At 59.5% G+C, this 56,525-nt stretch carries 53 protein-coding genes and 3 tRNA genes (2 of these 56 running past the window's edge); 20 read left to right on the top strand and 36 right to left on the bottom strand.

Going from position 1 to position 56,525, the window contains the following annotated elements:
* The 12 genes from rpoC to G5154_RS12295 form a co-directional block, all read right to left on the bottom strand.
* A protein-coding gene (gene rpoC / locus G5154_RS12350) for a DNA-directed RNA polymerase subunit beta' (protein ID WP_421250888.1) crosses the window boundary here: on the bottom strand, window positions 1–1,368 show its 5' end (the start). 2,937 nt of this gene lie to the left of the window's left edge; the window shows 1,368 of its 4,305 coding nt (coding positions 1–1,368); the start codon lies at window positions 1,366–1,368; its stop codon lies off the left edge, out of view.
* 91 nt (window positions 1,369–1,459) lie between these two features.
* Complete coding sequence (gene rpoB / locus G5154_RS12345; protein ID WP_005341838.1) at window positions 1,460–5,488, bottom strand: DNA-directed RNA polymerase subunit beta; 4,029 nt, start codon at window positions 5,486–5,488, stop codon at window positions 1,460–1,462.
* Between the two features lie 224 nt (window positions 5,489–5,712).
* Window positions 5,713–6,075 carry a 50S ribosomal protein L7/L12 gene (gene rplL / locus G5154_RS12340; protein ID WP_005341840.1) on the bottom strand — a complete coding sequence of 121 codons (363 nt, stop codon included), beginning with the start codon at window positions 6,073–6,075 and terminating at the stop codon, window positions 5,713–5,715.
* Between the two features lie 51 nt (window positions 6,076–6,126).
* Entirely contained in the window at window positions 6,127–6,627 is a 501-nt protein-coding gene (gene rplJ, locus G5154_RS12335) for a 50S ribosomal protein L10 (RefSeq protein WP_005339895.1), read from the bottom strand.
* A 256-nt stretch (window positions 6,628–6,883) separates the two neighbouring features.
* On the bottom strand, window positions 6,884–7,585 hold the full coding sequence (rplA, locus tag G5154_RS12330; protein ID WP_005339888.1) for a 50S ribosomal protein L1: 702 nt from the start codon (window positions 7,583–7,585) through the stop codon (window positions 6,884–6,886).
* 4 nt (window positions 7,586–7,589) lie between these two features.
* Entirely contained in the window at window positions 7,590–8,018 is a 429-nt protein-coding gene (rplK, locus tag G5154_RS12325) for a 50S ribosomal protein L11 (RefSeq protein ID WP_005339887.1), read from the bottom strand.
* Window positions 8,019–8,152: 134 nt separating this feature from the next.
* The gene (gene nusG / locus G5154_RS12320) at window positions 8,153–8,680 is read right to left on the bottom strand and encodes a transcription termination/antitermination protein NusG (RefSeq protein ID WP_019840195.1); all 528 of its coding nucleotides are present in this window, start codon (window positions 8,678–8,680) and stop codon (window positions 8,153–8,155) included.
* A gap of 33 nt (window positions 8,681–8,713) precedes the next feature.
* On the bottom strand, window positions 8,714–9,085 hold the full coding sequence (secE, locus tag G5154_RS12315; RefSeq protein ID WP_005306322.1) for a preprotein translocase subunit SecE: 372 nt from the start codon (window positions 9,083–9,085) through the stop codon (window positions 8,714–8,716).
* Between the two features lie 60 nt (window positions 9,086–9,145).
* Window positions 9,146–9,222: transfer RNA gene (locus G5154_RS12310), tRNA-Trp, on the bottom strand.
* Between the two features lie 53 nt (window positions 9,223–9,275).
* Window positions 9,276–10,460: an elongation factor Tu gene (tuf, locus tag G5154_RS12305; protein WP_074042664.1), complete on the bottom strand. Its 1,185-nt coding sequence runs from the start codon at window positions 10,458–10,460 to the stop codon at window positions 9,276–9,278.
* A 168-nt stretch (window positions 10,461–10,628) separates the two neighbouring features.
* Window positions 10,629–10,703: transfer RNA gene (locus tag G5154_RS12300), tRNA-Gly, on the bottom strand.
* A 38-nt stretch (window positions 10,704–10,741) separates the two neighbouring features.
* Window positions 10,742–10,826, bottom strand: a tRNA-Tyr gene (locus G5154_RS12295).
* A 117-nt stretch (window positions 10,827–10,943) separates the two neighbouring features.
* Between G5154_RS12295 and G5154_RS12290 the strand changes: the two genes are divergently transcribed.
* Both G5154_RS12290 and coaA read left to right on the top strand, forming a co-directional pair.
* Window positions 10,944–11,093: a hypothetical protein gene (locus G5154_RS12290; RefSeq protein ID WP_157188376.1), complete on the top strand. Its 150-nt coding sequence runs from the start codon at window positions 10,944–10,946 to the stop codon at window positions 11,091–11,093.
* Window positions 11,090–12,028 carry a type I pantothenate kinase gene (coaA, locus tag G5154_RS12285; RefSeq protein ID WP_362786036.1) on the top strand — a complete coding sequence of 313 codons (939 nt, stop codon included), beginning with the start codon at window positions 11,090–11,092 and terminating at the stop codon, window positions 12,026–12,028. The genes G5154_RS12290 and coaA overlap by 4 nt, the downstream gene beginning before the upstream one ends.
* An 81-nt stretch (window positions 12,029–12,109) precedes the next feature.
* Here coaA and birA read toward each other — a convergent pair whose 3' ends face one another.
* The gene (gene birA, locus G5154_RS12280; RefSeq protein WP_100647047.1) at window positions 12,110–13,075 is read right to left on the bottom strand and encodes a bifunctional biotin--[acetyl-CoA-carboxylase] ligase/biotin operon repressor BirA; all 966 of its coding nucleotides are present in this window, start codon (window positions 13,073–13,075) and stop codon (window positions 12,110–12,112) included.
* Entirely contained in the window at window positions 13,072–14,109 is a 1,038-nt protein-coding gene (murB, locus tag G5154_RS12275; protein WP_421250889.1) for a UDP-N-acetylmuramate dehydrogenase, read from the bottom strand. Before murB ends, birA begins: the two co-directional genes overlap by 4 nt.
* A gap of 127 nt (window positions 14,110–14,236) precedes the next feature.
* Between murB and G5154_RS12270 the strand changes: the two genes are divergently transcribed.
* Together G5154_RS12270 and G5154_RS12265 are read left to right on the top strand one after the other, a co-directional pair.
* The gene (locus G5154_RS12270; protein WP_005339863.1) at window positions 14,237–14,890 is read left to right on the top strand and encodes a potassium channel family protein; all 654 of its coding nucleotides are present in this window, start codon (window positions 14,237–14,239) and stop codon (window positions 14,888–14,890) included.
* The gene (locus tag G5154_RS12265) at window positions 14,887–16,242 is read left to right on the top strand and encodes a TrkH family potassium uptake protein (RefSeq protein WP_042082855.1); all 1,356 of its coding nucleotides are present in this window, start codon (window positions 14,887–14,889) and stop codon (window positions 16,240–16,242) included. The genes G5154_RS12270 and G5154_RS12265 overlap by 4 nt, the downstream gene beginning before the upstream one ends.
* A gap of 40 nt (window positions 16,243–16,282) precedes the next feature.
* On the opposite strand, the gene G5154_RS12260 is transcribed toward G5154_RS12265, so the two are convergent.
* Window positions 16,283–17,113 carry a cupin domain-containing protein gene (locus G5154_RS12260; RefSeq protein ID WP_421245173.1) on the bottom strand — a complete coding sequence of 277 codons (831 nt, stop codon included), beginning with the start codon at window positions 17,111–17,113 and terminating at the stop codon, window positions 16,283–16,285.
* Window positions 17,114–17,214: 101 nt separating this feature from the next.
* On the opposite strand from G5154_RS12260, the gene G5154_RS12255 reads away from it, so the two are divergent.
* Both G5154_RS12255 and G5154_RS12250 read left to right on the top strand, forming a co-directional pair.
* Window positions 17,215–17,748, top strand: a complete 534-nt coding sequence (locus G5154_RS12255; protein ID WP_216979941.1) for a carboxymuconolactone decarboxylase family protein — start codon at window positions 17,215–17,217, stop codon at window positions 17,746–17,748.
* A 14-nt stretch (window positions 17,749–17,762) separates the two neighbouring features.
* The gene (locus tag G5154_RS12250) at window positions 17,763–18,203 is read left to right on the top strand and encodes a DUF417 family protein (RefSeq protein ID WP_216979940.1); all 441 of its coding nucleotides are present in this window, start codon (window positions 17,763–17,765) and stop codon (window positions 18,201–18,203) included.
* Window positions 18,204–18,243: 40 nt separating this feature from the next.
* On the opposite strand, the gene G5154_RS12245 is transcribed toward G5154_RS12250, so the two are convergent.
* From G5154_RS12245 to G5154_RS12235, 3 genes are all read right to left on the bottom strand, one after another.
* Window positions 18,244–20,217, bottom strand: a complete 1,974-nt coding sequence (locus G5154_RS12245; RefSeq protein ID WP_421250890.1) for a DNA topoisomerase III — start codon at window positions 20,215–20,217, stop codon at window positions 18,244–18,246.
* 67 nt (window positions 20,218–20,284) lie between these two features.
* Window positions 20,285–20,782 (bottom strand): response regulator, encoded by a 498-nt coding sequence (locus tag G5154_RS12240; protein ID WP_236347921.1) that lies wholly within the window; start codon window positions 20,780–20,782, stop codon window positions 20,285–20,287.
* Between the two features lie 55 nt (window positions 20,783–20,837).
* Window positions 20,838–22,805 (bottom strand): ATP-binding protein, encoded by a 1,968-nt coding sequence (locus G5154_RS12235; protein ID WP_421250891.1) that lies wholly within the window; start codon window positions 22,803–22,805, stop codon window positions 20,838–20,840.
* A gap of 277 nt (window positions 22,806–23,082) precedes the next feature.
* Between G5154_RS12235 and G5154_RS12230 the strand changes: the two genes are divergently transcribed.
* Both G5154_RS12230 and torA read left to right on the top strand, forming a co-directional pair.
* A complete protein-coding gene (locus G5154_RS12230; RefSeq protein WP_421250892.1) occupies window positions 23,083–24,213 on the top strand; it encodes a NapC/NirT family cytochrome c in 1,131 nt (376 codons plus the stop codon).
* 23 nt (window positions 24,214–24,236) lie between these two features.
* Complete coding sequence (gene torA / locus G5154_RS12225) at window positions 24,237–26,717, top strand: trimethylamine-N-oxide reductase TorA (protein ID WP_421250893.1); 2,481 nt, start codon at window positions 24,237–24,239, stop codon at window positions 26,715–26,717.
* 85 nt (window positions 26,718–26,802) lie between these two features.
* Here the strand turns inward: torA and G5154_RS12220 are convergent, their stop codons facing one another.
* Genes G5154_RS12220 through G5154_RS12205 form a run of 4 tightly spaced genes read right to left on the bottom strand, consistent with a single transcriptional unit; the run spans window position 26,803 to window position 29,668 of the window.
* On the bottom strand, window positions 26,803–27,264 hold the full coding sequence (locus G5154_RS12220; protein WP_005341871.1) for a hypothetical protein: 462 nt from the start codon (window positions 27,262–27,264) through the stop codon (window positions 26,803–26,805).
* A 41-nt stretch (window positions 27,265–27,305) separates the two neighbouring features.
* A complete protein-coding gene (locus G5154_RS12215; RefSeq protein ID WP_236347911.1) occupies window positions 27,306–28,655 on the bottom strand; it encodes a sensor histidine kinase in 1,350 nt (449 codons plus the stop codon).
* Entirely contained in the window at window positions 28,652–29,308 is a 657-nt protein-coding gene (locus G5154_RS12210; protein WP_005341873.1) for a response regulator transcription factor, read from the bottom strand. Before G5154_RS12210 ends, G5154_RS12215 begins: the two co-directional genes overlap by 4 nt.
* A gap of 21 nt (window positions 29,309–29,329) precedes the next feature.
* Entirely contained in the window at window positions 29,330–29,668 is a 339-nt protein-coding gene (locus G5154_RS12205) for a PepSY domain-containing protein (protein WP_139741269.1), read from the bottom strand.
* A 63-nt stretch (window positions 29,669–29,731) separates the two neighbouring features.
* Between G5154_RS12205 and G5154_RS12200 the strand changes: the two genes are divergently transcribed.
* Window positions 29,732–29,980: a PepSY domain-containing protein gene (locus G5154_RS12200; RefSeq protein WP_139741270.1), complete on the top strand. Its 249-nt coding sequence runs from the start codon at window positions 29,732–29,734 to the stop codon at window positions 29,978–29,980.
* Here G5154_RS12200 and msrQ read toward each other — a convergent pair.
* Window positions 29,977–30,603: a protein-methionine-sulfoxide reductase heme-binding subunit MsrQ gene (msrQ, locus tag G5154_RS12195; RefSeq protein WP_216979935.1), complete on the bottom strand. Its 627-nt coding sequence runs from the start codon at window positions 30,601–30,603 to the stop codon at window positions 29,977–29,979. The two genes, G5154_RS12200 and msrQ, sit on opposite strands and share 4 nt — an antisense overlap.
* A complete protein-coding gene (gene msrP, locus G5154_RS12190) occupies window positions 30,594–31,595 on the bottom strand; it encodes a protein-methionine-sulfoxide reductase catalytic subunit MsrP (RefSeq protein WP_216979934.1) in 1,002 nt (333 codons plus the stop codon). The genes msrQ and msrP overlap by 10 nt, the downstream gene beginning before the upstream one ends.
* 369 nt (window positions 31,596–31,964) lie before the next feature.
* Between msrP and G5154_RS12185 the strand changes: the two genes are divergently transcribed.
* On the top strand, window positions 31,965–32,447 hold the full coding sequence (locus tag G5154_RS12185) for a DUF1097 domain-containing protein (protein ID WP_421250895.1): 483 nt from the start codon (window positions 31,965–31,967) through the stop codon (window positions 32,445–32,447).
* Window position 32,448: 1 nt separating this feature from the next.
* Here the strand turns inward: G5154_RS12185 and G5154_RS12180 are convergent, their stop codons facing one another.
* From G5154_RS12180 to G5154_RS12165, 4 genes are all read right to left on the bottom strand, one after another.
* Window positions 32,449–33,729 carry a sigma 54-interacting transcriptional regulator gene (locus tag G5154_RS12180; protein ID WP_337073301.1) on the bottom strand — a complete coding sequence of 427 codons (1,281 nt, stop codon included), beginning with the start codon at window positions 33,727–33,729 and terminating at the stop codon, window positions 32,449–32,451.
* Window positions 33,726–34,244, bottom strand: a complete 519-nt coding sequence (locus tag G5154_RS12175; RefSeq protein ID WP_337073300.1) for a hypothetical protein — start codon at window positions 34,242–34,244, stop codon at window positions 33,726–33,728. Before G5154_RS12175 ends, G5154_RS12180 begins: the two co-directional genes overlap by 4 nt.
* Entirely contained in the window at window positions 34,241–35,650 is a 1,410-nt protein-coding gene (locus tag G5154_RS12170; RefSeq protein ID WP_005341889.1) for a sensor histidine kinase, read from the bottom strand. Before G5154_RS12170 ends, G5154_RS12175 begins: the two co-directional genes overlap by 4 nt.
* A 103-nt stretch (window positions 35,651–35,753) precedes the next feature.
* Window positions 35,754–35,846, bottom strand: a complete 93-nt coding sequence (locus G5154_RS12165; protein WP_005341891.1) for a YnhF family membrane protein — start codon at window positions 35,844–35,846, stop codon at window positions 35,754–35,756.
* A gap of 124 nt (window positions 35,847–35,970) precedes the next feature.
* On the opposite strand from G5154_RS12165, the gene G5154_RS12160 reads away from it, so the two are divergent.
* A complete protein-coding gene (locus tag G5154_RS12160; RefSeq protein WP_337073299.1) occupies window positions 35,971–36,540 on the top strand; it encodes a 2-amino-4-hydroxy-6-hydroxymethyldihydropteridine diphosphokinase in 570 nt (189 codons plus the stop codon).
* Here G5154_RS12160 and G5154_RS12155 read toward each other — a convergent pair.
* A complete protein-coding gene (locus tag G5154_RS12155) occupies window positions 36,466–37,170 on the bottom strand; it encodes an SDR family oxidoreductase (protein WP_337073298.1) in 705 nt (234 codons plus the stop codon). The genes G5154_RS12160 and G5154_RS12155 overlap by 75 nt on opposite strands.
* A 162-nt stretch (window positions 37,171–37,332) precedes the next feature.
* On the opposite strand from G5154_RS12155, the gene G5154_RS12150 reads away from it, so the two are divergent.
* Window positions 37,333–37,737, top strand: a complete 405-nt coding sequence (locus G5154_RS12150; protein WP_421250896.1) for a CBS domain-containing protein — start codon at window positions 37,333–37,335, stop codon at window positions 37,735–37,737.
* On the opposite strand, the gene G5154_RS12145 is transcribed toward G5154_RS12150, so the two are convergent.
* Window positions 37,734–38,270: a DUF2301 domain-containing membrane protein gene (locus tag G5154_RS12145; RefSeq protein ID WP_421212398.1), complete on the bottom strand. Its 537-nt coding sequence runs from the start codon at window positions 38,268–38,270 to the stop codon at window positions 37,734–37,736. The genes G5154_RS12150 and G5154_RS12145 overlap by 4 nt on opposite strands.
* A gap of 87 nt (window positions 38,271–38,357) precedes the next feature.
* On the opposite strand from G5154_RS12145, the gene G5154_RS12140 reads away from it, so the two are divergent.
* A complete protein-coding gene (locus G5154_RS12140) occupies window positions 38,358–39,122 on the top strand; it encodes a substrate-binding periplasmic protein (protein ID WP_421250897.1) in 765 nt (254 codons plus the stop codon).
* A gap of 8 nt (window positions 39,123–39,130) precedes the next feature.
* On the opposite strand, the gene asnC is transcribed toward G5154_RS12140, so the two are convergent.
* The gene (asnC, locus tag G5154_RS12135; protein WP_005339783.1) at window positions 39,131–39,592 is read right to left on the bottom strand and encodes a transcriptional regulator AsnC; all 462 of its coding nucleotides are present in this window, start codon (window positions 39,590–39,592) and stop codon (window positions 39,131–39,133) included.
* A 154-nt stretch (window positions 39,593–39,746) separates the two neighbouring features.
* On the opposite strand from asnC, the gene asnA reads away from it, so the two are divergent.
* Entirely contained in the window at window positions 39,747–40,739 is a 993-nt protein-coding gene (gene asnA, locus G5154_RS12130) for an aspartate--ammonia ligase (protein WP_021231465.1), read from the top strand.
* A gap of 279 nt (window positions 40,740–41,018) precedes the next feature.
* On the opposite strand, the gene clpB is transcribed toward asnA, so the two are convergent.
* The 3 genes from clpB to rluD all read right to left on the bottom strand — a co-directional run bounded on the left by clpB (window position 41,019) and on the right by rluD (window position 45,631).
* Window positions 41,019–43,592, bottom strand: coding sequence for an ATP-dependent chaperone ClpB (clpB, locus tag G5154_RS12125; protein WP_421250898.1), 2,574 nt, complete (start codon window positions 43,590–43,592; stop codon window positions 41,019–41,021).
* 174 nt (window positions 43,593–43,766) lie between these two features.
* Window positions 43,767–44,504, bottom strand: a complete 738-nt coding sequence (gene pgeF, locus G5154_RS12120) for a peptidoglycan editing factor PgeF (protein ID WP_421245086.1) — start codon at window positions 44,502–44,504, stop codon at window positions 43,767–43,769.
* Between the two features lie 146 nt (window positions 44,505–44,650).
* Complete coding sequence (gene rluD / locus G5154_RS12115; protein WP_005341900.1) at window positions 44,651–45,631, bottom strand: 23S rRNA pseudouridine(1911/1915/1917) synthase RluD; 981 nt, start codon at window positions 45,629–45,631, stop codon at window positions 44,651–44,653.
* 117 nt (window positions 45,632–45,748) lie between these two features.
* Between rluD and G5154_RS12110 the strand changes: the two genes are divergently transcribed.
* On the top strand, window positions 45,749–46,504 hold the full coding sequence (locus tag G5154_RS12110) for an outer membrane protein assembly factor BamD (RefSeq protein WP_005341901.1): 756 nt from the start codon (window positions 45,749–45,751) through the stop codon (window positions 46,502–46,504).
* 289 nt (window positions 46,505–46,793) lie between these two features.
* On the opposite strand, the gene G5154_RS12105 is transcribed toward G5154_RS12110, so the two are convergent.
* Window positions 46,794–48,437 carry an ArnT family glycosyltransferase gene (locus G5154_RS12105; RefSeq protein WP_421260369.1) on the bottom strand — a complete coding sequence of 548 codons (1,644 nt, stop codon included), beginning with the start codon at window positions 48,435–48,437 and terminating at the stop codon, window positions 46,794–46,796.
* 25 nt (window positions 48,438–48,462) lie between these two features.
* Window positions 48,463–49,830 carry a UDP-glucose dehydrogenase family protein gene (locus G5154_RS12100; protein WP_421245082.1) on the bottom strand — a complete coding sequence of 456 codons (1,368 nt, stop codon included), beginning with the start codon at window positions 49,828–49,830 and terminating at the stop codon, window positions 48,463–48,465.
* Window positions 49,831–50,229: 399 nt separating this feature from the next.
* Here G5154_RS12100 and arnB point away from each other — a divergent pair, with 399 nt between their 5' ends.
* The 5 genes in view from arnB to arnT are tightly spaced (at most 31 nt apart) and all read left to right on the top strand, a layout consistent with a single transcriptional unit that may run on beyond the window.
* Entirely contained in the window at window positions 50,230–51,366 is a 1,137-nt protein-coding gene (arnB, locus tag G5154_RS12095) for a UDP-4-amino-4-deoxy-L-arabinose aminotransferase (RefSeq protein ID WP_421250900.1), read from the top strand.
* A 6-nt stretch (window positions 51,367–51,372) separates the two neighbouring features.
* A complete protein-coding gene (gene arnC / locus G5154_RS12090; RefSeq protein WP_421250901.1) occupies window positions 51,373–52,353 on the top strand; it encodes an undecaprenyl-phosphate 4-deoxy-4-formamido-L-arabinose transferase in 981 nt (326 codons plus the stop codon).
* On the top strand, window positions 52,350–54,341 hold the full coding sequence (arnA, locus tag G5154_RS12085) for a bifunctional UDP-4-amino-4-deoxy-L-arabinose formyltransferase/UDP-glucuronic acid oxidase ArnA (RefSeq protein ID WP_421250902.1): 1,992 nt from the start codon (window positions 52,350–52,352) through the stop codon (window positions 54,339–54,341). Before arnC ends, arnA begins: the two co-directional genes overlap by 4 nt.
* Window positions 54,334–55,233 carry a 4-deoxy-4-formamido-L-arabinose-phosphoundecaprenol deformylase gene (arnD, locus tag G5154_RS12080; RefSeq protein ID WP_421250903.1) on the top strand — a complete coding sequence of 300 codons (900 nt, stop codon included), beginning with the start codon at window positions 54,334–54,336 and terminating at the stop codon, window positions 55,231–55,233. Before arnA ends, arnD begins: the two co-directional genes overlap by 8 nt.
* A gap of 31 nt (window positions 55,234–55,264) precedes the next feature.
* Window positions 55,265–56,525 carry the 5' portion of a lipid IV(A) 4-amino-4-deoxy-L-arabinosyltransferase gene (gene arnT / locus G5154_RS12075; protein WP_288728582.1) on the top strand. 383 nt of this gene lie beyond the right edge of the window, so 1,261 of the gene's 1,644 nt are visible here — the first part of the coding sequence; it begins with the start codon at window positions 55,265–55,267; its stop codon lies off the right edge, out of view.

Below are 56,525 nucleotides of genomic sequence, written 5' to 3'. Positions count from 1 at the left end.
CGCAGCACAAACGAGCGGGTGCAGCTGGATTGCCTTGCCTTCGACCAGAGTCGGTTCGAATGCCTGGATACCCAGACGGTGCAGAGTCGGTGCACGGTTCAGCAGAACCGGATGTTCGCGGATCACTTCGTCCAGGATATCCCAAACGACAGCTTCTTCGCGCTCCACCATCTTCTTGGCGGCCTTGATAGTGGTCGCCAGACCGCGGGTTTCCAGCTTGCCATAGATGAACGGCTTGAACAGTTCCAGCGCCATCTTCTTCGGCAGACCGCACTGATGCAGACGCAGAGTCGGGCCTACGGTGATCACGGAACGACCGGAGTAGTCGACACGCTTACCGAGCAGGTTCTGACGGAAACGACCCTGCTTACCCTTGATCATATCGGCCAGGGATTTCAGCGGGCGCTTGTTGGAACCGGTGATGGCACGACCGCGACGGCCGTTATCCAGCAGCGCATCGACGGACTCTTGCAGCATACGCTTTTCGTTGCGCACGATGATGTCCGGAGCAGCCAGATCCAGCAGACGCTTCAAGCGGTTGTTACGGTTGATCACGCGACGGTACAGATCGTTCAGATCGGAAGTCGCGAAACGGCCGCCGTCCAGCGGTACCAGCGGACGCAGGTCCGGCGGCAGCACAGGCAGCACTGTCATGATCATCCACTCCGGCTTGTTGCCGGACTGCAGGAACGCTTCCATCAGCTTCAGGCGCTTGGTGGTCTTCTTGCGCTTGGTCTCGGAGTTGGTTTGATCCAGCTCCTCACGCATGGTTTTGACTTCACCTTCCAGATCGATAGCGCGCAGCAATGCCAGGATTGCTTCGGCACCCATCTTGGCGTCAAATTCGTCGCCCCACTCTTCCAGCGCGTCTAGGTACTGCTCTTCAGAGAGCATCTGGCTACGTTCGAGGTTGGTCATGCCCGGTTCGATTACCACGAAAGATTCGAAGTAGAGCACACGCTCGATGTCGCGCAGGGTCATGTCCAGCAGCAGACCGATACGGGACGGCAGGGACTTCAGGAACCAGATGTGGGCAGTCGGGCTGGCCAGCTCGATGTGGCCCATACGCTCACGACGGACCTTGGTCTGGGTCACTTCAACGCCGCACTTCTCACAGATCACACCACGGTGTTTCAGGCGCTTGTACTTGCCGCACAGACACTCGTAGTCCTTCACCGGTCCGAAGATACGGGCACAGAACAGACCATCACGCTCCGGCTTGAAAGTCCGGTAGTTGATGGTCTCAGGCTTTTTGACCTCACCGAATGACCAGGAGCGGATCATGTCAGGAGAGGCCAGACCGATCTTGATACTGTCAAACTCTTCGGTCTTGGTCTGAGCCTTCAAAAACTTGAGTAAGTCTTTCACGTGTTTCCCCTGTCAGGAGTCTAACCTCGGCGCCCCGGCTGCCAAAACAGCGGGGCGCCCACGTCAATTCTCGAACAATAAGAGCGAGCTCTTACTCTTCGTCCAGCTCGATGTTGATACCCAGAGAGCGGATTTCCTTCAGCAATACGTTGAAGGATTCGGGCATGCCCGGCTCCATACGGTGGTCGCCATCCACGATGTTCTTATACATCTTGGTACGGCCATTCACATCGTCAGACTTGACGGTCAGCATTTCCTGCAGGGTATATGCCGCACCGTAAGCCTCCAGGGCCCACACTTCCATCTCACCGAAACGCTGACCACCGAACTGAGCCTTACCACCCAGCGGCTGCTGGGTAACCAAGCTGTAAGAACCGGTAGAACGCGCGTGCATCTTGTCGTCGACCAGGTGGTTCAGCTTGAGCATGTACATGTAACCAACGGTTACTTTACGCTCGAAGCGGTTACCGGTACGGCCATCGAACAGATCAATCTGACCGGACTCCGGCAGATCGGCCAGCTTCAGCAGGGCTTTGATTTCGCGCTCTTTGGCACCATCAAAGACCGGAGTAGCAACCGGCAAACCCTTACGCAGGTTACCCACCAGGGTACGTACGTCGTCGTCAGACAGTTCGGCGATGTTCACTTGCTGGGTGTCCTTCTCGCCCAGGTCATAGACCTGTTGCAGGAAGTTGCGCATCTCGTGCAGCTCGCGCTGCTCTTTGACCATGCGATCGATCTTCTCGCCGATACCCTTGGCCGCGAGGCCCAGGTGCACTTCGAGGATCTGACCGATGTTCATACGAGACGGTACGCCCAACGGGTTCAGTACGATGTCGACCGGACGGCCGAACTCGTCATGAGGCATATCCTCGACCGGACAGATCTTGGAGATAACACCCTTGTTACCGTGACGGCCCGCCATCTTGTCACCCGGCTGGATGCGACGCTTGACTGCCAGATAAACCTTGACGATTTTCAGTACGCCCGGCGCCAGATCATCACCCTGGATAATCTTGCGACGCTTGTTCTCGAACTTCTTGTCGAACTCGGCTTTCAGCTCAACGTGCTGTTCAGCGATCTGCTCCAGTTCGGTCTGCTTGGCTTCATCTTCGATGGCCAGTTCAAACCACTTGGAACGCTCCAGCTTGTTCAGACGATCTTCGCTGTAACCGGCGGCCAGCAGTAGGTTGCGAGAGCGGCCGAAAATGCCGTCCTCCAGGATCTTGAACTCTTCGGTCAAGTCCTTCTTCGCTTCCTTCAGCTGCATCTCTTCGATTTCTTTGGCGCGCTTGTCTTTTTCCACGCCATCGCGGGTAAAGACTTGCACGTCAACCACGGTACCGTACACACCGTTCGGTACACGCAGGGAAGAGTCCTTCACGTCGGACGCCTTCTCACCGAAGATGGCGCGCAGCAGCTTCTCTTCCGGAGTCAGCTGGGTTTCACCTTTCGGCGTTACCTTACCGACCAGAATGTCGCCGCCCTTCACTTCGGCACCCACGTAGACGATACCGGACTCGTCCAGCTTGGACAGAGCGGCTTCACCCACGTTCGGGATGTCAGCAGTGATCTCTTCCGGACCCAGCTTGGTGTCACGGGAGATACAGGCCAGTTCCTGGATATGGATGGTGGTCAGGCGATCTTCCTGAACAACACGCTCGTTCACCAGGATCGAGTCTTCGAAGTTGTAACCGTTCCACGGCATGAACGCGACGCGCATGTTCTGACCCAGAGCCAGTTCACCCAGATCGGTGGACGGGCCGTCAGCCAGTACGTCGCCAGCCATGACCGGCTCACCCAACATCACACAAGGACGCTGGTTGATACAGGTGTTCTGGTTGGAACGGGTGTATTTAGTCAGGTTGTAGATGTCGATACCGGCTTCGCCTGGCATCAGCTCATCTTCATTTACCTTGATAACGATACGGGAGGCATCGACGTAGTCGATCATGCCGCCACGCTTGGCCACTACGGTTACACCGGAGTCAACGGCCACAGCGCGTTCCATACCGGTACCTACCAGCGGCTTGTCAGCGCGCAGGGTCGGTACAGCCTGACGTTGCATGTTTGAACCCATCAATGCGCGGTTCGCGTCATCGTGTTCCAGGAACGGGATCAGGGCCGCTGCCACAGATACGATCTGCTGCGGGCTCACGTCCATATACTGGATCTGGTCGGCGTTCATAAAGGTGGATTCACCTTTGTGACGGCACGGGATCAATTCATCTTTCAGACGGCCATCTTCGGTGGTCGCGGCGTTAGCCTGTGCGATCACGTACTTGCCTTCTTCAATAGCAGACAGGTAGTCCACTTCGTCGGTGATCACACCGTCAATGACCTTGCGGTACGGGGTCTCGAGGAAACCGTACTCGTTGGTACGAGAGTACACGGACAGGGAGTTGATCAGACCGATGTTCGGACCTTCAGGAGTCTCGATCGGGCACAGACGACCGTAGTGGGTCGGGTGTACGTCTCGGACTTCAAAGCCGGCACGCTCACGAGTCAAACCGCCCGGGCCCAGCGCAGAGATACGGCGCTTGTGGGTCACTTCGGAGAGCGGGTTGTTCTGGTCCATAAACTGGGACAGCTGGCTGGAACCAAAGAACTCTTTGACTGCGGCGGAGATCGGCTTGGCGTTGATCAGATCCTGCGGCATCAGGGTGTCCAGGTCGCCCAGGGAGAGACGCTCCTTGACCGCACGCTCGACACGCACCAGACCGACGCGGAACTGGTTTTCAGCCATTTCACCGACAGAACGGATACGACGGTTACCCAGGTGGTCGATATCGTCCACTTCGTCGTTACCGTTACGGATGTCGATCAGGCGCTTCATCACATCGACGATGTCGTCTTTGGTCAGTACGCCAGCGCCAGTCTCGTCTTCACGACCCAGACGGCGGTTGAACTTCATCCGACCTACGGTAGACAGGTCGTAACGTTCGGCAGAGAAGAACAGGTTTTCGAACAGCTGCTCTGCTGCTTCACGTGTCGGCGGCTCGCCCGGACGCATCATGCGGTAGATTTCTACCAGCGCTTCCAGACGGTTGGTGCTGGAATCGACGCGCAGGGTCTCGGACATGTAGGCACCGTGGTCCAGTTCGTTGGTGAACAGAACCTCGAAATGCTTGAAGCCGGCCTGGGACAGGTTGGCAATCGCTTCCAGACTCAGAGCCTGGTTGGCTGCCACTACCAGTTCGCCAGTTTGCGGATGTGCGTAGTCCTTGGCAGCAACTTTGCCAACAACGTACTCAACCGGTACCTCAATCTGGGTAACGGCATCTTTTTCCAGCTGACGGATGTGACGGGCAGTCACACGACGACCGGTTTCAACAACCACGGCACCATTGGCCACGATGTCGAAGGTCGCAGTTTCGCCACGCAGGCGCTCCGGCACCAGATCCATCATCAACTTGCCATCTTTGACCTCGAAACCGATGGTTTCGAAGAAGGTGGCCAGGATCTCTTCGGAAGTGAAGTCCAGGGCGCGCAGAATGATGGATGCCGGCAGTTTGCGACGACGGTCGATACGGACAAACAGGTTGTCTTTCGCATCGAACTCGAAGTCCAGCCAGGAGCCACGGTAGGGGATAACGCGGGCGTTATACAACACCTTACCGGATGAATGTGTTTTGCCTTTATCGTGGTCGAAGAAGACGCCCGGGCTGCGGTGCAGCTGGGAAACGATAACCCGCTCGGTACCATTGATAACAAAGGTACCGTTCTCGGTCATGAGCGGAATTTCGCCCATGTATACTTCTTGTTCCTTGATGTCTTTGACGGTGCCGGCAGCTGCTTCACGGTCGTACAGAACCATACGAAGCTTGACACGCAGCGGCGCGGAGTAGGTCACTCCACGGATCTGGCATTCTTTTACGTCAAATACCGGCTCACCCAGGCGATAGCTGACATACTGAAGCTCAGCACTACCGGAGTAACTGGTGATCGGGAAAACGCTACGGAAAGCGGCCTCTAGGCCATATTCACCTTCCGGGTCAGCCTCGATGAACTGCTTGAAGGAGTCCAGCTGAATGGACAACAGATAAGGCGTGTCCAGTACCTGGTCTCGCTTACCGAAGTCCTTACGAATGCGTTTTTTTTCGGTATAAGAGTAAACCATAGGGTTCCTCAGCTCGCTGATAAGTGACCCACTCTGTCCCGCGGGACAGCTCTGTCTCAACACCGTTTTGTGTTGGCCCGGACGAAAGAAGACAGTCCGGATTGCTGGTGCACCGAGAGTCGTAAACGGTGTGAAATGCTCTCAGTCTACAGCGCAAAAAGGCTGGTGAACAAAAATTCACCAGCCCTAGCCTGTTTTATCAGGCTAATCTACATAAATGCAGATTATTTGATCTCAACAGAAGCACCGGCAGCTTCCAGCTCTTTCTTCAGAGCTTCAGCTTCGTCTTTGGAGACGGCTTCTTTCAGGTTAGCCGGAGCAGCTTCTACCAGATCTTTGGCTTCTTTCAGGCCCAGACCGGTAGCGCCACGAACGGCTTTGATGACGGCAACTTTGTTGGCACCGGCAGCAGTCAGAACTACGTCGAACTCGGTCTTCTCTTCTACTGCTTCAGCGGCCGGACCGGCAGCAACAGCAACAGCGGCAGAAACACCGAACTTCTCTTCCATAGCTTCGATCAGCTCAACAACTTCCATTACGGACATGGAAGCAACGGCTTCGATGATTTGGTCTTTAGTGATAGACATGACAAAAATTCCTGATGTTGAATAAACTCAAACAGCCTAAATAGGCGAGAATCAAGCAGCAGCTTGTTTCTGGTCGCGAACAGCAGCGATAGTACGAACCAGCTTGCCAGCAGAGGCTTCTTTCATAGTCGCCATCAACTTCGCAATTGCTTCTTCGTAAGTCGGCAGCGTGGCCAGACGATCAATTTGTGCTGCGGCGATAAACTCACCGTTAAAAGCGCCAGCCTTGATTTCGAACTTTTGGTTCGCTTTGGCAAACTCTTTGAACAGACGAGCAGCAGCGCCCGGGTGTTCGTTAGAGAAAGCAATCAAGGTAGGACCGGTAAATGCGTCGTTCAGGCACTCGTATTCGGTACCTTCTACCGCGCGACGCAGCAGGGTGTTACGCACAACGCGCATGTACACACCGGCTTCACGAGCGGTTTTACGCAGGACGGTCATCTTGTCTACAGTGACACCGCGAGAATCGGCAACAACTGCAGAAAGAGCGCCTTTGGCAGCTTCGTTGACTTCAGCAACAATTGCCTTTTTGTCTTCGAGTCCCAATGCCATTGGCTTAACTCCTGGATTGAATCCGGGTCAAATGACCCAGTACTGACACATCCCCCCTACCTTTACAACAGAGGGGAACGATGCGGTAGCAGGATTCCAGAAGAGAAAGAATCTTTCTCGCTGGGTTTCCGGCACCGTCTACGCAGGAAACATTAAGGCTTTGCAGCCTCCTGCGGTCTTGGACGGAGGTCGAAACCCCCAACCAATCAAGGCGCAAAATTATAGATTAAATTTTGCGCCTTGTAAAACCCATCAATTAGGCCTGAGCTTCCAGAGAAGCTTGGTCTACGGCAACACCGGCACCCATGGTGGTGGAGATGCTGACTTTCTTGATGAATTGACCTTTGGCGGAAGAGGGCTTGCCTTTTTTCAGGGCAACCAGCAGAGCTTCCAAGTTTTCTTTCAGCTGAACTTCGTTGAAAGAAACCTTACCCAGAGTGGTATGGATGATACCATTCTTGTCGTTACGGTAACGAACCTGACCAGCCTTGGCGTTCTTGACGGCTTCGGCAACGTTCGGGGTTACAGTACCAACTTTCGGGTTAGGCATCAGGCCGCGTGGGCCCAAGATTTGACCCAGTTGACCAACAACGCGCATGGCATCCGGGGATGCGATAACTACGTCGAAGTTCATCTCGCCTTTCTTGACCAGATCGGCCAGGTCATCCATACCTACCAGGTCAGCACCGGCAGCTTTAGCTGCTTCGGCGTTGGCACCTTGGGTAAATACGGCAACGCGAACGTCACGACCGGTACCGTGCGGCAGTACAGTAGCACCACGTACGTTCTGGTCAGATTTACGAGCGTCGATACCCAGGTTGACAGCAACGTCAACGCTTTCAACGAACTTGGCGGTAGCCAGTTCTTTCAGCAGGGCAATGGCTTCGTTGATGGAGTACTCTTTGGTACCGTCAACTTTTTCGCGAATAACGCGCATACGCTTGGAAAGTTTAGCCATTGTCTTAATCCTCCACTACCAGACCCATGGAACGAGCGGAGCCTGCGATGCAACGTACTTTTGCATCCAGATCGGCACCAGTCATATCCGGCTCTTTGGTCTTGGCGATTTCTTGCAGCTGGGCAACGGTCACCTTACCAACCTTGTCTTTGTTCGGCTTGGAAGAACCAGACTTGATGCCAGCAGCTTTCTTCAGCAGGAAGGAAGCAGGCGGAGTCTTGGTTTCGAAGGTGAAGGAACGGTCGCTGTAAACGGTGATCACGACCGGAGTCGGTGAACCTTTTTCCAGCTTCTCTGTACGAGCGTTGAACGCCTTACAGAATTCCATGATGTTAACACCGTGTTGACCCAGTGCAGGACCAACGGGAGGAGACGGGTTGGCTGCACCAGCAGCAACCTGCAGCTTGATATAAGCTGTGACTTTCTTAGCCATTAGGAAAATACCTCAAAAATGGGTTCTAGCGCCTCGGAGACTTGCTCCTGCAAACGGCTCCCCAACTAATAAAGGGGCAGAGAATTATAGAGATATTCGCTGCCCCTGACAACCGTTAAACGTACAGAATTCAATCAGCCCTTCTCGACCTGACCAAAATCCAGTTCAACAGGAGTAGAACGACCGAAGATCAGTACAGAGACCTTCACGCGGCTCTTCTCATAATCGACCTCTTCAACGGTACCGTTGAAGTCGGCAAACGGACCATCAGCAACCCGCACCATTTCACCCGGTTCAAACAGGGTTTTCGGACGCGGCTTGTCGTGGGCATCCTGCAGACGGTTCAGGATGGCATCGGCCTCTTTGTCAGAGATCGGTGCCGGACGGTCGGAAGTACCGCCGATGAAGCCCATGACACGCGGTACGTTACGCACCAGGTGCCATGTGGTTTCATCCATGATCATCTGGACCAGGACATAACCCGGGAAAAACTTGCGCTCACTCTTGCGCTTCTGGCCAGCACGCATCTCGACCACTTCTTCGGTCGGGACCAGTACTTCACCGAACATGTCTTCCATGCCATGCATCTTGATATGCTCGCGCAGGGACTTGGCTACACGGCCTTCATAGCCGGAAAAAGCCTGCACGACATACCATCTCATACGTTGTTCACGTTGTTCAGTCATGGCTTATCCTTACACACCGGTAATCAGGTTGACCAACCAGACCAAGGCACCGTCCAGAACGAACAGCAGCAGCCCCATCACGGCGGTCACCGCCAGCACAATCAGGGTTGTCTGAATGGCTTCCTGACGGGTCGGCCATACGACCTTGCGGACTTCCAGGCGAGACTCACGGGCGAATGCCAGTGTTGCCTTTCCCTTGGTGGTTTGCAGGGCTACTGCACCAGCAGCAGCAATGACAACGACCACACCCAGGGCGCGGACGGCAGCGACAACATCGTTGAGCAGGTAATTACCCACTACAGCGGCCGCCAGGATAATGAAAACCAGGCCCCAAAGCAGGGTATCCTTGCTTCCGCCCTGGCTCTCAGAACTAACACTCATACAACCCACCTGTATCTGACGTAACCAAAGACACAAAAGCCCCGTACGAGACGAGGTATATGGCAGGGGCGGCAGGACTCGAACCCGCAACCATCGGTTTTGGAGACCGCTGTTCTACCAATTCGAACTACGCCCCTGCATAAGAAAGCCCCTATTATAGGGGCTTTGCTTTATTTATGTAAGCCAAAGATTAAGCGATAACTTTAGCTACAACACCAGCACCTACGGTACGGCCACCTTCACGGATAGCGAAACGCAGGCCGTCGTCCATCGCGATCGGCGCAATCAGGGTAACAACCATCTTGATGTTGTCACCCGGCATTACCATCTCTACGCCTTCCGGCAGTTCGATGGTACCGGTCACGTCAGTAGTACGGAAGTAGAACTGCGGACGGTAGCCTTTGAAGAACGGGGTATGACGACCACCTTCTTCTTTGGACAGCACGTACACTTCAGATTCAAACTTGGTGTGCGGCTTGATGGTGCCCGGCTTGGCCAGTACCTGACCACGCTCTACGTCTTCACGCTTCACGCCACGCAGCAGTGCACCGATGTTCTCGCCTGCACGACCTTCGTCCAGCAGCTTGCGGAACATTTCAACGCCGGTACAGGTGGTCTTGGTGGTATCTTTGATACCCACGATTTCCACTTCTTCACCAACTTTGACGATACCGCGCTCTACACGACCGGTAACTACAGTACCACGGCCAGCGATAGAGAATACGTCTTCGATAGGCATCAGGAACGGCTGGTCAATCGCACGCTCCGGCTCCGGAATGTAGCTGTCCAGGTGGCCAGCCAGTTCCAGGATCTTCTCTTCCCACTGAGCTTCGCCTTCCAGCGCTTTCAGTGCAGAACCACGGACTACCGGCAGGTCATCACCCGGGAAGTCGTACTCGGACAGCAGTTCACGAACTTCCATCTCGACCAGTTCCAGCAGCTCTTCGTCATCTACCATGTCACACTTGTTCATGAACACGATGATGTACGGAACGCCTACCTGACGACCCAGCAGGATGTGCTCACGAGTCTGCGGCATCGGGCCGTCAGTCGCTGCTACCACCAGGATCGCGCCGTCCATCTGGGCAGCACCGGTGATCATGTTTTTAACGTAGTCGGCGTGACCCGGGCAGTCTACGTGTGCGTAGTGACGGGTAGCGGTGTCGTATTCTACGTGGGAGGTGTTGATGGTGATACCACGCTCACGCTCTTCCGGTGCCTTGTCGATCTGGTCGAAGGCGAAAGCTTTACCACCGAAGTGCTTGGCCAGCACGTTGGTGATAGCTGCAGTCAGGGTGGTTTTACCGTGGTCAACGTGGCCGATGGTACCCACGTTAACGTGCGGTTTATTACGCTCAAATTTTTCTTTAGACATGATCGTCCCTCTAAACTAACGCTGAGTACGCGGTGGCAAGCTAACCACAGAACAGTTTATATGATGGATTTGAATCTGGTGGGAAAGAGAGAGGTACTGATGGCTGGTTCGCTTGCCGAACTCACCCTAGGGTGCGGCTCTGCTAACGCCTGAGCCATATCAGCATCTTGGAGCGGGCAGCGGGAATCGAACCCGCATCATCAGCTTGGAAGGCTGAGGTAATAGCCATTATACGATGCCCGCATTTCTCTAACCCAAAGAACTCAAACCGCAGAGAAATATGGTGGAGGGAGAAGGATTCGAACCTTCGAAGGCAGAGCCGTCAGATTTACAGTCTGATCCCTTTGGCCGCTCGGGAACCCCTCCAGATGCCAGATTGTCACAGCGGTAATTCTGCTTGCACCCACTGTTTTTATCGCTTTTGCACGGCAAATAGACGACAGACATCCAAGCGTCGCGCATTTTATTGTAAGGATTTGGGGGATGCAACCATTGAACCTGGCAAAATACGCTTTATTGCTGGGAAGTTTGCAAAAAAGCGGCTGGAAATCAGCCAATCCTGCTGCGTCCCTTGTCGCTCCCCCACCCTTGGTGTATGGTCGCCGTGCCCAAGAAACAGTGATGACACCATGACGACAGAGCATAACCCCTATCTGCAATTCACCCGCGAACAATGGGCGTTATTGCGCGATTCGGTCCCCCTGACCCTGACCGAACACGATCTGCAGACCCTGCGCGGGATCAACGAGAAGGTGTCATTGCGGGAAGTGGAAGAGATCTATCTGCCTCTCTCCCGCCTGCTCAATCTCTATGTCAAAGCCAAACAGCGTCGCAGCCGGGTGCTGGAGCAGTTCCTCGGCCAGTCCCGCGGCAAGGGCACTTATATCATCAGCATTGCCGGCAGCGTGGCGGGGGGCAAAAGTACCACGGCCCGTATTCTGCAGGCCTTGCTGGAGCGCTGGCCGGAACATCCGCGGGTGGAGCTGGTCACCACCGACGGCTTCCTCTATCCCAACAAGGTACTGGAAGAGCGCGGCCTGATGCGCCGCAAGGGGTTCCCGGAATCCTACGACATCCGCCATCTGGTGGAGTTTGTCGCCAATATCCGCGCCGGTCACGAGAAGGTCGAAGCGCCGGTTTACTCCCACCTTATCTACGACATCATTCCCGATGAGAAGAAGGTGGTGGAGCAGCCGGACATCCTGATCCTGGAAGGGCTCAATGTGCTGCAAAGCGGCATGGACTACCCTCAGGAGCCCCATCGGGTCTTCGTGTCGGACTTCGTCGACTTCTCCATCTATGTGGATGCCGATGCCGAACTGCTGCGTACCTGGTATATCGAACGCTTCCTGAAATTCCGCAGCGGCGCCTTCTCGGATCCCGACTCCTACTTCCATAACTACGCCAAGCTGGCGGAGAGTGAGGCGACCCAGATCGCCAACAACATCTGGCAAGATATCAACTATCTGAATTTGCAAGAAAATATCCTGCCAACGCGTGAGCGTGCCAACCTGATCATGACCAAGGGCCATGAGCACGCCATCGAACAGATCAAGCTGCGTAAATGATGACTGCAGTTGCCGGATAACGAAGAGGGGGCCCGCGGGCCCCCTCTTCTTGTTTGGCATCATGAGCGGCCTTGCTGACCCTCAGTCGCCCCGGCGCAGGGAGAGTTCGCCCCCGAGATAGAATTTGATCCCTTCAGCTGTCTCCAGTCGCAGGGCGCCGCGATCGTCGATGCCACGGGCGATGCCGCGGATCTCCTGATCTCCCATCAGCAGGCGCACCGGGCGACCGGCAAAGTGATCGAGCCGATTCCACTCATCGACAAAGCTTGCCAACCCCTGTTGCTCAAAGGTGTGCAGCGCCCGCTGCAGATGGACGATCATCCGGGCCGCCAACTGATTGCGATCGACTAGCTCGGGATTGATGTGGCGCAACTCGGCCCAGGCCTGATCGATCTTCTCACCTTCGCGGGCAGGCATCGCCAGATTGAGACCGATGCCGATCACCAGATGACAGCTGGCCCCGGCGCTACCACTCATCTCTACCAGAATGCCCGCCAGCTTGCGGCCCTGATAGTAGAGGTCATTCGGCCACTTGAGCTCGACCCCCTGATAACCAAGGGACTCCAGCGCTTCAACCACTGCCACGCCGACCGCCAGACTCAGCCCCATGGCCGCCGCCATGCCTTGTTCGAGTCGCCAGTACATGCTGAGGATCAGCTGGCAACCAAACGGCGAAATCCAGGGTTTGCCACGACGACCGCGCCCGGCTGTCTGACACTCGGCCAGACAGCTCTCGCCAGAGCGCAGCTCATTGACCCGATCCAGCAGGTGTTGATTGGTCGAGCCAATGACCGGAAAACAGTGCACCGGTGCCATCGGGGCCAGTGCCTGCAAGGTAGCCTGATCATAGAGCGCCATCGGCACCGCCAACCGGTAGCCCTTGCCGGTCAGGCTAAAGAGATCCAACCCCAGCTCCTTGAGCGCCGCCATGTGTTTGCTCACCGCCGCCCGGCTGATGCCGAGCTGCTCACCCAGCTGTTCGCCGGAGTGAAACTGGCCGTCGCTAAGCAGGGTGATCAGGGTCTGTCTGATGGGAGTCAACGTCATGAGAGCACCTCGTCGAGCCAGGTTTCACCATGCGCACCCATAAAGCGCACCTCGTGCTCCAGCACCACGCCAAACGTCTGCTCCACGCTGTCGCGGACATGAGCCGCCAGCGCGATCAGCTCCATGGCACTGGCGCCCCCCAGATTGACCAGCACCAGCGCCTGCTCCTGATGAACAGTGGCACGGCCAATGGCGAAACCTTTCAAACCGCACTGATCGATGAGCCAGCCCGCCGCCAGCTTGGCCTGCCCTTCTCCAGCCGGATAGCAGGGCATCTGCGGATAGCGCTCCTTGAGCGACTCCGCCAGCGCCGCAGGCACCACCGGATTTTTGAAGAAACTGCCCGCATTGCCGAGCACGGCGGGATCCGGCAGTTTGGCCATGCGGGTGGCACAGACGGTATCGAAGATGGCCTGCGCAGAAGGTGTGTCACCGAGCGCTGCCAGCGGGCCATAGCCCAGCACCGGCTGCCACGCCTTGGGCAGTTTGAGCCCGACGGCGGTGATCAGGTGGGAATCCTGATACTCGTGCTTGAAGATGCTGTCGCGATAACCGAAACGGCACTCTGCCGCCGCGATCCGTTCAATCTCGCCACTCTGCCAGTTGAACGCCTCGACATAGGCGCAGAAGTCGGCCAGCTCAACGCCATACGCACCGATGTTCTGCACCGGCGCTGCACCGACCGTACCGGGAATGAGCGCCAGATTCTCCAGCCCGAACCAGCCCTGTTGCAAGGTATGGCGCACCAGCTGATGCCAATCTTCACCGGCCGCCACATGGAGCAACCAGTGATCGCCACCATCTTCAGCGGTAATCCCCTTGAGCCGGTTGAGCACCACCAGACCGAGAAAATCGGTGGTGAAGAGCATGTTGCTGCCGCCGCCCAGATTGAGGCGCGGCAGCTGGTTGAGCTGCGGATCGGCACGCAGGGTCGCCAGATCGGCAACCTGCTCCACCTCGGCCAGCCAGAGGCAGTACGCATCGAGGGCAAGGGTGTTGAGCTTCAACAAGGAGGCGTTGGCATTCAGTTTCATCGGTCTATCCCGGCTTGGTGCAAGGGCGCAGTCTACCTCAAGTTACCCCATGACGAAAAACCCGAGCCCTTTTCGGGGGAATAGCAGTGGTTTAGAGTAGGCGACTTCAACTGCTGAGGAATAACTCATGAACAACCAGTTTGCCGTCATCGGCCTGGGCCTGTTTGGCAGCGCGCTGTGCGAAGAGCTGCAACGGCAAGATGCCGAAGTACTGGCCATCGATATCGACGAGAGCAAGACCCGGCAAATCGCCGCCCTCTGCAATCACGTCATCGTGGCCGACGCCACCGACGAGGCCACCGTGGCCGAACTGGGACTGGCCAATTTCGATATCGTCTTCGTTGCCATCGGTGACAACCTGGAGACCAGCATCCTCACCACCCTCGTCTTGAAAGAGGCGGGCGTGAAGAAGGTGTGGGTCAAGGCGCGCGACAAGTTCCACGCCAAGATCCTGCAGAAAGTGGGCGCCGACAAGGTGATCAACCCGGAGTGGGACATGGGCCGCCGGGTCGCCCAGAGCATGCTGGACAACCGGCTGTTCGACTATCTGGAGCTGGGCCACGACATGGTGCTGACCGAGTTCGTGATTGGCCTGCAACAGAACGGCCGGGAACTAGGCGACTTCCATCTGCTGCAACAGAGCGATTTCCAGCTGCTCGCCATCAAGCGTGGTGACGTGCTGCACAACGTGCTGACCGGCAAGATGGAGCTGCAACTGGGCGACATCCTGATCCTGGCGGGCAACAAGCACGCCATCGACCACTGGCTCGAAACCCTATGATCAACTGGCGCAGCAGCTACGCCTTCGCCCTCCATCGGGAGCAGGACTCTCGCTGGAGCGAAGCCCGGCTGATCCTCGGCAGCTTTCTGATCATTCTGCTGATTGGCACCATCTTTCTGGTGCAACCCTCCAGCCACAATGGCGAGGTTACCTTCGTCAACGCCCTGTTTACCGCCACCTCGGCCATCAGCGTGACAGGTCTTGGCGTGGTGGATACAGGCACCGCCTTCACCCTGCAGGGGCAGATTTTTCTGTTGATGCTGATGGAGATCGGCGGTCTGGGCCAGATGACCATGACCCTGCTGCTGATCGCCATCTTCAGCAAGCGGGTCGGTCTGCGCCAGCAGGTACTGGCCAAGGAGGCGCTGGGACAGGAGGGCTCGGTCAACATCATTCAACTGGTCAAACGTATCGTGCTGTTCGCCTTTATCGCCCAACTGATCGGTACCGGCATCATGGCGATCCGCTGGGTGCCCGAGATGGGGTGGGTGCACGGCCTCTATGTCAGCTTCTTCCACGCAGTATCGGCCTTCAACAACGCCGGGTTTTCGCTGTTTGCCAACAATCTCATGGACTATAGAGACGACCCCATCATCAGCCTGACCATCGCCGGTCTGCTGATCCTGGGGGGGATCGGCTTTACCGTCATCGTCGATCTGGTGCGCAACCGCCGCTGGCGCAAGCTGAAGCTGCACAGCAAGTTGATGCTGCTGATGACCCCGGCGCTGCTGCTGGCCGGTACCCTGATGTTCTGGCTGCTGGAACACAACAACCCCGGCACCCTCGGCAAGGCCGGTGTCGGTGGCCAGCTGCTGGCTGCCTTCTTCCAGTCTGCCAGCGCCCGTACCGCCGGTTTCAATACCATAGATATCGGGCTGATGACCCCGGCGGCGCTGCTGTTCCTGATGATGCTGATGTTTATCGGTGCCGGTGCCACCTCCACCGGTGGTGGTATCAAAGTCACCACCTTCGCAGTCGTGCTGCTGGCGACCAAAGCATTTCTGACCAAACGGCCCCATGTCACAGCTTTTGGCCGCACCCTGTCGCCCCAGATCGTGACCCGCTCGCTGGCCATCATCATCGTCAGCACCATGGTGCTGATGCTGGCGATGTTCCTGCTGATGGTGACCGAGGATCTGCCGTTCGACAAAATCATGTTCGAGACCATCTCGGCATTTGCCACTGTCGGCCTCTCCACCGGCATCACCGCCTCCCTGAGCGAGCCGGGCAAGCTGATCCTGGTGCTGGTGATGATCTGCGGCCGTCTCGGCCCCCTGACCCTGGCCTTTATGCTGGCCCGCCCGGTCGAGACCCGCATCCGTTATCCGGAAGAGAACGTCTATACCGGCTGACCGGTTATGAAAACGGGGCAGCCACTGGCTGCCCCGTTTTTTATTCGGCTTGTTGCTGCGCCTTGAGCCAGCGCCCCGGGCTCACCCCCAGCTCCCGCTCGAATGCCCGACCAAAGGCAACACTGCTGCTGTACCCCGCCCCCAGCGCCACCTGCACCATGGGCTCCCCCGTCAACAGTTGCTGGCAGGCGCGCGCCATGCGCCAGTGGGTCAGATAACCAAGCGGCGCTTGACCGACCCGCTCCTGAAACTTCGCGGCAAAGCGGGCCCGCGACATGCCGGCCTCCCGCGCCAGCGTGGCCACCGTCCAGGGTTCATCCCCACGCTGATGCATCACCGAGATCGCCTTGGCCAACTGGGGATCGGAAATACCTGCCAGCATCCCCTGCTGACACACCCCTTGCTCGACCAGATGACGCAGCAGCAGGATCAACAGTACCTCCAGCAAGCGGGAGATCAGCGGATCCTGCCCGTAGCGGGGGTGAAACGCCTCGTCAAACAGCTGACTCAGCACCGGCGTCAGGGCAGGCAACTCACGTAGCGGCAGCACCAGCGAGCCCGGTAATGCCAGCTGCAACGGCGATGCGCCCCCCTTGCCGAATGCGACATTGGCACACACCAAATCACAACCCCCCAACGTTCTGGGTTCAAGCTTGTGAGGACGTCCCCGAGGGAACAGGATCAGAGTCGGCTCCTCGAGCAGCAAGCTGGCGCCCCCCTCTTCACGCAGCATGACGGCGCCGCTACGCAGCAGATGAAGATGTCCGCCGCTCGGGTAATCATCACTGGAGGAGTTCTGGCACAGGTTGCCGGCGAAGAAGATCTTGGCTTCGGGGGAGGCATGAACCAACAAGGCAGAGAGCGGATCCATATTTGAGACGAATAGTATTTATTTGCAGACGATGAGTGATAAACCGTATCACGAATGACGGCACACTGTCTCCCTTACCTTCACTACCACAGGAGAAGATCATGAGCCGTATCCAACCCGTATCCCAGCCGCAACCCGCAGCCGCCCAGACCCTGGCCACCCTGCAACGCAATCTGGGTATGGTGCCCAACCTCTACGCCACCCTGGCCCACTCGCCAGCCCTGCTCAATGGCTTCCTGGGCTTTGCCGAGGCGCTTGGCAAGGGGCGCCTCACTGCCCCACAACGGGAATTGCTGGCACTGGCCATCGGTCAAGCCAACGCCTGCCAATACTGTTTGTCTGCCCACACACTACTGGCGGGAAAGGCCGGATTCTCGGCCCAGGAGATCCGGGCAACCCGACTCGGCCAAGCCTCGGCTCCCCTTGATCACGCCCTGCTGCAACTGGCAACGGCGCTGGTCAAGCAGCGCGGGGTGATCAGTGACGAGCAACTTGCTAGCGCCCGTGCCGCAGGCGTAGATGACGAGCTGCTGCTGGAGGTGCTCGGCCAGGTGGTGGTCAATACCCTGACCAACTATGGCAACCACCTGGCGGCGACCGAGATCGACTTCCCGCCCGTCACTCTGACCCCTTAAACAAGGAGCCCCCCATGCAGCAACATGACAAAGGCTTTCTGGTCGCCCTGGCGGGCGTGGTATTGACCCTGCTCTGGATCGGCGTCTTCAAGTTTACCCCGACAGAGGCCGCCACCATCAAACCACTGGTAGCCAGCCACCCCTTGATGAGCTGGCTCTATGGCCCCCTGTCGGAACAGAGCGTATCGAACCTGATCGGGGTGGTCGAGATAGTGATCGCCATCGGGCTGGTCGTGGGCCTGTGGCAACCTCGCATCGGTTACTGGTGCAGCATGGGGGCTATCGTCACCTTCCTGGCGACGCTGAGCTTCCTGCTGACCCTGACAGGTGTCTGGAAGATGGTTGACGGCGTGCCAGTCACCGAGTTCTTCCTGTTCAAGGATCTGGTGTTTCTCGGTGTGGTGCTGCACTACCAGCACAGGATCCGTGCCAGCTTGTCCACTCAGGCAGCCTGACAACAATGCCTTTGGCGCCCTGGATGGGCGCCTTTTTTCGTTATGCCGCCCTGGTCTGGCGCTTGCTGGCCGTCTTGCGCGGTCGGGGCCCGCCAGTCGTGCTGGCCGCCGGACTCTTGCGCCTGGTAAAACGCCGCTTGCCGGCACCCGGCGCCTCCTTGGGCAGGGCGCTGAAGCTGGCACCGGAGTCCTGCCGCGCCCCCTCGATCAGGCCGTTGAGCTGCTCGGTGAGCGGCCCCATAAACTGCAGGTAGCTGCCGTGGCGCTCGGCGATCTGGGCGAGGCTCTGCTCCCACAGCGCCGTCATATCCGGCGTGGTAGCTGTCGCGGGCAACGCCTGAACCAGCGCCCGTCCGGTCGGGGTCGCCTTGATGCTCTTGCCCTGACGCACCAGAAAGCGACGCTTGAACAGCAGGTCGATGATGCCGGCCCGGGTCGCTTCGGTGCCGAGGCCATCGGTGTCGCGCAGGGTCTTGCGGATCTCGGGATCCTGCACATAGCGGGCGATGCCTGTCATGGCCGCCAGCAGAGTGGCATCGGTGAACGACTTGGGTGGCTGGGTCATCTTCTCCTGCAACTCGCCCCGCTCGCACAGCAGTTGTTCGCCCTCCTTCAGAGCCGGCAGGGTACCGGCCTTCTCTTCGTCGTCATCCTCCTCCACCCCGAGCAGCGCCTTCCAGCCCGCCTTGAGGATTCGCCGTGCCCTGGCCTGAAACAGGCCACCGGCGATGCGCAGCAGCACCTTGCTGTCGTTGTATTCGAATGGGGGATAGAACTGCAGCAGATACTGTCGGGCAATCAGGCCATAGAGCTTCTCCTCGTCGGCCCCCAGCGTGGCGGGGTTGCCCTGCTTCTCGGTGGGGATGATGGCGTGGTGGGCATCCACCTTGCTGTCGTTCCACGCCTTGCTGCGGATCTTGCCGTCTGCCTCGCTCACCGCCTTGGCCAGCGCGGGCGCAGTAGCGGCGATGGCGCCGCGCACCTGCTCGGCCCGCTTGAAATGGTCGGTCGGCAGATAGCGGCTATCGGAGCGCGGATAGGTGATGAGCTTGTGGCGCTCGTAGAGGCTTTGGCAGATGTCGAGCACCCGCTTGGCATCCATGCCGAACCGCTTGGCGGCATCGATCTGCAGGCAGGAGAGGTTGTAGGGCAGCGGCGCCGCCTGCTTGCGGGCCTGCTCCTCCACCGATTCGACCTGAGCGGGCTGGCCATTGATCCGGCTCACCACCTTGTCGGCCAGCGCCCGATTGAGCACCCGCCCCTCCTCATCTTGCCACGGCAGGCAGGCTTCCGACGGCAGCCACTTGGCGGTGAAGCGCTCGTTGCCGTCGGTCAGCAGATGGGCCAGCACCTCGTAGAAGGGTTTGGGCACGAAGGCCTCGATCTCGAGATCCCGCCGCACCACCAGCCCCAGCAGCGGGGTCTGCACCCGGCCAACCGAGAGCAGCTCACTGCAACCGGCCTTGCGCCCGAGCAGAGTGTAGGCGCGGGTCATGTTGATGCCGTAGAGCCAGTCGGCCCGACTGCGGGCCAGCGCGGAGACCGCCAGCGGCACGAACTCCTTGTTGTCCCTCAGCTTCTCGAGAGCGCGGCGCACCGCAGGCGGGTTGAGATCGCTGATGAGGCAGCGCTGCACCGGCTTGGTTTTCGGGTAGCCGAGAAAGTCGATCACCTCGTCCACCAGCAGTTGCCCTTCCCTATCCGGGTCACCGGCGTTGACCACGCAGTCCGCCTGTTTGATCAGTCGCTTGATGACGGTGAGCTGGGTTTTGGTCTTGGGCTTGGCCACCAGCTGCCACTGGGCGGGGATGATGGGGAGATGCTCCATCCGCCACTGCTTGAAGGCAGCGTCATAGGCATCGGGTTCGGCCTGCTCCAGCAGATGGCCGATGCACCAGGTGACCACATCCCCTTGGGCTGTTTCGATAAAACCGTCGCCCTTCTTGTGGGGCTTGGGCAGGGCATCGGCAATGGCGCGGCCCAGCGTGGGCTTCTCGGCGATAAAGAGTCGCATCGGTAGCTACCTGCAATACTGTATATGCAGACAGTATACAACTGCCACCGCGAAAGCCCAACTGCCCCTATTCGTCGAACGGGTGATCGTGGATAGCGGCAAACAACCGCGCCTGATTGAGCAGCGGCGCATAGTGGAAGGCGTTGTCGCCATCTTCTGCCAGCAGGTAGTCGGTCAGCTGTTCGCGCACCGCCTCTTGCAGGGTCTCCAGCTTCCACGGTTTGGCCAGATAGTAGTGCAACCCGCCACGATTGACCGCTTCGACGGTGGCCTCCAGCCCCGCTTGCCCGGTCAGCAGCAGTTTGCGGCTGGCACGGGTGGTGGCACGCCGGTTCAACTCCACCAGAAAGTCGACCCCCAAAGTTCCCGGCATGATGTGATCGCAGAGGATCAGCGCCAGCTTGCCCCCCTCCTCTTCCCACTCGTGCACCACCTCCCGCGCTTCGTCGACGCTCTCGGCGGCTTCCAGTTCGAAGTGGGAACGGAACGGGGCGAGATCGTGGATCACCGCATCCAGCACCTCCCGCTCATCGTCCACACACAGGATCAGATAGTGTTTGTTCATTGCTCCTCCTTGGCGACATGGTTTGGCACGCCGCGCGATTGATGCTGGCGACGGCTCAGGCCGCATGCTCCTTGTTGTGATGAGGTTCGCCCCCGTAACCGGCCTGCCCCATGCCATCCAGCGGCAGACAGACCCGCATCCGGGTGTAATGGCCCGGTTCGGAGGCCACCTCAATCCGGCCGTGGTGCTGCTGAACTATCTGCAGCGAAACGCTCAGACCAATCCCGAGGCCGAAATGGCCCTCCCGCTTGGTGGTGAAATTGAGATCGAAGATCCGCTGCCACAGCTCGGGCTCGATGCCGCAACCGCTATCCTCGATCTCTACCATGACCCACTCGGGATCCAGCAACCCGGTGCGAATGGTGAGTCGCCCCGGGCCGCTCATGGCATCCAGACTGTTGGCGATCAGGTTGGTCCACACCTGTTGCAGGGCGATAGGGTGACAGCGCACCAGCGGCAACGGCTGGTACTCCTTGCAGAGCTCATGATGCTTGAGGCGGTTTTCGAAAATCATCAGGGTATCTTCCAGCCCCTCGTGCAGGTCCACCAGCGAGGGCTCGGCCCGATCCTGCCGCGCATACTGCTTGAGGCTCTTGACCAGATCGCCGATGCGACGGGCACACACTTCGATATTGCGCAGGAAGCTGCCGGTCTGCTGGAACAGCTCCAGCCGGGCGAGCAGCGCCTCCCGCTCGGCGGCGGTGCGGCTGGCAAACCAGCGCTGCCAGTTCAGCTCGTCATCCAGATTCATCTGCACCGCCAGCCGCGCCTGCTGACGATCGCCAAAGCGCCCCTCCGCCAGCCGGGTCTTGTCGCGGATCTCGCTGGTCGAAACCGGCTGTGCGGTCAGCGCCTGACAGAGGGTCTGGTTGCCCAGCCCCTTGATGGGAGCAGGCAGTTCGAGATTGACCAGATCGGGGATGGCAGCCCGCAGGGTCTCGCTGCCACGGATGATGGCCGCCACCGGGTTGTTCAGCTCATGGGCGACACCGGCCACCAGCTGACCCAGCATCGCCATCTTTTCACTCTCCACCAGCTGGGCGTGAGCGGCATCGAGGGAGTTGAGGGTCTGTTGCAGCCGCATCTCGGTACGGATGCTGTTTTGCAGGCGGCGGTTGAAGTGGCGCAGCAGCAGGTTGGTAAAGGAGGGGAGCAGTTCGCTGCGCGCCTGCATCACCCGGGAGAATTGCAGCTTGTCGAGCTTGATCACCTCGGCGCCGGTCAGGATCACCCCGGTGGTAAAGGCGGGTTCGCCGGTCACGAAGGACATACCCCCCACCAGCGAACCGGTGCGGTAGTGCACCACCTCCTGATCGATCCCCTGCTCGTCCCGCTTGCGCAGCACCACCTCCCCCTTGGCGATAAACCAGAGAAAGCTGTTGGGCTCCCCCTCGCGGGTCAGCACATGGCCCGGACTGTAGTGGCGGCAGACCCGCGCCTCGTCATTGCCATCGAAAAACTGGTAGAGGCCGTCGATCACCACCCGCGACAGCTCTTCATCACTGCAGTGGGTGTAATCCATAAAACCCTGCCGATAGGCCGCCAACTGGCGATCGACGTGGACCCGCAGCAACTTCTGGTTGTCGAGCACGGCGGCATAGCTCAGCAGGTCAGCCTCGGGCTGGAGCAGCACAAAGTGGCTGGCCTGCTCGATCACCGCCCGGCGCAGGCTGCCATCGCGCCAGGGGCGTTGCAGGTAGTAGTCGAGACGACCGAGGTTGACCGCCTCGATGATCGATTTCATCTCCGGCTGGCTGCCCAACAGGATCTTGCGGCACGCCTCGTGGCGGTTGCCGAGGCGGATTAGAAAATCGGCCCCTCGCCCATCCCCCAGCTCGCTGTCACACACCACCACGGCGGGCGGCTGCCCCTTGCGGTCCAGCTCGTCGAGGGCCAGCTCCGCCGACTCCTGCCCGACCACCACCACCAGCGCAAAATGGCCGAGCAGCGGGGCCAGCTCCTGTTCGAATTCGGTCAGCAGCTGCACGTTGGCGGCGACACACAGCAGTGAGAAAGGGCTCATCGGCGACACTCCGTTGTGGCTCACTGTTCACTATATCAACGAATCTTGTGGGGTTTTGCGAGGGGGCTAACAGCTGCCAAGGAAAGTGTCAAAAGCGGATAAATACAATAAAACAGAATTTAATTCGATATTATTGTCAATAACAGAACTATGAATTGAGTGTGACTTCCATCAAAAAATATAAACCATGATGGAGGTCAACGCCTTATCCCTATCATTACTACTACTATTGGACTAGTACTATGTAGGTAATTATTGACCGTAGGAAAACGCCGCCATGATTGGAAAACTGATAAGAAAAACCTGGTTCTGGCTCCTGCTGCTCGGGGCCCTGCTGGGTGTCGCGGCACTGGGTGTCACCGTGACCGTGCTGCACAAGACCAGCTCCACCGAATTCTGCGTCTCCTGCCACTCCATGCAGACACCGCTGGCCGAGTATCAGGGCAGTGTCCACTTCCAGAACACCAAGGGGATCCGTGCCGAGTGCGCCGACTGCCACATTCCCAATGAGCCAGCCTCCTACCTGTGGACCAAGATCCGTGCAGTGAAGGATATCTATCACGAGGCGATCGGCACCCTCGACACCCCTGAGAAATACGAGGCCCACAAGTTGCGTATGGCCCAGTCGGTCTGGGACGAGCTGAAAGCCAACGACTCCGCCACCTGCCGCAGCTGCCACAGCTACGAGGCGATGGACATTCTGGCCCAGCGCCCCAATGCCCGTGCCGAACACCCGGTCGCCATCAAGGAGGGCCAGACCTGTATCGACTGCCACCGCGGTGTCGCCCACATCATGCCAGACATGAGCGGCCTGGCTGCCGCCGGTGCCAGTGAGCTGGCGCAGGCTGCGGCCCAGACTCCGGCCAATGTCACCACCCGTTACGCCATCGCCACCACCCCGCTGTTCCTCGATGCCGCCGCCAAGACCGACGAAGGCACCCTGATGCCCTCCACTAGGGTGGAAGTGCTGGCCAACGAAAACGGCCGCGCCAAGGTGCAGATCGAAGGCTGGCAACAGGATGGTGTGAGCGAAGTGTTCTACGCCGCACCGGGCAAACGGATCCTCAGCGTACTGGTCGACGATGCCGCCAAGAAAGCACTGGTCACCGGCCAGAGCGAAACCGACAGCGCCACCAACCTCACCTGGCATCAGGTCAAGCTGACCGCCTGGGTCGACCAAAGCCAGCTTATCGGCGATCAGGGCAAGCTGTGGCAATACGCCTCCACCCTGATGTCCAACAACTGTACCGGCTGCCACGGCCTCACCGCGCTGGATCACTTCAATGCCAACCAGTGGATCGGCGTCATCAAGGGGATGGAATCTCGTACCTCCCTGACCCCGGAACAGGCTCGCATGTTGACCCAGTATGTCCAGAAACACGCCAGTGACATGAGCGCGGCCCACTAAGGCTGGCACAGAGGATAACCGTTATGACTTTTTTCAATGACAAGAAGACCAATCTGTCCCGCCGCAACCTGCTCAAGGGGCTCGGCGCCTGCGCAGCCCTGCCCCTGCTCGGCGGCATTTTTCCCAAGAGTGCGCTGGCACAAGCCATCAGCACCGCATTGAGTCAGTTCCCGACTCTGGTGCCCGCCCAGAAGGGCATTCTGACCGGCGCCCACTGGGGTGCCTTCGAGGCGATCGTCGAAGATGGTCGCATGGTGCGCGTCCAGCCGGTAGCCGATGATCCGGCGCCGAACGATCTTATCGACATGGCGCCGTTCCAGGTGCACGCCAAGAACCGCATCAAGTATCCCATGGTACGCAAGAGCTGGCTGGAGCACGGCCCGGGCGCCAAGCCCGAGCTGCGCGGCGCCGACGAGTGGGTGCGGGTGAGCTGGGAGAAAGCCATCGAACTGGTGGCCGGTGAAATCCAGCGCGTGCAGAGTGACTTCGGCCCGCAGGCGATCCACGCCGGCTCCTACGGCTGGAAGAGTGTCGGCATGTTCCACAACAGCCGCACCCTGCTGCACCGCCTGATGAACCTCTCCGGCGGTTTCACCGGTTATGCCGGTGACTACTCCACCGGCGCGGCCCAGGTGATCATGTCCCACGTGATGGGCTCCATCGAGGTGTACGAGCAGCAGACCGCTTGGCCCAACGTGGTCGAGAACGCCGAACTGGTGGTGCTGTGGGGGGTCAACGCTCAAGTAACTCTGAAGAACAGCTGGAACATGCCGGATCACGAAGGTCAGGCCGGCTTCATGGCGCTGAAAGAGAAGGGCACCCGCGTCATCAGCATCGATCCCATCTACAACGAGACCGCCAAGCTGGTCGGTGCCGAGTGGATTGCCCCGAACGCCTACACCGACGTGGCCATGATGCTGGGTGTGGCTCACACCCTCTACAGCGAGAAGAAGCACGATCAGGCTTTCCTAGATCGCTACACCGTCGGCTTCGACAAGTTTCTGGACTATCTGCTCGGCAAGGATGACGGCCAACCGAAGAGCGCCGAATGGGCGAGCAGCGTCTGCGGCGTCGATGCCAAGGTGATCCGCCAGCTGGCTCTCGACATGGCCGCCAAGCGCACCATGATCATGGCCGGTTGGGGCATGCAGCGTCAGCAGCATGGCGAACAGCCGAACTGGATGCTGGTGACCCTGGCTTCCATGCTGGGCCAGATCGGCCTGCCGGGCGGCGGCTACGGCTTCAGCTACCACTACTCCTCCGGTGGCAGCCCCACTGCCAAGGGCGGCATTCTGGCGGGTATCTCCGCCGGCAACGCACCGAAGAACAGCCCGGCCCCAATCCCGGTGGCGCGCATCGCCGACTGTCTCGCCAACCCGGGCAAAACCATCGACTTCAACGGCCGCAAGGTGACCTATCCGGACATCAAGCTGGTCTACGTGGCGGGCGGCAACCCCTTCCACCACCATCAGGACACCAACAACCTGCTGCAGGCGTGGCGCAAACCGCAGACCGTGATCGTTCACGAGCCTTACTGGACCGCCACCGCCAAGCACGCCGATATCGTGCTGCCGGTCACCACCAGCTACGAGCGCAACGATCTGGAGATGGGGGGCGACTACTCCCAGCGCTATGTGTTCCCGATGCATCAGTGCGTGCCGCCCCAGTTTGAAGCCCGCAACGACTTCGATATCTTCAGCGCCATCGCCGCCAAACTGGGCGTGCAGGAGCAGTACACCGAAGGGAAGGATGAGATGCTGTGGCTCAAGCAGATGTACGACGGCATGGCGGCGCAGGCCCGTGGTGCCCGCGTGGCGCTGCCGCCATTCAACATGTTCTGGGAGTCCAACAACTACATCCGCTTCCCGATCCCCGAGGCCAACCGCCAGTGGATCCGTCACGCCGATTTTCGCGAGAACCCGCTGCTCAACCCGCTCGGCACCCCGTCCGGCAAGATCGAGATCTTCTCCAACACGGTGGCGGGGATGGGTTATGCCGACTGCGCCGGCCATCCCAAGTGGTATGAGCCGAAGGAGTGGGTGAAGAGCGAGGTGGCAGCGCGCTATCCGCTGTCGCTCAACACCTCCCACCCGACCCAGCGGCTGCACTCCCAGCTCGACAACACTCCGCTGCGGGACAAGTTCGCCATCGCCGACCGCGAGGCGATCATGATCCATCCGCTGGATGCCAAGGCTCGTGGTATCGCCCAGGGGGATTTGGTGCGTGCCTTCAACGAGCGCGGCCAGATCCTGGTGGGCGCCCTGCTCTCCGAAGATGTGCGCCAAGGGGTGGTGCGGATCTGCGAAGGGGCCTGGTACGACCCGGCCAAGCCGGGCGAAGCGGGCAGCATCTGCAAAAACGGCAACGTCAACTGCCTCACCTTCGACGAAGGCTCGTCCAGTCTGGCACAGGGCAACTGCGGCCACATGGCCCAGTTGCAGATCGAGAAGTACACAGGACCTGTGCTGGCCAACACCGCCCACGCGGTACCGGCCAACGGCTAAGGCGATTGCCACCCAATAAAAACGGCGCCATCAAGGCGCCGTTTCTTTATCTGTCTGCCAAAGAGCACACATAGTCCGGACAGATTTAAAAATCCCCCTCTTCCATATACTCCTGCGCGCACTCCACCAGCTGCGGCCACAGCTCTTCCGGCACCCAGGCGTCCGGGTCATCTTCATCGCCATCGTACTGGCTCCAGAAGTAACGGCGCAGACCGGAAGCAAAGTCGTCGCTGATCTCCGCCAGCTCCGAGAGTGGCCCCAACCAGGCGATGCGGCGCAAGCCGGAGGCGAGATCGTTGATAGCATCCATCAGGGTGCGATCGTCAAAGCTCTGCTCCACCAGCAGGGTGAAGCGCTCACGCGCCTGTTCGGTCTGCTCCTCGTCCAGCTCGCCCACATCGGCCAGCAGATCGACATAATCTTCCAGCAGATAGGCAATCAGGCCATCCCGATCTTCAAACCACTGGATCTGGGCGCCCTTGACCCCCAGTACAGAGGCATCGAATGAATCGTCAAGATGGCACAGGGCCCACGGATCGTCGGTCATGGTTCTCTTCCTCAGGCTAAAACAAATGCCATATCTTATGCCTAGCTCTCGACCCTTGCCACCTTGGGCAACGAGAGGGAGGCGGCCAGCCCGCCCAGTTCGGCGCGGCCCATAATAAAGCTGCCTCGATAGGCTTCCGCCAGATCGGATACGATGTTGAGACCGAGACCGGAACCCGGCACCTTCTCGTCGAGCCGCACCCCGCGCAGCACCGCCTTGGCGATCTGATCCTCGCTCATGCCGGGGCCGTCATCCTCGATACGCAGGGTGATCCAGCCCCCCAGCTCGGCGCTGGAGATACGCAGCTCGCTGGCTGACCACTTGAAGGCGTTCTCCAGCAAATTGCCCACCATCTCGTCGAAATCCTGCTCCTCCACCCCGACCGCCAGATTGGCGGGCACCTGCAGATCCACCGTCTTGCCCGGATAGAGGCGGGAGAAAGCGCGGCAGATATACTCCACCCGCGCCCGCACCGGGGTCGACACCCCGAGGATCTTGGCAGCGCCGGTCACCCGCGCCTTGCCGAGGTGATAGTCGATATGGCGCTGGATCTGGTCGAGTTGCTCGCCGATGGCGGCCTGATCCTCCGGCGGCAACTGTGCCACCTGATTGCGCATGATGCTGAGCGGCGTCTTGAGGGCGTGAGCAAGATTGCCGGTGTGGGCACGGGCCCGCTGCAGCAGCTCGCCGTAGTGGTGCAGCAGCCGGTTGATATCCTCCACCAGCGGCTGGATCTCCAGCGGATAGCGCAGCCGAAATCCCTCCTGATGACCCTCGTGAACCCGCCCCAGTTCACGGCGTAGCAGGTGCAGCGGCCGCAAACCGTAGACGATCTGGAACATGAAGCCGAGCACCAGACCGGCGGCGGCAAAACCGAGACCGAGGAACAGGCTGATGCGGGTTTTCTTCAGGGTCTGGATCAGGGTGCTGCTGTCCTTGGCCATCACCAGGGTAAAGACCCGATCCGAACCGGGCAACAGCACGGTACGGGTCATGATCAGCAGCGGCTCCTTGTTGGGTCCCTTGCCAAAAAAGAGGTCAGGATCGCCAAAGGCAGACTTGAGGCCATGGCTCACCAGATGGGTGTCCCACAGGGAGCGGGAGCGGCCCACCACATTTTCCCCCAGTTCCAGCTGCCAGTAGTAGCCGGAGTAAGGTTGGCTGAAACGGGGATCGGCCATCGGTTCGATCACCACAGGCAGACCACTCTTCTCCACCTCCAACCGGGAGAGCAGATCGTAGAGTTGCAGGCGCAAGCCGTCAGCCTCTGCCTCCTGCCAGTAGTTGCGCATCATGGTCTGCAGGCTGAAGCCGGTAGCGAACAGAAACAGCCCGCACCACACCAGCGCAATGGCAAGCAGCCGCCCCCGAAGGGTTCGGACCAACCTCATTCGTTGATCCGGTATCCGAGACCACGCACTGTCTCAATCAAGTCTGGATGGGTCTTCTTGCGGATCCGGCCGATGAACACCTCAACGGTGTTGGAGTCACGATCGAAATCCTGGGCATAGATGTGGTCGATCAGCTCGCTGCGCGATACCACCTTGCCCCTGTGCTGCATCAGATAACCCAGCACCCGGAACTCGTGGGCGGTCAGCTTGATGGGGGTCCCTTCGTACCACACCTGGGAGGCCGCCATATCGAGCCGCACCCCGCCAATCTCCAGAACGGAGCTGGCATTGCCGGCAGCCCGTCGCACCAGCGCATGGACCCGCGCCACCAACTCGGCCACCTGGAACGGCTTGGTGAGGTAGTCATCGGCACCGGCGTTTAGCCCCTCAATCTTCTCGTGCAGTTGGCCACGGGCGGTCAGCACCAGCACCGGCGTATCGATCCCCTTGCTGCGCCACTCCTTCAACACGCTCAGGCCATCGCGTCCAGGCAGGCCGAGGTCGAGAATGATGGCATCGTAGGGTTCGGTCTCGCCGAGAAAACCGGCCTCGTTGCCATCATGGCAGAGGTCGGTGACAAAGCCGGAGAGGCGCAACTGCTCAGCCAGCTGGCCGGCCAGGATTTTTTCATCTTCAACAATCAGAATTCGCATGAACAGATTTCCACTCTGGGGTTATTCATCATCCTCGATCGGAGAGACAGGCGGTTCGAACAGACGCTCCAGGTGGTGGCCCTTGGCCCACACCAGCTCAAGGTTGTCGGCCCGATAGGCTACCTTGATCACGCTGTTTTCCCGATCGATGACGCGCAGTTCATAGAGCCAGATACCATCCTCTTCTCCCAGATCCACCCGCAACACCCGTACCGGCAACCTGGCCGCCACCTCCATCATTTCATGGAAGGGCCGAACCCGTCCCTCATGGACAGCTTGCTGCAGCTGGGCTTCATCAGGCGTGACCGCCTGTGCCAGCACCGGCAGCAATAACCCGAGCAGAGGGAGCGCTCTATTCATGGATGATTCATCTCCAAAAACCTAACATAATGGCGTTTATAGTCTGCCAGCCATGAATCCGGAATGAATATGATCCCGCGCAGTTTCCTGCTGATCCTTTGCCTGTTGAGCGCCACAAGCTGGGCGGCACAGAGCCGTCTCGACATGGCCGGGCTGGTCAAACTCCTGCTGGCGCAAGGGTATCACGACATTCGGGAAGTGGAGCTGGAAGGGGACAAATTCGAGGTCAAAACCCTCAATCGCCAGGATCAGACGGTATATCTCATCATTGATGCCTACACAGGCGAGATCAAACAACAAGAGGCCGATTAGGCCTCTTTTGCGTTCCAGCGTCCTCGCATGGGGCGCAGCAGCTTCTCCCGCCTCGGCCAAAGCAGAGCGCAGGCCAGCAGCAGGTAGATGAGGGGCTCCCCCCAACCGCTCTTGAGCGACCACCAGTAGTGCACCGGCACCAGCAGGGCTACCGCATAAACCCAGTTGTGTAGCTTCTGCCATGCTGCGCCCATTCTGCGCTGCAATGCGGGCAGCGAGGTGATACTGAGGGCAGCCAGCAGCAGCAGGGCCACCATCCCCACCACTATGTAGCTGCGCTTGACCAGCTCGCCGCCAATCAAGCCCCAGTCAAACTGCAGATCCAGTCCCAGCCACGCCATGAAGTGGAGCAACGCCCAGGCAAAACACCAGAGCCCGAGGGGGCGGCGCAGCTTGATGAGCGGCCCCTGCCGCCAGCGCTTGGCCAGCGGTGACACCAGCAGGGTGAGCAGCAGCAGGTTGAGCGCCCCCTTGCCGAGGTAGTGGATAAGCTCGGGCACCGGATCGCCCCCCAGCAGACCTGCCGGAATGGCAAAAACCAGCCAAAGCAGGAAGCCGAGGGAGCCCAGATGCACCAGCGCCCGCAAGCCGCTAACATGGGCCGGTTTCAATCTCAGTACCATTGGCGCAGATCCATCCCCTGATAGAGCGAGGCGACTTCGTCACCATAGCCGTTGAACATCAGGGTCGGCTGACGCTTGGCGCCAAACACTCCACCCTCGCCGATAAAGCGCTCGCTGGCCTGACTCCAGCGCGGGTGATCCACCTGCGGGTTGACGTTGGCGTAGAAGCCATATTCGTTAGGAGCCAGCAGGTTCCAGGTGGTCGGAGGCATCTCCTCTACCAGCCGGATCGAGACGATGCTCTTGATGCTCTTGAAGCCGTACTTCCACGGCACCACCAACCGGATCGGCGCGCCATTCTGGGCGGGCAGGGTCTTGCCGTAGAGCCCCATCGCAAGGAAAGAGAGAGGGTGCATCGCCTCGTCGATACGCAGACCTTCCACGTAGGGATACTCGATGCCGCCCCCCAGACTGGAGGCCTGCCCCGGCAGCTGTTTCGGGTCAAACAGGGTCTCGAAGGCGACAAACTTGGCGCGACTGGTGGGCTCGGCGCGGCGGATGATCTCTGCCAGCGAGATGCCGTTCCAGGGCAGTACCATGGACCAGGCTTCAACGCAGCGTAGCCGGTAGATCCGCTCCTCCAGCTCGCTCTTGTTGATGAGATCCCACACATCTAGGGTAAAGGGCTTGGCCACCTCCCCCTCCACCTTGAGGGTCCAGGGTTCGGGCTTGAGGTAATGTGCGTTGCGAGCCGGGTCGGACTTGTCGGTGCCGAGCTCATAGAAGTTGTTGTAACTGGTTGCCTTCTCTTCCGGTGTCAGCACCAGATTGGCCGGGCGCTCCGCAGGCTTGCTGTTGAGCGGCTGGGTGGCTAATTGGGGAGCATCCTCTTTACCGCGCAGCAGATCGAGTACACCGGCCTGAGTGGGAAACGCCAGGGTGGCCGCCCCCAGACCCAGCCCCTTGAGAATGAGGCGGCGGTCCTGATAGACGGCTTCCGGGGTGACATCCTGTTCGGTGAGGGGGTGGGCGGTACGACGCTTGATCAACATGAAAAACTCCCGGGGCTGAGTGAGGCACTATGGATAAGACCCGCCCCGGCAGATTTTTATTTCACACAAGATTACATTATGTGGTGCAGAGGCAGCGCCTTGGCCATATTTCCGACCAGAAACAGGACTACGAACACCAGTAGGGGAACGATCACATTGGGCGCCATCAGACTCACTCCATGAGCAGGACAGGGCCTCTAACTATGGTCGAGTGTCAGGCCGGTCACCAATGAATTTTTTTCGCGAGCGCAAGCGTATTCCTGAGTTGAAAAGAGTGATGCAGATCACACACAATTCCGCCCCCGCTTGCCGGCCCGATTGCCGGAGGTAGGCTGCCCCCTTTTGCGAAGCCAACTGAAGAGTCGCCCCATGAGCCCACTGATCGCCATCGCCCTCACCACTGGAATTCTCTCCGCCGTCTGGGGCTGGATTGCCGTCGCGTTCGGCCTTATCTCCTGGGTCGGCTTTCTCGGCTGCACCAGCTATTTCGCGTCAAGCGGTGGCTACAAGGCGCTGCTGCAAACCATCTTCTGCAACACCAGCGGCATGCTGTGGGCACTGCTACTGATCCATGGCGACAGTCTGTGGGGGGCGGGTGTGGCGGGTTATGTGATGACGGGGGTAGTCGCAACCCTGATGTGCGTGCAGGCCAAGCAGCAGTGGCTCGGCTACATTCCAGGCACCTTTGCCGGTTGCTGTGCCACCTTCGGGGCGGCTGGCGAGTGGCGGTTGATCCTCCCCTCCCTCATCATCGGCGCCTTGTTCGGTTACCTGATGAAGGCGAGCGGCTTATGGCTCTCCCATAAAACCCAAAAAGCCGATGCTGCTCCGGCAGCGATTGATCCCGCCTGATTTATCCCTTCGATTTGAAGTTTGCTGCCTCGATACCGTGCCGATTCAATAGTTTGTAAAAATCGGTACGGTTTCTGCCCGCCATGTTGGCCGCCAGGGTCACATTGCCCTCGGTGGTGCGCAGCAAACGGATCAGATACTCCTTCTCGAATTCTGCCCGCGCCTCGTTGAACGAGGGGATGCCGCCGCCCCCACCACTCAACGCGGACTCCACCATGGAGACCCCGATCACCGGACTGCAACAGAGGCTGGCGAGTTGCTCCACCAGGTTGCAGAGTTGACGCACATTACCCGGCCAGGCGGCTGCGGCCAACATCGCCAGCGCCTCCGGTGAGAAGCCCATAGCCGCACAGTCGCTATGGCGGCAGCGATAATCATCCAGCGCCTGTCTGGCAAGCAGCGGAATGTCCTCACTACGGGCACTGAGAGAGGGCAAAGTGATGTTGGCAACGTTAAGACGGTAAAAGAGATCGTCCCGAAAGCGCCCCTCCTCCATCGCCTTGACCAGATCCTGATGGCTGGAGCTGAGCACCCGTACCTCAGGCGTGCCCTGGCCATACTCTTCCATCACCTGCAGCAGCTTGGCCTGCAAGGATTCAGATAAGCTGCCAATCTCGTCAAGAAACAGGGTCGCCCCCTTGGCCTGCTCGAACAGACCGGATTGGCCATCTTCACCAAACAGTTGCAGATCGAGGGAAGCCCAGGGAATGGCGGCGCAGTTGATGGTATAGAGCGGCTTGTCGCACCGCTGGCTGGCCTGGTGCAACGCCTGCGCCATTGCCCCCTTGCCGGAACCGGATGGCCCCATGATCAGCACAGGGACCTCCATAGTGGCGATGCTGTGGGCCTGAATCAGCAACTGTTCCAGCTGGGGGTTGCGGGTCAGGATCAACGACTGCCACTCCTGCTGCTGTTTCGGCCGGGTCAAGCTGAGCGCATGTTCGATGGTGGCCAGTAGTTCGTCCTTGTTGATGGGTTTGGTCAGAAAGCTGAAGACGCCGGAGCGGGTGGCCTGAATAGCGTCCGGTATGGTGCCGTGGGCAGTCATGATGATGACCGGCAGCCCCAACCACTGGGCCTGGATCCGCTCGAATAGAGCAAGGCCATCCATCCCCCCCATCCGCAAATCGCTCAACACCAGATCGGCCCGCTGCTGACGAAGCCGATCAAGGGCTCCCTCCGCACTGTCGGCGGTATCCACCTCATAACCCTGACTGCGCAGCCGCATGCTCATCAGTTTGAGCAGGCTGACGTCGTCATCCACCAACAGGATCCGGCTCATGGTATAGCCTCACGATTCTCATTCAGCTTGCGCTGGTTGAGCTGGTCGTCAATTGCAGTCAGCTGCTCGATCTGACGACGCAGCCGCTGGATCTCCTGACTCTGATCATCACGCCGGCTGTCGCGAGCCAGCAACTGCTCTCCGAGAGCGATCCAGCTGCGCAAAAAAGCCTGTGCATCAAGACCCAGCTCGGGCAGCATCTGCTTCAGGCGCACCAGCCCGGCGGTGCGATTGGCCACCGATTCGGCCGGGTGGGAATCCACCATCGCCAGACTGACCCGGCTCTCAAGATCTCCCGCCCCTTTCAGGCGTTGACGCTCCTGCACACGCTGCTGGGGATGGCTGGCCAGCAACCAGTCGGAGTATTGCAGACGTACCTGCATCTCCTTGTTGGCAAACTCCATCCGCTTGGCAAAAGCGATATCGGAGGAGTTCTGCTGCTCGTGCTGTGGCAGCAGGCCGCAACCCGCGAGCAACCCCATCATCAGGGCTGGAAATACGCGCTGTATCTTCATAGTTCTCTTTTCAACGTCAACCTGAAGCAGACATCTGCCTGTTCATCTCTTACCAGAACCAACTCACCTCCGAGGCTATGGGCAGACTCACGGGCGATAGAGAGGCCCATACCAGAGCCTTTCAATACACCTTGCCGCACTGTACTGCCCTGTTCGAAGGGTTCAAAAATACGTTGCTGATCGGCAGCAGGGATCTCTGGCCCCTCGTTGGCTACCTCCAGCCAGCTTATCTGTTTGTCCTGTCCTGCCCTGATCCAGATATTGCCCCCGCTGGCGCCGTAACTGACGGCATTGGAGAAGAGGTTATCGAGGATCAGTCGCAGCCGGTAAGGCTCCGCCCACAGGGCAACCGGCCCAGTCGGCAAGTGTACACGGATCTGCTTGGACTCCAATGCAAGCCGATATTCCACGATGAGTTCTGACAGCATGGGCTGCAGGGGAACGGACTCCAGCTCGAAGGCTTCCTGCTGGCTGAGGCGATTAAAGTCGAGCAACCGCTCGATCAGGGTCTGCAGACGACGGCTACTCTCGTCAAGCATCTGACAGATCTCCAGCTGATCCGGCGTCAACGGCCCGACCAACTGCTCGCAGAGCAGATCCGAGCCTTCCCGCAGCACTGCCAACGGGGTCTTGAGCTCGTGGGAGACATGGCGCAGGAACTGGTATTTCTGCTGCTCCAGCTCCTTGAGTTTGTCGTGCAACCAGAGGATCCTCTCCCCCAGCAACACCAGCTCGGCAGGGCCATCGACCGGATGAGGATCGGGCTCCACCCCCGCCCCCAGACTCAAGATGCGCGACTCAATCTGTCGTACCGGGTGGATGATGAGGTAAGTGAAGATAAAGACCAGCAGCAAGCTGATGGCTGCCACGGCACCGCTCACCCACCAGAGCTCCCTGGTCAATCCGGCGATGGTGAGACGTACCCGATCCATGTGCTCATCAACCCGGCTGCGGGTAACCATTTCGAGCTGCTTGTTTGCATCGTTAAACAGCTCTAGCTTGTCGCCAGCCACTGCCGCTCGTGCCAACGCGGCATCCTGCAAGCTGTCGAGCCAGGCCAGCCCCTGGTCGAGCCCGCTATAGAGCTGGCCGTCGGAGATGGAGTTGCGATGCTCTGCCAGCAATACCCGATACCCGTCGAGTTGCTGCTGATAGCTGGTGAGGCTGCGGCGATCCCCCAGCACCGCGAAGCGGCGCAAGGTACGTTCAATGTCGATAACCTGCGCCGTCAGCAGGGTGGCGCGACGGGTATCCTTGACCGCCCGTTCCATCTCGTCACTGGTGAGCTGGCTGAGGTGGGCAAGGGCAGTACTGTTGTGCCAGATCATCCCACCCAGCGGCATCAGCACCAGCACGAATCCCATCAATACCACTTGCAGCAGGGAGCGTGGGCGAACCTTGGTCATCATCTCTTCTCTTGCTTTCTCACCGGTGCGCCAGCATAGCCGCAGCGCCCCGAAAAACAAAACCGGCCAACGGGCCGGTTTGGATTATCTGGATTGTGATGATTCACGCTAACGCGACAGAGGCCAGACAGATGGTCAGGATCATCGCCAATGCTCCCGAAGCGGTCAACAGCGCCCATTTCAGCTCCACACTCATGCAAACCTCCTTTCTGCCAATCAGTGCCGGATCACAATAGATAAGACAATGTTAAGTCATAGTTAATCCGATAACCGTGAGCTGCGTATACATTTCAGATGAGCCCAACCCCGGGAAGGTGAGCATGTTCTATCTGTGTAGCATTGGTTCCAATCTTGATCCGCATATCCATGTCAGCCGTGCGCTGGCCGAGCTGCTTGCGCACGTCGGCCCCCTGCAACTGAGTTCGGTGATCCGCACCAAGCCGGTGGGAATGCACTCCAGCCACGACTTTCTCAACTGCCTGCTGGTGGTGGAGAGCCCGCTCGATGCCGTCCGCCTCAAGCAGCGCTTTGTCGCCCTCGAAGTGGCTCACGGCCGGGATCGCAGCGACCCGCTCTGCAAGGTGCACGATCGGCCGCTCGACATCGATATTCTGGCCAGCAACACGCACGGTGACTTTGCCACGGCAGAGGTCGATTCCTATCTGGCGGAGCTGCTGGCGGAACTCTACGGCCATGGCGAGGTGCATGACCCCAAGGTGGCGTTGCAGGTGGCGCTTCCCGGCCCCTCGGACAAGCCCGGCAAGGGCTTACTGACCAGGCAGGTCGGTCTGGAGCCGCTGGTGCTCGGCAACCCCTCAGAGAGTGGCCAGCGCGCGCCCGCCATCCACCTTGATGCTGGCCCCCGTCATATAACTGTTCCCCATCAGTAACTGCACCGCCTGCCAGATGGGCTCAAGCCCCCCCTCCCGCGCCAGCGGTGTTTTCGCCAACACCTGCTGGCGCCAGCTTTCGTCATGCTCGTCGAGAAACAGGATGGGACCCGGCTCTATGGTGTTGACCCGAACCGCAGGCGCCAGCTCCCGGGCAAAGCTCATGGCCAGCGAATGGGCTCCAGCCTTGGTCGCCACATAACTGGCAAAACGGGGGGCCGGGGCATGGATATAGATATCGGTGATGTGAATGATGCTGGCGTTGGGATTGCTGGCCAGCTGGGGGGCCAGCGCCCGGTTTAGCTGGAAGGGGGCCGCCATGTGTACCCGGTAGAACTGCTCGAACTGGGCCAGTTGCGCCGCCGGATCAGTTGCCTGCGGCTCGAAGGCCGAAGCGTTGTGAATCACCAGCGCCAGATCCTGATGGGCAGCCAGCAGATCGAGCAGCTTGCCAACGTCCGCTTCCCGGCCAAAATCCGCCTGCACCAGTTCGACCCCCAATGCAGCCAACGTGGCCAGCTCCGGCCGCTCGCTGCGATAACTGCCCGTCACCTGCCAACCCGCCGCCACCAACTGTTCACAGAGATAAAATCCGAGTCGACGGCCGCAGCCCGTAACCAATGCACGCATACGATCTCCTTTCCCTTTCATGGTCTTGCATGAACGAAGCCCGCCTGCCAGCGGATCACCGCCGATGGCTTGTGCCTATCAATCCCTGCGGCACAAGCCATTGGTCGCGGACCACCCACCCGCGTCATAGTGGCGACATCCCCCTCTTGCGGAGTCACCACCATGCTGAAAGTACACCATCACATGGGTCGTCTGACCCACTCCCTCACAGCCGGCCTTGGCCTGGCCGAGGCGCTGGATCGCCTGCATCAATCGGGCCTTGGCGGCTTGCCGGTGCTGGATGAGCAGAAACGGCTGATCGGCTTTCTCTCCGAACAAGATTGCATTCCCAGCCTGCTAACTGGCAGCTACTACTGCGATACCCGCACCCGGGTGGAGGATCTGATGAACCGCTCGCCCCTCTCGGTCGGGCCGGATGACTGTATTCTGGAGCTGGCCCGCCAGATGGCCGATGCCAAGCCCAAGATCTACCCGGTGCTGCAACAGGGCAAGGTGATCGGCATCATCAGCCGCCGTCAGGTGATGCAGGCCATCAACCAGCAGATGAAGGTGTGCCAGCAGACCTAGATCTGGTAACGCCCCTTGTCACCGATATCGAAGTGCAGAGGCATCCGCCACTTGGCCAGCGCCAGCAAGGTCAACAGGGCCCCGCAGACCAGCGCCACCAGTGCGGCGGCCCACTCCACCCGCAACCACTCCAGCAGCCATAACACCGGCAGCAAAATGGGCACCAGCTTGATGCCGGGAATGGCGAAGCAAAACTGCTCCTTAAACGCCAGCCCGGAGAGGGTTGCCAACGCGGCTCCCAGCACCAGTGCATCCGGTGCCCCCACCGCAGCCAGCGCCAGCGAGCCCCAACCAAACCCCTGCAGAATCAGGCGAATCCGCTTGTCGTAGATATGCAGCGAGAAGCCGCAGATTGCGCTTGCCACTGCCAGCGACATCAACCATTGTGCCGACGGGAGCAGTGCCAACCCGCTCAGCAGCGCCGCACCACGGCAAAGCAGCAACAGGGCTGCCACACTCAGGCCCAGACGGTAGATCGAGACGGTCAACTTGTCGATCCCGTCCAGCGTACTTTCGATTTCAGGGTTTGCCATAAACAGTCGCTTCTAACGGATCAGGTGCCATCCAATATACTGGAATCTGGTTCTGGAATATCTTCAAACGGGCTCAGGAGACGTAGTTTGCGTGTGATCCCCCTGTTTTGGTTGCTGTTTCCACTCGGATTGCCGGCCAAGGAGCTGGTGATCTGCGGCACCATGGAGCCCCCGCTCAAGTTTCTCGATGCCGATCAGAAACCCCGTGGGCTCGATATCGATATCGTCACCGCCATCTTCGACAAGCTGGAGATGCCCTTCCGGATTGAACTGGCCGATTCGGGAGCCCGCCTCACCCGCAATGCCGGAACCGGCGCCTGCGACCTGATGATGACCCACTCCTACAAGGCGGAGCGGGAGAGTTATCTCATCTATCCCCAACAGGCCCATCTACGCCACAGCTGGCACTTCTTCGTGCGCAAGGCCGACCTGCTGAAGATCCGCTACGAGACGCTGGCCGATCTCAAACCCTGGCGCATCGGCGTGACCAAGGATTTCTCCTATACCCCAGAACTGGCGGCGGCGATGACCGACCCGGCCTATCAGTTTCAGGAGATCACCATGAACCAGCTGCAACTGCGCAAACTGCTGGCCGGGCGGATCGATACCGTGCCCATGCCGCTGGTCACCGCCTTCGCCCAGATCAAGGAGGAGGGGCTGACGGGCAAAGTCGATTACCTGCCCAAGCCACTCAAAAGCAGCCCCTACTTCAACACCTGGACCCGCGCACGGGCCGACGCGAACACGCCCGCCCAGATGGCCGCCTACGATGCCGAGCTGCTGCGCATGAAGCGCAACGGCAGCCTCAAAGCCCTCTACGACAAGTACAGCATCCCCTATATCGAACCCTGATCAACAGGTCAGGGTTTCACATCCCGCAAGATCGGGTTTTGCAGCGAGATTAACGTCTCGGTGGACTGGATCTCGTCGATGGTCTGGATCTTGTTGATCAGCACTATCTGCAGCTCGTCGATGGAGCGGGTCATCACCTTCATGAAGATGCTGTAGTGGCCGGTGGTGTAGTAGGCCTCCACCACCTCGTCCAGCGCCTGCAGCTTGGCCAGCGCCGAGGGGTAATCCTTGGCGCTCTTCAGATTGATGCCGATAAAGCAGCAGACGTCATAGCCCAGCTTCTTGGGGTTAACCTGCACCCGCGTCCCCTCGATGATCCCCGCCTGCTTCATCTTCTCCACCCGCACATGGATGGTACCCGGGCTGACTGCCAGCTGCTTGGCCAGTTCGGCATAAGGAATACGCGCATTCTCCATCAGGGCGGTGAGGATGGCCTGATCGAGATTATCGATCCGGTAATTTTCCGGCATTTTTTTGCACTCCCGTTAGCGATATCTCATTAAACGCTCGCTAATTTTGAAGAAAAAAATACACAAAGCCTATTTCTATTATCGAATATTGAATTTAGTTGGCAATCCGTTGAAGAATCACCACACCCAACGGGGTTTGAAACAGGAATTCAGCATGAAACAGCACTACATTCGCAGCCAGCAGCAGATTAGCTTCGTCAAAGAGATGTTCTCCCGCCAACTCGCCCAGCAGCTGGGTCTGATGGAGGTACAAGCCCCCATTCTGAGCCGGGTAGGTGATGGCACTCAGGACAACCTCTCTGGCCATGAGAATGCAGTGCAGGTCAAAGTGAAGACCCTGCCCGAACACAGCTATGAAGTGGTCCATTCACTGGCCAAGTGGAAGCGCCAGACCTTGGGACGCTTCGGCTTCGGCCCGGGTGAAGGGATCTACACCCACATGAAGGCGCTGCGTCCGGATGAAGACAAGCTCACTCCCATCCACTCAGTCTATGTGGATCAGTGGGACTGGGAGAAGGTGATGCCGAGCGAGCGCCGTGATCTCGCTTATCTGCAGGAAACCGTGCGCGGCATCTGGGCCGCCATCAAGGCCACCGAGCGCGCGGTCTGTGCCGAGCATGAACTGACCCCCTTCCTGCCGGCCGAGATCCAGTTCCTGCACAGCGAAGAGCTGCTGGCCCGCTACCCGGATCTCGATGCCAAGGGGCGCGAGCGGGCCATCGCCAAGGAGCTGGGGGCCGTGTTCCTGATCGGTATCGGCGGCGCCCTCTCCCATGGCGAGCGCCACGACGTGCGTGCCCCAGACTACGACGACTGGAGCAGCCACAGCGAGCTGGGTCTGGCCGGTCTGAACGGCGACATCCTGGTGTGGAACCCGGTACTGCAGGACAGCTTCGAGATCTCCTCCATGGGGATCCGGGTCGACGCCGAGGCGCTGCGCCGCCAGCTGGCTATCACAGGCGACGAAGATCGCCTGCAGTACGACTGGCACCAGGATCTGCTGGCCGCACGGATGCCGCAAACCATCGGCGGCGGCATCGGCCAATCCCGTCTGGCCATGCTGCTGCTGCAAAAAGAGCACATCGGCCAGGTACAGGTCGGCGTCTGGCCGGCCGAGATGAAAGCTGCCGTGCAAGGCATGCTGTAACGAATGAAGGCCATGCCGGCGCCATCGCAGCCGGCATGGCAACAGGCAGGTGGCCATCGGGGTTGAGCGAGCGCATCCCCGGCAGGCTGTAAGAAGCGAGGCCAGCTGTGGCCACGCTTCGCAATCGGGGGCTTGCCCCTGCGACCCGCTCAACCCACGTCAGGTCGCTTCACTACATTCCTCCCGGCAATCTTCGGATTGCCGTTTTTTTATTTTCCATCGCCCAGATATGGCAACGCCAGCCCGAGGGCTGGCGTTGCAAACATCGACACGGATCGGTTACTGGGTCATGGTGAGGCCATTGCTGTCGGCCCCTAGCACCAGCTTTTTGCCCGGCACGATGCGGCCGGAGAGCAGCGCCTGCGCCAGCGGGTTCTCCACCTTCTGCTGGATCGCCCGCTTGAGGGGGCGTGCCCCGTAGACGGGATCGAACCCGGCATGGACCAGCTTGTTGAGCAGCGCTTCGCTCACCTCCACCTCGTAACCCTGAGCCTCGAGACGGCCCATCAGGCTCTTGAGCTGGATGCGGGCGATGGACTTGATGTGCTCCTCGCCGAGCGGGTGGAACACCACCGTCTCGTCGATCCGGTTGATGAACTCCGGCCGGAAGCTGCGAGTCAGCACCTCCATCAGCATGCCCTTCATCTCGTCGTAATCCTTCTCGGAGTGGTGCTCCTGAATCAGATCCGAACCGAGGTTGGAGGTCATGATCACCACCGAGTTGCGAAAATCGACGGTACGACCCTGACCATCGGTCAGGCGGCCATCATCCAGCACCTGCAGCAGGATGTTGAACACATCCGGGTGTGCCTTCTCCACCTCATCCAACAGGATCACCGAGTAGGGGCGACGGCGTACCGCCTCGGTCAGATAACCGCCCTCCTCGTAACCCACGTATCCCGGAGGCGCCCCCACCAGACGGGCCACGCTGTGTTTCTCCATGAACTCGGACATGTCGATCCGCACCATGGCGTCCTGGGTATCGAACAGGAACTCGGCCAGCGCCTTGCACAGCTCGGTCTTGCCCACCCCGGTGGGCCCCAGGAACAGGAAGGAGCCGATGGGGCGGTTCGGGTCGGACAGCCCGGCACGGGAGCGGCGAATGGCGTTGGAGACCGCCTCGACCGCCTCTTCCTGGCCAATCACCCGGCTGTGCAGCTGATCTTCCATCCGCAGCAGCTTGTCGCGCTCCCCTTCCAGCATGCGGGCGACCGGAATACCGGTCCAGCGGGCCAAGACGTCTGCAATCTCCACGTCAGTGACGCGGTTGCGCAGCAGACTGGTCTCCTGCATCTCGGCTTGCGTGGCGAGATCCAGCTGTTTCTCCAGCTCCGGAATGCGGCCGTACTGCAGCTCGGACATCCGGCCCAGGTCGCCAGCGCGGCGCGCCACGTCGAGATCCTGACGGGCCTGCTCCAGCGCAGCCTTGATATGCTGGGTACCGGCGAGGGCGGCTTTCTCGGCCTTCCACACTTCGTCCAGCTCGTTGTATTCCCGATCTTTTTCGCCAATCTCCTGATTGATCAGCTCCAGCCGTTTGCGGCTGGCGTCATCGTCCTCTTTCATCAGCGCCTGCTGCTCCAGCTTGAGCTGGATGATGCGCCGCTCGAGGCGATCGAGCGCCTCGGGCTTGGAGTCGATCTGCAGCCGGATGCTGGCCGCCGCCTCGTCGATGAGATCGATGGCCTTGTCCGGCAGCTGGCGATCTGCGATATAGCGGTGCGACAGCTGGGCCGCCGCCACGATGGCGGGGTCGGTGATCTGCACATGGTGGTGCAGCTCGTAACGCTCTTTCAGGCCGCGCAGGATGGCGATGGTATCCTCGACTGTCGGCTCCTCCACCAGCACCTTCTGGAAACGGCGCTCCAGCGCTGCATCCTTCTCGATGAACTGGCGATACTCGTCCAGGGTGGTGGCACCGACGCAGTGCAGCTCGCCCCGCGCCAGCGCAGGCTTGAGCATGTTGCCCGCATCCATGGCCCCTTCGCCCTTGCCGGCGCCGACCATGGTGTGCAGCTCGTCGATAAAGAGGATGACGTTGCCCTCCTCCTTGGCGAGATCGCTCAGCACGGCCTTGAGCCGCTCCTCGAACTCGCCACGATATTTGGCACCGGCCACCAGCGCCCCCATGTCCAGCGACAGCACCCGCTTGTTCTTGAGCCCTTCCGGCACCTCGCCGTTGATGATGCGCTGGGCCAGCCCCTCGACGATGGCGGTTTTGCCGACACCGGGAGCCCCGATCAGCACGGGGTTGTTCTTGGTGCGGCGTTGCAGCACCTGAATGGTACGGCGGATCTCGTCATCCCGGCCGATCACCGGGTCTAGCTTGCCGATTTCGGCCCGCTCGGTCAGATCGATGGTGTACTTCTCCAGCGCCTGACGGTTCTCCTCGGCGTTGGCATCCTCCACCTTCTTGCCGCCACGCACCTTGTCGATGGCCGCTTCGAGTTTCTCTTTGGTCAGCCCCTGAGCGCGCAGCAGCTCGCCCAGCGTGCCCTTCTCGTCGAGGGCCGCCAGCACGAACAGTTCGGATGAGATGAACTGATCCTTGCGCTGCTGGGCCAGCTTGTCACAGACGTTGAGCAGGCGGCCAAGGCCGTTGGAGAGCTGTACATCCCCTTCCACACCGCTGACGCGCGGTAGGCGATCCAGCTCCTCGCCAAGGCGCGAGCGCAGGGCATTGATATCCATCCCAGTCAGAGTGAGCAACGGACGGATGGAGCCGCCATCCTGATTGACCAGGGCGGTCATCAGATGAACGGGTTCGATGAATTGGTGGTCACGACCCAGCGCAAGAGACTGGGCATCGGAAATAGCAATCTGGAATTTGCTGGTAAGGCGATCGAGGCGCATTGCACTCCCCCTTCAAACAGGCAGACGCCGCTTGCGCGGCAAACAACATAACTTTCTGAGATGAAAGATGAGGCCCGTACGGGCTATTTCAAGGGGCGATGCTGGTTATTTTTTCTGCAAGACGGGGCGAGAGCAGGATCCCCGCCCTTGCCAGATGCAGGGCGGGGAGCTTCATCAGGACGCCAGCCAGATGATGGAGGCCATCCGGCCGGTCTGGCCGTTGCGACGATAAGAGTAGAACTGCTCGCTGTCGCTGAAGGTGCAGTATTCGCCACCATAGACTGCTGTGACACCGGCGCGGGCAAGGCGCAGCCGGGCAAGCTGGTAGATATCCGCCAGCCATTTCCCCTCATTGGACGAAGGGACGAACGCTGCTTCTGCTTCGGCCTGCTCCGCCATAAAGGCCTCGCGCACCTCGCCACCCACTTCAAAGGCTGTGGGGCCAATGGCCGGGCCCAGCCAAGCCAGGATCTCGCCCGGCTCGCAGCCCATGGCGGCGATGCTTGCCTCCAGCACGCCCTCTTTCAGTCCGCGCCAACCGGCATGAGCGGCAGCCACCACAGAACCGGCCCGATCGCAGAAGAGTACCGGCAGACAGTCGGCGGTCATCACGATGCAGGCCTGATCCACCTCATGGGCGCAGGCGGCATCGGCATCCGGCGCCAGCTCATAATGGCTGCGGACCGGATGAACGACGGTGCCGTGCACCTGATTGAGCCAGTTGAGGGGCCCCGGGATGGCGGCCACCTGCTGCAGCCGTGCCCGGTTGGCCTCGACCCTGGCCGGTTCGTCCCCTACGTGGGCCCCCAGATTGAGACCGGCAAAGACCCCTTCGCTGACACCACCATCACGGGTGGTCGAAAGAGCCCGGACGCGTGCTGGCGCAGGCCAGTCGGGTTCAATCCATTTCATTGCTCACTCCTTCACGCCCTATCGTTCAAATGGAAACGGGGCCCTTGGCTGCAACCAGTCAAGACGCCCCGTTTCAAAGTTCTCTGTGCTACACGCTATATCGGCGGGTTACGGCAGAAGTCGTCGCAACGCTGCCAGATTCACCACTATTTCCAGACCAATTCATCCGGATTGGCGAGGGTATCCGCGCGCAACACCTCCATCAGCTCCACCATATCTTGCGGTGTAGCTGAGTGCCACTGCATCACTTCACCCGTGATGGGGTGAGCCAGTTGCAGCATGGTGGCATGCAACGCCTGGCGGTTGAAGTTGCGCAGTGCCAGGGTCAGCTCGGGGGTCGCGTTGCGCAGCGGGCGCAGACGGCCACCGTAAGCGGGGTCGCCCACCAGCGGGTGTTTGATGTGCGCCATGTGGACACGGATCTGGTGGGTACGACCGGTTTCCAGCCGCAGACGCAGACGGGTGTGGCCGCGGAACTTCTCGTGAACCCGGTAGTGGGTGACGGAAGGACGGCCATTGGGCACCACGGCCATATGGGTACGCTGGGTCGGGTGACGGCCGATGGGCGCATCGACGGTGCCGCCGGCGGTCATGTGACCGATGGCGATCGCTTCGTACTCACGGGTGATCTGGCGCGCCTGCAACGCTTCCACCAGATGGGTCTGGGCGGGTACGGTTTTGGCAACCACCATCAATCCTGTGGTGTCTTTATCCAGACGGTGCACGATACCGGCGCGGGGTACCTCGGCAATGCCGGGGTAGCGGTGCAGCAGGGCGTTGAGGATGGTGCCATCCGGCGTACCTGCGCCCGGGTGAACCACCAGACCGGCCGGTTTGTCGATCACCAGAATGTGTTCATCTTCGTAAACGATGTTGAGCTCGATATCCTGGGCATCCCAGCGAGTATCATCTTCCAGCTCTACATCCACATGCACCTGTTGCCCAGCAATCACCTTCTCGCGCGGGGTGTTGGCAACCTGACCATCCAGGGTCACTCTGTCCTGTAAAATCCACTCCTTGATACGGGTTCGGGAGTAGTCGGGAAACAATTCGGCCAGGGCCTGGTCGAGTCGCTGCCCGAATTGGTGATCCTGGAATTCGCCTGTCAGTTCAATATGCTGGCTCATGTATGGTCTCTTGAGCGGGGGGTATCAATTCGAAATAATCCGGGTATTCTAGCTTTTCTTTTAGCCAAGCATAACGGATACTTTGCCAATTTCGTGGAAATGGACCGGATGTTGTTGATGGGAAAGAAGTCTCACCTGCTGATGTCGCTCGCCTTGGTCGCTACCTTGATCACAGGCTGTTCCAGCACCAAACCCAAGGTACCCGACGAACCGCCGGAGACCCTGTACCAGAAAGCACGCCTCAAACTGGACGTTGGCAATTACGTGCAAGCCACTGAATTGTTGGAGGCTTTGGACTCTCGCTACCCGTTCGGCGCCTACTCCAATCAGGTGCAGCTTGACCTCATCTATGCCTACTACAAGCAGGATGATACCGCTCAGGCGATCGCCAATATCGACCGTTTTATCCGCCTCAATCCGGCGCATAAAAATATCGATTACGTCTTCTATATGCGCGGCCTGACCAACATGGCGGCGGATTACAACTTCTTCCAGAGCCTGTTCGGTATCGGTCGTGACGACAAAGACCCTGCTTATGCCCGTCAGGCATTCCAGGACTTCAAGACCCTGTTGCAGAACTACCCCAATAGCGTCTATGCCGCCGATGCCCGTGCCCGCATGATTGGCCTGAAGAATCGTCTGGCTCGATATGACCTGAGCGTGGCCGAGTATTACGTGAAGCGTGATGCACTGGTCGCGGCCGCCAACCGGGCCAAGCTGATCGTCGAAACCTACCCCGACACAGCCGAAACCGAGAAGGCGCTGGAGATCATGGTTGAGTCTTACGACACCCTGAAGATGCCGCAGTTGGCCAAGCATGCCCGCGAAGTGCTGGCCAAGAACTACCCGGAGAACCGCCTCGGCCGTAGCTGAGTGATACGGATAAACCGGTAACAAAAAACCGATGCCAAGGCATCGGTTTTTTTATCTCTACGATCCACCAATCTGGCTGGGTTAAGGCCCTGTAGCCCACTGCGATAAAAGCCCCCACACCCCATCCATCCCATTCATTAGCCACCTGCGTGATGGCAGCATCGTGAAGTACTGCTTATCACCTCAGGCTGCAAACCCGCTGCCAGCCTGACACTAAACCGGCAAGAGCGGAACCGTCACTACGCGGCCATATTGCCTCATACAGTGCCCCTGAATGGGAATAGATGGCTTAATGGCACTGTAATCCTGTCACCAGAGTCAGCAGTTGCCCCTTGTCCGAGCGCAGAGCGGTCTGGGCCAGCAACTGATAGGGAATCCCCTCCAGCAACTGCCCCCGCTCCCCGGCTGTACCATTGACCAACACGGCATCAAACCGGGTATCACGACAGGCAATCACATTCCTCACCATCTCCCTGTCTAGATTCGCTACCCGCATCTCTTCATAGGCAGATAGCAGACCAAGCTCCGTCTCCCCCAATCGCCAGCCGGCAATGCGGTCCCGCGTCTCGGGCGGGATCCTATCAAGCAACAGGGCCATCTTTCCCGATACCCCCTTGGCGGCATCGATCAAGGGGTAAACCAGTGTAAAAGTAAGCAGAAAGATGATCGCTACCGAGCTGGTGATATGAATGGCACCATGTACTTCCTTGCGCCGCAACAATAGCTCCAGCGCTATCACGAACAGGGTAATCGCGGGAATGTAACGCCACCCCAGCTTGCCGGCGATGTGGAGCACGTCTGCCGGAATATGGCTGGTACCTGGTAGTGAAGGGCCGAGCAGAGGGATCCCCGTAACCACGACACAAAACAGCAGCATGAAACAGAGCCATCCCCGACCATAGCGAGCCGTCCATCCCGGCCAGTTCAGGCTGACCTGACCCAACATGATGGCAAATACCGGCAACAACGGAAAAAGGTAGAGGGTACGCTTGGTGGATGAGAGGGTTAACAGCACAAGTGTTCCTACTGCCCAGCACAACAGAAATATTCGCTCACGACTCCAGCGTCGCTGTTTTATGGTTTGCCAACCCCAATAGAAAATGAATGGCAACCAGGGGATGGTATACTCAGCCATCCCCCATAAATAATAGAGATAGGCCCCTTTCTTGATATGGCCGAGTTCTGTAGAGGTGCCTGTCAGGCGGCCAACCTGATTCTGCCAGAACCACTCATCCCATAAGGCATCGCCATCAACATGATTAATTAATTCACGGATCCATGCTGCCACTGGCAATATAAAACAGAGCAGTATCAACAGATGCTGCCAGATAAATTCGGGCAGTTTTTTGTCGATGGCGGCACATCTTGCAGCGAAGAAGAATAGCGGGAGCCAGCCAAAAAACACTGTCAGCGGCCCGATAGGACCTTTTGCCATAAAACAGCCCGCCAGCCCTATTCCGGCCAATATCGCCATCCACCAACGGCGTGCAAGGTAATATTCTGAAAATGCCCAGAGGGTAAATATGACAAAGAAGGCGAGCGCACTGTCCGTTCTGATCCAGTGCGTGTTGATAATAAATCCCTCCATGGTGCCCAGTGCGATGACCGACCAGAGTGCCGCAGACCTGTTGCCAAGCAGGCGATAGGCCAGCAGGCCGGTAAAAAGCAGTATACCCGCCGCCCAGACCACGCCCGCCAACCGCAGGCTATTGGTCACCCCCAGCCAGGATTCAAACCCATCAAGAAACGGCAGAGCGGCCATGTAAAAGAGTGGTGGCTTCTCGACAAAGCTGCGCCCGCCAAGGGTCGGTACCACCCAGTCACCACTGCGATACATCTCGAGTGCAATAGCCGCTTCGCGGGGTTCATCAGGCGTCCAGAGCTGATGGTCAAACTGGCCAGACAGCAGCACCAGTGCAACCAGCAGCAACATCCAGCAGAGAGTGCGCTGCGAAATATCAGCACTCTGCATGGCTCATCCCTTCTGCAATGGTCTCCCCACGCCCGATGGCATAGTAGGAAAAACCCAGCCCCTTCATCTTGAGCGGATCGTAGAGATTGCGACCATCGACGATGAGGGGGTGCGCCAGCATCTTCCTGATCTGGGCAAAATCGGGCGCCTTGAACTCGTTCCACTCGGTACATATGACCAACGCATCCGCCCCCGCCAGCGCCGCCTCCCTGGTCCCCATCAGCGACAGCTCGGGCTGGCAACCATAGATACGCTGGGCCTCCTTCATCGCCACCGGATCGAAGGCCTGCACCCGCGCCCCCTCCTGCCACAGCGCCTCCATCAGCACCCGACTCGGCGCTTCGCGCATGTCATCGGTATTGGGCTTGAAGGCGAGTCCCCAGATGGCAATGGTCTTGCCTACCAGCGACTCGCCCTGCTCGTGAAAGTGGCAGGCCAGGGTGTCGAAGAGCTTGAACTTCTGCCGCTCGTTGACCCGCTCCACCGCACGAATAAGCGGCGTGTCGTAGTCGAGGGCCGCTGCAGTCGCCAGAAATGCCCTCACATCCTTGGGGAAACAGGACCCGCCATAACCACAACCGGGATAGATAAACTGGTAGCCGATACGCTGGTCGGCACCAATCCCCTGCCGCACCAGCTCGATATCCGCACCGACCCGCTCGGCCAGTCCAGCCATCTCGTTGATAAAGCTGATCTTGGTGGCCAGCATGCAGTTGGCGGCATACTTGGTCAGCTCGGCACTGCGAACATCCATAAACAGAATGCGGTCGTGATTGCGATTGAATGGCTCATACAACTCACGCATGACGGCTCTGGAGCGCTCCTTACCGGTGCCGATGACGATGCGATCCGGACGCTGGCAATCACGGACGGCCGCCCCCTCTTTGAGAAACTCGGGATTGGAGACCACATCGAACTCGAACTGCTTGCCAAGCTCGGCCTGCTGCTCCATGACCCAGTGGAATACCTTGTCTGCCGTACCGACCGGCACGGTGGATTTGTTGACGATGATCACCTCATCTGAACGATGCTGGGCAATCGATCTCGCCACCGCCCTGACGGCGCTCAGATCGGCCGAACCATCCTCATCAGGGGGCGTACCGACGGCGATAAATTGCACGTCACCGTGGGTAACCGCCATGGGAATATCCGTGGTGAATGTCAGCGAGCCATTTTGCAATGTCTGGTGTAATAACACATCCAGTCCCGGCTCATATATTGGTAATTCGCCATGGGATAATCTATTTATTTTATCTGCATCAAGATCGATACAGACAACTTGATGTCCCACGTCAGCCAATACAATTGCCTGTACCAGTCCAACATAACCACTGCCAAATACTGTGATATTCATAACAACCTTCCCATAATGCGTAATGATGGAAACTTTACATCCTTTACCCAATTGCACTATGGGCAATTTGTAACAAGCAGTGTCAATTTGAACGACAACCAACCCGTTCAGCAACAGCTGATAATTCTGGTTGTGAACCCAGGCAAATGGCTAAACACCAACCCAAAACAAAACCAAGCAATTTTTTGTTACGAGATATTTCCATATTAACTTACATCACCAAAGCGGCAGTAATTGTTACCAAGTGTTGCTGTGCGCTTGAATAAAAACTCGTTATTCAGCTACTTTCAAAATATATCGAGCAATCTCGACACTTTCCCCAGGCATATTTCCAGTGAAAATCGGTAATGCCGATTTTCATCGTCATTTTATTTTTTGCGACATTAAGACCGGAGTCGTATGAAAGACTTTCTGCCATTCTCAAAGCCTGCCATGGGCGAGGCCGAGATCCGTGCCGTCAGCGAGGTGCTGCAATCGGGATGGATCACCACGGGTCCGAAAAATCATGAGCTGGAGCAGCGTTTCTGCGAGACCTTTGGCTGCCAGCATGCGGTCGCGCTCTGCTCCGCGACCGCGGGCATGCATGTCACCCTGATGGCGCTGGGGATTGGCCCGGGTGACGAGGTGATCACCCCCTCCCAGACCTGGGTCTCCACCATCAACATCATCACCCTGCTGGGGGCCACCCCGGTCTTTGTCGATGTGGACAGGAATACTCTGATGGTCAGCGTCGACCAGATAGAACCACTCATCACCCCCAACACCCGGGCCATCATCCCGGTCCACTACGCAGGGGCACCGGTCGACCTCGACCCCATCCTCGCCCTAGGTCGCCAGCACGATATTCCAGTTATCGAAGATGCCGCCCATGCAGTCGGCACCCGCTATCGCGCGCGCTGGGTCGGGGAAACCGGCACCGCCATCTTCTCCTTCCACGCCATCAAAAATCTTACCTGTGCCGAGGGAGGCATGCTGGTGACCGATGACCAGGTGCTGGCCGACAAGGCTCGCATGCTGAAATTCCACGGCCTGGGGGTCGATGCCTTCGACCGCATGACGCTGGGACGCAAGCCGCAGGCAGAGGTGCTGATGCCGGGCTTCAAATACAACCTGGCCGACATCAACGCCGCCATCGCTCTGGTGCAGCTGGCCCGACTGCCCGAGCTCAATGCCAAGCGGGTCGAGCTGGTGTCTCGCTACCATGAACGTCTGGCCAACCTGCCGCTGGCACCGCTTGCCATCCCCACCTACCCCCATCTGCATGCCTGGCACCTCTTCATGGTGCGGGTCAACCCCGAGCAGTGCGGCCTCAATCGCGATCAGCTGATGCAGGCGCTACAGGAGCGAGGCATCGGCAGTGGCCTGCATTTTCGCGCTGCACACACCCAGAAGTACTACCGGGAGCGCTATCCGGATCTTTCGCTACCCAACACAGAGTGGAACTCGTCACGGCTCTGCACCCTGCCCCTCTTCCCCGACATGACGCTCTCCGACGTGGATCGGGTCGTGGCAGCCCTGACCGACATACTGGAGTAACAATACGTGAACCATAACGACATCAAACGGGTCTCAGTCATCATCCCCATCTACAACGAGGAGGCGAGCCTGCCGGAACTGCTGCAACGGGTGACCGACACCTGCGAGCAGCTGAGCCAGGATTACGAAGTGATCCTGATCGACGACGGCAGCAATGACCGATCCGCCACCATCATCAGCGAAGCCGCCAATCGCGAAGGGAGCAAGCTGGTCGCCGTGCTGCTCAACCGCAACTATGGTCAGCATGCCGCCATCATGGCGGGCTTCGAGACGGCAACTGGGGATCTGGTGATCACTCTGGATGCGGATCTGCAGAACCCGCCGGAAGAGATCCCGCGGCTGGTCGCCACCGCCATGGAAGGGTATGACGTGGTCGGCACCATCCGCCGAAACCGGCAGGATTCATGGTTTCGCAAGACGGCCTCGCGCTTTATCAACAAGTCGGTACAAAAGGCGACCGGCGTCCAGATGAGCGACTACGGCTGCATGCTGCGCGCCTATCGCCGCCACATCATCGACGCCATGCTCTGCTGTCAGGAGCGCAGCACCTTCATCCCCATCCTGGCCAACAGCTTTGCCCGCCGTACCACAGAGCTGGAGGTGGGCCACGCCGAGCGGGCCCACGGCGAATCCAAATACGGCCTGATGCACCTTATCAACCTGATGTACGACCTGGTCACCTGCATGACCACGGCCCCGCTACGCCTGCTCAGCATCGTCGGCAGCGTGGTGGCGGGGATCGGCTTCATCTTCTCGATCCTGCTGCTGCTGCTGCGCCTGTTACTGGGTGCCGACTGGGCAGCAGATGGCGTCTTCACCCTGTTTGCCATTCTCTTCACCTTTGTCGGCGTACAGCTGATCGGGATGGGACTGCTGGGTGAGTACATAGGCCGAATGTATACCGATGTGCGCGCCCGTCCCCGCTACTTCATTCACCAAATCGTTCGCTCCACCCCGGATGCTTCGCAACAGGAAACTCAATCATGAACGTTGTCGTCTTTGCCTATCACGATATCGGCTGCACCGGTATCGAGTCCCTGCTTCAGGCCGGCTACCAGATCCAGGCGGTCTTTACCCATGCCGACGATCCGGGCGAGAACCGCTTCTTCGACTCGGTCGCCCAACTCTGTGCCGATCACGACCTGCCGGTCTTCTCTCCCGAAGATGTGAACCATCCGCTCTGGATTGAGCGCATTCGCGAGCTGGCACCGGAGGCCATCTTCTCCTTCTACTACCGCAACATGCTCAAGCAGGAGATCCTCGATATCCCAACCGTCGGGGCCTTCAACCTGCACGGCTCCCTGCTGCCAGCCTATCGCGGCCGCGCCCCCATCAACTGGTGTCTGGTCAACGGCGAGACCGAGACCGGCATGACCCTGCACCGGATGACGGCCCGTGCCGATGCCGGCGATATCCTTGCCCGGCAGGCAGTAACCATTGCCCACGATGACACCGCACTCACCCTGCATGGCAAGATGCGCCAGGCAGCCCGCGCCCTGCTCGAAGGGGAGCTGGTCAAACTCAAGCGCGGGGACGCCACCTTCACCCCGCAGGACGAGAGCAAGGCGAGCTACTATGGTCGCCGCACCCCGGCCGATGGCGAGCTGCGCTGGGATAAGCCCGCCAGCGATCTCTACAACCTGGTACGCGCCGTCACCCAACCCTACCCGGGCGCCTTCAGCTTCGCCGGTGATCGCAAGCTGACGGTCTGGCAGGCGAAGCCACTGGCGATCCAGAACGACCTGCAGCCAGGCACCATTCTCTCCCACGACCCGCTGCGCGTGGCTTGTGGTGAGGGGGTGCTGGAGATCCTGACCGGCCAGGCCGAAGGGGGGCTCTATGTACGCGGTGCCCAACTTGCCCGCGAACTGGGGCTGGTCGAAGGAATGAAGATCGGCGCCAAGGCGAGCAATGCCCTGCGCAAGGCGCGCCTGACCCGGGTGCTGATCCTCGGCGTCAACGGCTTTATCGGCAACCACCTGACCGAGCGTCTGCTCAAGGATGGCGGCTACGAAGTGTATGGCCTCGACATCGGCTCCAGCGCCGTGGATCGCTTCATCGGCCACCCCAACTTCCACTTCGTGGAGGGGGACATCAGCATTCATACCGAGTGGATCGAGTATCACATCAAGAAGTGCGACGTGATCCTGCCACTGGTGGCCATCGCCACCCCCATCGAGTACACCCGTAACCCGTTGCGGGTGTTCGAGCTCGATTTCGAGGAAAACCTCAAGATCGTCCGCTACTGCGTCAAGTACAACAAGCGCATCATCTTCCCCTCCACCTCCGAGGTGTACGGGATGTGTGACGATCACAGCTTCGACGAGGATGAATCCCGCCTCATCGTCGGCCCCATCAACAAGCAGCGCTGGATCTACTCCGTCTCCAAGCAGCTGCTGGATCGGGTCATCTGGGCCTACGGCAAGAAAGAGGGGCTCAACTTCACCCTGTTCCGCCCCTTCAACTGGATGGGGCCGCGCCTCGACAGTCTGGACTCCGCCCGCATCGGCAGCTCTCGCGCCATTACCCAGCTCATTCTCAATCTGGTGGACGGTACCCCGATCCAGCTGGTGGATGGCGGCGCCCAGAAGCGCTGCTTTACCGATATCGAGGATGGCATCGAAGCCCTGTTCCGCATCGTCGAGAACAAGGGCAATCGCTGCAACGGCCAGATCATCAACATCGGCAACCCGGATAACGAGGCGAGCATTCGCGAGATGGCAGAGGTACTGCTCGCCAAGTTCGATGCTCACCCGCTGCGCGACCACTTCCCGCCGTTCGCCGGCTTCAAGATGGTGGAGAGCAAGTCCTTCTACGGCGATGGCTATCAGGATGTCTCCCACCGTCGTCCGAGCATCCGCAATGCCCGCAAGCTGATCAATTGGGAACCGACCATCGAGATGGAGGAGACCATCGGCAAGACGCTGGACTTCTTTCTGCAAGGGGCTGTCACAACGGGAGTCGAACATGATTGAGGTGGGTCTGCGGATCGACGTCGATACCTTCAGGGGGACCCGTGACGGGGTGCCCCGCCTGCTGCAACTGCTCGACCGGCATCAGGTGAAGGGGAGTTTTTTCTTCTCGGTCGGTCCCGACAACATGGGGCGCCACCTGTGGCGCCTGCTCAAGCCCCGCTTCCTGCTCAAGATGCTGCGTTCCAACGCAGCATCTCTGTATGGGCTCGATATCCTGCTGGCTGGCACCGCCTGGCCAGGCAAATCCATCGGCAAGCAGCTCGGCTCCCTGATGCGCGACACCGACAGCGCCCGTCACGAGGTGGGGCTGCACGCCTGGGATCACCACGGCTGGCAGGCCAACACCGGTCGCTGGAACGAGGCCGAGCTGGTCCGCCAGACCAAGCTCGGGGTCGATGCCCTGAGCGACATTCTGGGGCGCGCGGTGGATTGCTCCGCCGCCGCTGGCTGGCGGGCCGATCCGCTCACCACCCAAGCCAAGGAGCAGTTCGGCTTTCGCTACAACAGTGACTGTCGCGGCTGCGGCTTGTTCCGCCCCATTCTGGAGGATGGGCGGCCCGGCACCCCGCAGATCCCGGTCAACCTGCCCACCTTTGACGAGGTGGTGGGGCATCAGGTGACGGTCGACGGTTTCAACCACTTCCTGCTGGAGCAGCTGACCGCGACACCGCAACCGGGCCCCCATGTCTACACCATCCACGCCGAGGTGGAGGGGATCGTCATGGCGGAGCAGTTCGATGCCCTGCTCGGCGAAGCCAAAGCGCGCGGTATCCGTTTCGTCCCCCTTGGCGAGCTGCTCCCGTCTGACCCGACTCAACTACCGACCGGTCACCTGCTGCGCGGCACCCTGCCGGGACGCGAAGGGTGGCTCGGCTGCAAGGCAGCCCCATGAACCAGCTCACCAGATTGCAACCGAGGATCTCATGAAGATGACCCGATGGGCCCTGCCCCTTTTCTTTCTGCTCTTTTACCTGCTGCCGCTCAACCAGCGGATGCTGTGGAGCCCGGACGAAAACCGTTACGCCGAGATCAGCCGTGAGATGGTCACCACGGGTGACTGGGTAGTGCCCCACTTCCTTGGCCTGCGCTACTTCGAGAAACCCATCGCCGGTTACTGGTTCAACAGCCTCAGCCAGCTGATGTTCGGCGAGAGCAACTTTGCCGTCCGATTCGCCTCGGCCGCCTCGACCGGGCTGAGCGCGTTGCTGGTCTTCTGGTTTACCCTCCAGCTCTGGCAGTGCCGGCGCAAGGCGTGGTTCGCCAGCCTCATCTATCTCTCGACCCTGATTGTCTACGGCATCGGCACCTACAGTGTGCTGGATGCCATGGTGACCCTCTGGCTCAACGCCGCCATGGTGAGCTTCTACCTCATCCGGCAGGAGGGGCCACCCGGTCGCAGGATGGCGGGCTATCTGCTATTTGGTCTCGCCTGCGGCATGGGCTTTCTCACCAAGGGGTTCATCGCGCTGGCGGTACCGGTGATCGTGCTGGTCCCATATATGCTGACCCGGGGACGCCTGCTCGAGCTGGTGCGCTTCGGGCCGCTGGCCATCCTGAGCGCCGCCCTGCTGGCCGCCCCCTGGGCCATCGCCATTCATCAGCGGGAGCCGGACTACTGGCACTACTTCTTCTGGATTGAGCACATCCAGCGTTTCGCCTCGGAAGATGCCCAACACAAATCCCCCTTCTGGTACTACCTGCCGATGGGACTGCTCGGCACCCTGCCCTGGCTGGGACTACTGCCGGGAGCATTGCGACAAGGGTGGCAGGAGCGCAAGGTAGGTCCGCAGACTCTCTATTTGCTGGCCTGGCTGGTACTGCCCTTCATCTTCTTCAGCATCGCCAAGGGCAAGCTGCTCACCTATATTCTGCCCTGCTTCGCCCCGCTGGCCATCCTGCTCGCCAACAGCGCGGTCAATGCCCTGAAGGAGGGACGGGATCAGCCATTTCGCCTCAACGCCTGGATCAACGGCCTGTTTGGCCTGATCTGCGTGGGAGTGCTGGCGGTACTGGCCTTCTCGCCGCAACATGCGGTCTACGGCCGCCACGAGATGGGCAAGCTGGCCATCGCCATGGCCATCTTCGTCGGCTGGTCGCTGCTTGGCTTTATCCAGCTGGTAGCCCCCGCCCGTAGCTGGCAGCTGAGTGCATTCTGTCCCATGGTGCTGGCCATCGCCCTGCCGC

This window comes from Aeromonas sp. 600527, assembly GCF_049175415.1.
Lineage (GTDB): Bacteria > Pseudomonadota > Gammaproteobacteria > Enterobacterales > Aeromonadaceae > Aeromonas > Aeromonas veronii_A.
This window is presented reverse-complemented; position numbering and strand designations above follow the sequence as displayed.

Excerpts from the sequence above, each read along its gene's own strand:
- clpB (WP_421250898.1), bottom strand. The coding sequence starts at position 43,592 with ATGCGCCTCGATCGCCTTACCAGCAAATTCCAGATTGCTATTTCCGAT.
- arnB (WP_421250900.1), top strand. The coding sequence starts at position 50,230 with ATGAAAGACTTTCTGCCATTCTCAAAGCCTGCCATGGGCGAGGCCGAG.
- G5154_RS12205 (WP_139741269.1), bottom strand. The coding sequence starts at position 29,668 with ATGAATAGAGCGCTCCCTCTGCTCGGGTTATTGCTGCCGGTGCTGGCA.
- secE (WP_005306322.1), bottom strand. The coding sequence starts at position 9,085 with ATGAGTGTTAGTTCTGAGAGCCAGGGCGGAAGCAAGGATACCCTGCTT.
- G5154_RS12105 (WP_421260369.1), bottom strand. The coding sequence starts at position 48,437 with ATGTTGCTGCTGGTTGCACTGGTGCTGCTGTCTGGCCAGTTTGACCAT.
- msrQ (WP_216979935.1), bottom strand. The coding sequence starts at position 30,603 with ATGGTACTGAGATTGAAACCGGCCCATGTTAGCGGCTTGCGGGCGCTG.
- arnA (WP_421250902.1), top strand. The coding sequence starts at position 52,350 with ATGAACGTTGTCGTCTTTGCCTATCACGATATCGGCTGCACCGGTATC.
- G5154_RS12155 (WP_337073298.1), bottom strand. The coding sequence starts at position 37,170 with ATGCGTGCATTGGTTACGGGCTGCGGCCGTCGACTCGGATTTTATCTC.
- G5154_RS12230 (WP_421250892.1), top strand. The coding sequence starts at position 23,083 with ATGATTGGAAAACTGATAAGAAAAACCTGGTTCTGGCTCCTGCTGCTC.
- rluD (WP_005341900.1), bottom strand. The coding sequence starts at position 45,631 with ATGAGCCAGCATATTGAACTGACAGGCGAATTCCAGGATCACCAATTC.
- G5154_RS12150 (WP_421250896.1), top strand. The coding sequence starts at position 37,333 with ATGCTGAAAGTACACCATCACATGGGTCGTCTGACCCACTCCCTCACA.
- G5154_RS12270 (WP_005339863.1), top strand. The coding sequence starts at position 14,237 with ATGAACAACCAGTTTGCCGTCATCGGCCTGGGCCTGTTTGGCAGCGCG.
- G5154_RS12170 (WP_005341889.1), bottom strand. The coding sequence starts at position 35,650 with ATGACCAAGGTTCGCCCACGCTCCCTGCTGCAAGTGGTATTGATGGGA.
- rplL (WP_005341840.1), bottom strand. The coding sequence starts at position 6,075 with ATGTCTATCACTAAAGACCAAATCATCGAAGCCGTTGCTTCCATGTCC.
- murB (WP_421250889.1), bottom strand. The coding sequence starts at position 14,109 with ATGAAACTGAATGCCAACGCCTCCTTGTTGAAGCTCAACACCCTTGCC.
- G5154_RS12240 (WP_236347921.1), bottom strand. The coding sequence starts at position 20,782 with ATGAACAAACACTATCTGATCCTGTGTGTGGACGATGAGCGGGAGGTG.
- msrP (WP_216979934.1), bottom strand. The coding sequence starts at position 31,595 with ATGTTGATCAAGCGTCGTACCGCCCACCCCCTCACCGAACAGGATGTC.
- asnA (WP_021231465.1), top strand. The coding sequence starts at position 39,747 with ATGAAACAGCACTACATTCGCAGCCAGCAGCAGATTAGCTTCGTCAAA.
- G5154_RS12110 (WP_005341901.1), top strand. The coding sequence starts at position 45,749 with ATGGGAAAGAAGTCTCACCTGCTGATGTCGCTCGCCTTGGTCGCTACC.
- G5154_RS12210 (WP_005341873.1), bottom strand. The coding sequence starts at position 29,308 with ATGCGAATTCTGATTGTTGAAGATGAAAAAATCCTGGCCGGCCAGCTG.
- G5154_RS12260 (WP_421245173.1), bottom strand. The coding sequence starts at position 17,113 with ATGGATCCGCTCTCTGCCTTGTTGGTTCATGCCTCCCCCGAAGCCAAG.
- rpoB (WP_005341838.1), bottom strand. The coding sequence starts at position 5,488 with ATGGTTTACTCTTATACCGAAAAAAAACGCATTCGTAAGGACTTCGGT.
- asnC (WP_005339783.1), bottom strand. The coding sequence starts at position 39,592 with ATGCCGGAAAATTACCGGATCGATAATCTCGATCAGGCCATCCTCACC.
- G5154_RS12165 (WP_005341891.1), bottom strand. The coding sequence starts at position 35,846 with ATGAGTGTGGAGCTGAAATGGGCGCTGTTGACCGCTTCGGGAGCATTG.
- tuf (WP_074042664.1), bottom strand. The coding sequence starts at position 10,460 with ATGTCTAAAGAAAAATTTGAGCGTAATAAACCGCACGTTAACGTGGGT.
- coaA (WP_362786036.1), top strand. The coding sequence starts at position 11,090 with ATGACGACAGAGCATAACCCCTATCTGCAATTCACCCGCGAACAATGG.
- G5154_RS12215 (WP_236347911.1), bottom strand. The coding sequence starts at position 28,655 with ATGAGGTTGGTCCGAACCCTTCGGGGGCGGCTGCTTGCCATTGCGCTG.
- G5154_RS12185 (WP_421250895.1), top strand. The coding sequence starts at position 31,965 with ATGAGCCCACTGATCGCCATCGCCCTCACCACTGGAATTCTCTCCGCC.
- arnD (WP_421250903.1), top strand. The coding sequence starts at position 54,334 with ATGATTGAGGTGGGTCTGCGGATCGACGTCGATACCTTCAGGGGGACC.
- rplK (WP_005339887.1), bottom strand. The coding sequence starts at position 8,018 with ATGGCTAAGAAAGTCACAGCTTATATCAAGCTGCAGGTTGCTGCTGGT.
- G5154_RS12200 (WP_139741270.1), top strand. The coding sequence starts at position 29,732 with ATGAATATGATCCCGCGCAGTTTCCTGCTGATCCTTTGCCTGTTGAGC.
- G5154_RS12160 (WP_337073299.1), top strand. The coding sequence starts at position 35,971 with ATGTTCTATCTGTGTAGCATTGGTTCCAATCTTGATCCGCATATCCAT.
- G5154_RS12100 (WP_421245082.1), bottom strand. The coding sequence starts at position 49,830 with ATGAATATCACAGTATTTGGCAGTGGTTATGTTGGACTGGTACAGGCA.
- torA (WP_421250893.1), top strand. The coding sequence starts at position 24,237 with ATGACTTTTTTCAATGACAAGAAGACCAATCTGTCCCGCCGCAACCTG.
- G5154_RS12265 (WP_042082855.1), top strand. The coding sequence starts at position 14,887 with ATGATCAACTGGCGCAGCAGCTACGCCTTCGCCCTCCATCGGGAGCAG.
- rplA (WP_005339888.1), bottom strand. The coding sequence starts at position 7,585 with ATGGCTAAACTTTCCAAGCGTATGCGCGTTATTCGCGAAAAAGTTGAC.
- G5154_RS12220 (WP_005341871.1), bottom strand. The coding sequence starts at position 27,264 with ATGACCGACGATCCGTGGGCCCTGTGCCATCTTGACGATTCATTCGAT.
- rplJ (WP_005339895.1), bottom strand. The coding sequence starts at position 6,627 with ATGGCATTGGGACTCGAAGACAAAAAGGCAATTGTTGCTGAAGTCAAC.
- birA (WP_100647047.1), bottom strand. The coding sequence starts at position 13,075 with ATGACGTTGACTCCCATCAGACAGACCCTGATCACCCTGCTTAGCGAC.
- G5154_RS12245 (WP_421250890.1), bottom strand. The coding sequence starts at position 20,217 with ATGCGACTCTTTATCGCCGAGAAGCCCACGCTGGGCCGCGCCATTGCC.
- G5154_RS12180 (WP_337073301.1), bottom strand. The coding sequence starts at position 33,729 with ATGAGCCGGATCCTGTTGGTGGATGACGACGTCAGCCTGCTCAAACTG.
- G5154_RS12255 (WP_216979941.1), top strand. The coding sequence starts at position 17,215 with ATGAGCCGTATCCAACCCGTATCCCAGCCGCAACCCGCAGCCGCCCAG.
- pgeF (WP_421245086.1), bottom strand. The coding sequence starts at position 44,504 with ATGAAATGGATTGAACCCGACTGGCCTGCGCCAGCACGCGTCCGGGCT.
- G5154_RS12250 (WP_216979940.1), top strand. The coding sequence starts at position 17,763 with ATGCAGCAACATGACAAAGGCTTTCTGGTCGCCCTGGCGGGCGTGGTA.
- nusG (WP_019840195.1), bottom strand. The coding sequence starts at position 8,680 with ATGAGATGGTATGTCGTGCAGGCTTTTTCCGGCTATGAAGGCCGTGTA.
- G5154_RS12145 (WP_421212398.1), bottom strand. The coding sequence starts at position 38,270 with ATGGCAAACCCTGAAATCGAAAGTACGCTGGACGGGATCGACAAGTTG.
- G5154_RS12175 (WP_337073300.1), bottom strand. The coding sequence starts at position 34,244 with ATGAAGATACAGCGCGTATTTCCAGCCCTGATGATGGGGTTGCTCGCG.
- G5154_RS12290 (WP_157188376.1), top strand. The coding sequence starts at position 10,944 with ATGCAACCATTGAACCTGGCAAAATACGCTTTATTGCTGGGAAGTTTG.
- G5154_RS12235 (WP_421250891.1), bottom strand. The coding sequence starts at position 22,805 with ATGAGCCCTTTCTCACTGCTGTGTGTCGCCGCCAACGTGCAGCTGCTG.